Below are 57,671 nucleotides of genomic sequence, written 5' to 3'. Positions count from 1 at the left end.
GTTGTATTGCGGTTGCACCGAAACGAATCGCGCCCACCCGTTGCGTTCGGAGATGCTGAGCGCGCGCATCAACTCCCAGGCGTATCCCGAGCTGGCCCCGATGTAGCGCACCTTGCCTTGGTGCACGAGGTGTTGGAGCGCGCCGAGTGTTTCCTCGATCGGCGCGATGTGGTCGAAGCGATGAATCTGGTATAGATCGATCGTCTCGACGCCGAGCCGCCGGAGGCTCGCCTCGCACGACTGCACGACGTGTTTGCGCGAAAGGCCCTTCATGTTCGGCGCGTCGCCCATCGGCCAGAACACCTTGGTCGCGATCACGATCTCGTCGGGGTTTGCCATCGCGCGAAGCGCGCGCCCGGTGACTTCCTCGCTCATGCCGAGCGAGTACATGTCGGCCGTGTCGAAGAAGTTGATCCCTTTCTCGAGCGCCAGTCGGATGAACGGTTGCGCCTCGCCTTCGTCGAGCACCCACGTGCGCCAACGCGGGTCGCCGTAGGTCATGCAGCCGAGGCAAAGACGGGAGACCGTGAGGCCGGTGTTGCCAAGCGTCGTGTATTGCATTCGCCGTGTTGAATTGAGAGACCCGAAAACCGCGGCGCAAAAGTAGCTCGCCGAGGCGCAACCTTCACGCCCGTCGCCGCAAAGAGTCGAACCCTCAGGCTCGGTCAGCCGGGCGACGCGAGGAGAAGGAGGACGGCGGCGACGCGGCTCCGGGCCAGGCCATGCCCTCGCGCCCCCGGCCGCGCGTGCAGCTCCCCGAACGCCGCGATCGACCGGAGCCACGCTTCGTCAGGCAGGTCGGACGCGACGAGGGAGTCGAGCACGCGCTCCGCTCCTTCGGCGAGAGGCGCGACCGCCGCCGACCGCGCGGCGTGTGCGAGCGGCGCCAGGATGGCGCGCCGATGGCGTGGCGCGCGGGACAGTGCTCGAGACACGCGGGCAAGAGCGACGCGCCGGCTGCGCGAGGCGCCGATTGCGGGAAGCTCGACGGCCGACGCGCCGAATCGCGCGTCGAGCCAGGAGTTCACGCGATGGAGGACCGCTTCGACCAGAGCATCGCTGACCACGACGCTTGACCCAAGAGCCGCGGTCAACGCGGCGAGCATGGTCGCGGGTGACGCGTCGAACCCCGCGCCGACGTCGGCGATCAGCGTCGCGTCGCCAGGTTGGACCAGGAGCGCGATGGAGCCGGTTCGGTCGCTCGTGACGGCTGCGACGAGCGGCAACGCCGAGTCCTCGCGCGCGGGCGCCGGACTCTCACGCGAATCGAGCCAGGAACGGAGCCGCTCCCGGACGTCGCTGGCGGTTTCGGCGGCGCCGCGATTCACGATCGAGAGCGGAATGGGCGAAGGGAGAATGTGTCCGGCCACGCCGACAGTGCGTTGCGCGATGCGCAGCTTGTCGCGCAGGCGCTCGTCGATGCGCAGCAGGCGCTCCGCCGATGCCGGCGGAGCGACCGAATAGACCGTGACGACGTCGTGGCGCGAACCGAGCCGGCGCACGCGGCCGACGCGCTGGTCGAGCCGCGCGGGGTTCCAGGGATAGTCGAGATGCACCACTACCGACGCCTCCTGCAGATTCAGTCCTTCGCTCAAGACGTCGGTGGTGATGAGCAGGTCGATGCGCTCGGCGCGCGGCGTTTCTCGGCCTCCGCGCCGTGGCGTGAACTGCTCGAGCACCGACGCCCGCGTCAGTCGGCCGCCGGCAACGCGCGCGCCGGACGCCGTGAGCGCGGCGACACCGGCGTCGTGCGCGAGCCTGGCCCACAGGGCACGAACCGTTTCGGCATAATGACAGAACGCGATGATTCGCTCGCCGGGGTGTCGGCGTCGGAGCTCTCGCACGGCCGTCGCGCGATCGTCATCCGGGTCCGGACCGCGACGAAGGCGTTCGAGGAGAGCCGCGATCGAGGACTGGTGTGCACGAACCGCGTCAAGCAGCTCGCCGGTTTCATCGTCGTCGGCGCCGGCCGCCGCGATGATTTCGGGAAACGCGAGCTGTACCGCTTCGCCCGACCACGTCCACGCCGCCAACTCGGCGCGAGTCGGATAGCGCCCGGTCTCGAGGGTGCTCACCAGAGCAACGCCGCGCGCCAATCGTCGCTCGAGGGCCGCGACCAGCGCCGCGCGACTGGATGTCCACTGATGTACGAGGCCGTACAAGAGAAGCGCCGCGGCGGTCGACTCGTCCTTGGCGGGAATGGGTGGCCGAAGGGCCAGCAACCCGTCGATGCAGTCATCCTCTGCGGCAAGCGAAACGACGTGCGGGCCCGACAATCGCGGCACCCCGTGCCTGTCATTCCCTGCGTCGGCGCCGCGCACGACATGGTTCGCGATGTCGGCGTCGTTGAGCGACCAGGCGGCGCGGCCGAGGTACAACGCGATTTGCGCGACGAGATCGGACCGAGAGTTCTGCACCGGAGTCGCGGAAACCAGAAGGACGCGCGAGCGAGCGCAGAGTGCCGCGACGGACGCATACCGCCCGGTCGCCGGATTTCGAAGACGATGCGATTCGTCCACGATGACGAGATCCGGATCATCGCTGGGTACGGCGCCGCGGCTCAGCGCCTCGTGCGTGATCCACGTGGCGTCGCGACGGCAGTCGCGAAGCGCGGCAGTCCACATCTCGCGAAGCGATGCCGGGATCGCAACGATGACGCGCCGCGCGTCGAGTCGATCTGCGACGGCGAGCGCCGTGTACGTCTTACCGAGTCCAACCGGCTCGGCGAGCATCGCACCGCCGTTGCGTTCGATCATCGCGACGAGACGCTCGGCGGCGTCGACTTGGTGCGGCCTGAGTTCGATGCGTCCGAGCACGTTGCGGCCGACGTTCGACCGTTCGCCGAGCGTGGTAGTCGCGATGAGCCGACGAACGTCGTCGGGCGAGGCGAGCCGGAATCCGCTCATCCTCCCATCCACGCGATCATTGCCGCCATCTCTCGCCGATCCGCGCCGTATGCCGCGAGCGCCGCATCGAGCAATTCCTGATCGCTCGGCGCCTTGCCTCGCGCTCCGGCCTCGCCGAGCGGACCAAGAACATCGCGCGCGCGATTCCAATCACTCGGCACCGGGAGGAGCGACATCGTCCAGCCGAGATAACGTCGATAGCCACCGCGTGCGGGCTCGGCGAGCGAGTCGAGCCACGCGCGGGCGAGCGGTCCGTTCAGCAGCGCCGCCAACGCGAACGCGTCGCGCGCGTCGCGGCATCGCGACACGTAGCAGGTGTTGAGCGGCACGCGCGGGTCACCCGCGAGCAATACCGACGCGCGCGGCTCGCGCCCGACGTCGCCCCAAACGACGCGAGGGCGGTCGGCCGCCGCGGCTTCGGTGCGGAAGAGCGACCACCATTGCGGTTTCTCTCTCGCGTCGGCGCGCGCGGCGAGTTGGCGCCGCCAACCCGACATCCAGCGCGAGGTGCGCAACGGCAACGAGCGCAGCGCGCCGCCGAACGCATCATGCGTCCAGATGATCGCGTCGGTGGACGGCGGAACCGACCAGCGGCGCAGACTCTCGCCCCTCAAGAGCGGACGGAGCATGGCGCGCTCGATCGTGGTCCGCTTGCGATCCAGCGTCAGCACGTCGACGAGGTCGTCATCGACGCCGAGGATCTCGACGACGAACGCCGCGTTGAAACCGCATTTCACGCCGAGACGAGGCCGGCCGAGCTCCGATTCGGTGAGCGGACGGCCGAGCCCGCGCAGGAGGTCGAAGCCGCGGCGAGCATCGGGAGGCAGCAGAATCCACGGCGAACCGCGGCTCGCGTCGAAGGGAAGGTGCTTTGCCGGCACGCTCCACGCGAGCGCGCACGACGCGGTGTCGTGCACCGACGCGTCGAGGACCGGTGATCGCACGGCGTGATCGCGCGTTCGCCGTCGCGCCACGATCAGCGACGGATACACGGCGGCGTCGAAGGTCGTGGACGCGCGTGAATGGTCTTCGAGGCGGACGAGCTGGGTGTCGTCGGCGAGTAGTCGTCGCACGCCGCCCCCGGCGAGCGAACGCCAAAGCTTGACCGGAAGGAGGAGCGCCATCGTTCCGCCCGGCGACAACAGGTCGAGCGATCGCTCGACGAACAGGGCCGCGAGGTCGACCTGAGCGGCGAATCCGCGCCCCGCGCCCGCGGCATTCGCGCCCGGCTCCCACGCCGCCGCGCGCGCAACCTGGAAATCGCGGCGATACGCCTTTCGTTGTGACTCCGGCACCCGATGCACGCGAACCCACGGCGGATTGCCGACGACGACACCGAAGCCGCCGCGAGCCGCGACGTCGGGAAAGTGCGTGCGGAAGCCGAACGGCAGCGCGCCGCCGTCGGCGATTCGCCGTCGAAGCACGCGAAGCGCACGCGCGGTCGAGCGCAACCCGGCCGCGGCCAATCGCTCGTCGCGCGACGGACGATAGCGATCGCCGAAGAGGTCGCGGCCTCTCCGTGCGACGAGCGCGTCGCGCCGTTTCGCCGCGACCGCGCGCAGATCGTCGCCGATCGTCTCGATCGCGTATACGCGCTCGGCGCGCTCCAGACGACGAAGAGCAGTCGCCTTGCGTCGCCCGGTTGCACGCGCGTATCGCTCGCGGAGCGCATGTAGCTCGCCGGCGTCTCGGCTGGCCAAGTCCGACGACCCGAATGCTCGGCCCAACAGCGCGTCGCCGACGCGAACGTTGCGATCCAGATTCGGCAGCGGCGTCACCGCGAGCGGATCGGCGACCTCGCTCTCGATCACGACCGACAGCCAGAGTCGCAGCTCGCAGAGCCAGACGGCCGTCGGGTTGACGTCCACGCCGAAGATCGAGCGCGTGAGCACTTCGCGGCGAATCGTGCTCACGTCGCGGCCGTCGCCAAGCGAGGAGCGCAGCGACGCAATCCGCTCGAGCGCGTGCACGAGAAACGCGCCGGATCCGCACGCGGGATCGAGAACCGTAAGCCGCTCGATCGACTCGAGCACGGCGCGCGCGCGCGCGTCAGCCAGCGGTTCGCCGGCGAGCGCGCGTTGTCCGTCGTCATCCAACGCCGACGCGAGCGCCGACGTCGAAACTCGTTCGACGAGAGAGAAGGGCGTGAAGAAGGCGCCCGTGCGGCGACGCTCTCCTGGAGCCATGAGCGATTCGAATGCGCGGCCGAGCATCTCGGGATCGACCGCGGCCTCGGTCCAGGTGGAGGTCTCTTCGCGCGCCGTGAATCGGTATTGTCCGAAAACGTCGAAGAGCAGCGTGCCGTACGCGTCGTCGGAAAACGACAAGCCCCGCAGCCGCCGCTCGACGCCGGTCTTGGCGAAGAGGCCGCCGTTCAGAAACGGAACGCGGCCGAACGCCCGCGCCGTGCGCGCTCGTCGCCTGAACGGTGTGTTGAGGGTACCGAAAAAGAGCGGGCGGAGCACTCGCTCGTGGAAGCGTCCGCCGTCCGCCGCGCATCGGTCGAAGTGTCGCACGAGAAACCCGCGATCGCCGTCGAGCCATCCCTTGGCTTCGAGAAACGCGAGGAACACGAGTCGCGAGGCGTCGAGCAACGCTGCCTCGTGGCGTTCCATCCGTGGTCCGATCGACGACGAGTCAGCGAGCGCCGATACCGCGCGCTCCAACGCCTGATAGAAGCGGGCGGTGAGCGAGTCGCGTCCCAGGATCTCCACCCATCGCATGTGCGTGAGCACGTCGCGTTCGCCGGCCGCGACCGAGAGAGCGCGCAGCGTTTCGGCGTCGCTGTCGACCGGCCGACGGCGATTCACGACGACGGCCGCGACGCGTGGTGGCCGTCGCTCATTCGACCAAGCAGCGATGACGACTTCACCATGCGCGCGTTGCGTCGCGACGAGCACCCAGAGCGCGTGAGCCGCGCGCGTGGCGAGGCGGCCGGCGTACCGAGGGAGGACTTCGCGGATCGCGGCGTCGTCTCGCACCGTGAGGAGAAGCGCGCGAAGGGCGCCGCGGCCGGTCGCCACGCTCGCCTCGACGACGGCATCGTCGAGCCCCAGTGCGCGCTGGGTCTCTTTGTCGAGTGGCGCGGGATCGCCGTCGCAACCGATCGAACGCGCGATCGCCGCGATGCCGGCCGCGGAATCAGCCGAGGCGAGAAGCTCGGCGGCGGCGTGAAGCGATGCGACGGGCACGCGCCGACGCTAGCGCTCGACGCTCGCCGCTGCGCGATCACGCCATTGCGGAACTCCTCAATTCGATTGCGTGGGATCAGCGCGCGACGTATTCGCGCGCTTTCCACTCCACTCGACGTCCTCGGCGCAGTGCGCTCCCCGTGATCAACAAGAGCACGAGCGAGCCGAGCGGATAGAGCGGCGCATACCACAACGGCTGGTTGAACCACGCGTACAACAGCGCCCAATACCCGACGCTCACGAGGTACACGATCGCCGACCACGCGAGCCACGCGCCGGACAGCACGCCGGCGGCGCAGAGGAGGAGAACGAGCGGCGGCACGAGCGCGGAAATCGGCATCAGCGGCAGGATCACCGGATACAGCGCGCGCCCGACGCGCCCGCCAAGTGCAGCGTGACGGCCGCTGGCGTAAATGTTCTTGCGCCAGCCGGACACGGCCTCGCGATAGCCGGAATACATGTGCGTGGAGAGCTGGTGGCGGCCCATGACGAGCGCGATGCGCCGGCCGCCGCGCACCCACTCCTGCGCCATCGCCATGTCCTCGGCGACCAAGTCGCGAACGAGCTCGTGGCCGCCCATCGCGTAGTACGTTCCCCGTCGCACGAGAATGTATTGGCCGTTCGCGATCGCGTCCGTCGGGCGTTTCGCCTGGCTCACGTGCTCCGTCCCGCCGTAGCGAACGGACAGAAGGGCGAAGAGCTGCGGCTGGATGATCCGCTCCCAGAACCCGCGCATCTCCTGCGCGCCGGCGACGGTAATCAGGTCGGCATGGCGCGCGCGCAGCTCGTTCACCGAGCGCGAGAGCAAATCGGGCGCGTGCATGGTGTCGGCGTCGGTGAAGCAGAGCAGCGACCCACTCGCTACCCGGGCTCCGCTCGCGCACGCCCACTGCTTGCCGAACCAACCCGTCGGCAGGTCCGGCGCCTGAATGACCGCGAGACGAGCATCGCTCGCCGCGATCTCGCGCGCGATGTCGCCCGTGCCGTCGCTCGAATGGTCGTCGACGACGATGATCTCGACGTTCGGATAGGTCGTCGACAACACGGAGCGAACGCAGCGCTCGATGTTGCGCGCTTCGTTGCGCGCGGGGATGATCACGGACACGAGCGGAGCGTTGGGACTGATCTCCGACGTTGTGTCGTCGAGCGACCGCGATTTCAGGGAGCGCACGATCACGACGATCGGCGGGACGATCCACGGCAGCGACCAGAGCAGCCCCGTCGTGAGCGCGCTCAAGACGCCAGCGCGGCCTCGCGTACGGGCTCGGCGCGACGCGCGACGATCGTCGCGGCCGCGAGCTGGCCGGTCACGTTCGCTGTCGTGCGAAAGATGTCCGGAATCGTGTCGACGCCGAGCAGGATGCCGAGCCCTTCGATCGGCAGGCCGATGCTCGCCAGCACGGGAGCCATGACGATGATCGAGCCGCCGGGGATTCCCGGAATGCTGAAGCTCGTCAGCACCGCGGTGACGACGACCGTTCCGAGCTGCGCGGGAGACATCGCGACGCCGTACAGCTTGGCGAGAAACACGGTCCCCACCGTCAAGCCGAATGGCGCGCCGATGCGGAACATCGCCGTCGCGAACGGCAGGAAGAACCCGCTGATCTCGTCGGACATGCCAAGCCGGGTTCGCGCCGAGTCGATCAGCGCGGGGAGCGCGGCGAGCGACGAACGCGACGAGAATGCGACCGCCTGCGCGGGAAGCGCGGCGCGAATGAACTGTCGCGCCGGCACGCGGCCGCTCACCACCGCCGCCGGCACGAGGAAGAACACGATGAGCGCGACGGCGCCCACCGACACGACGGTCACGTAGACCGCCAGCGCCCCGACGGCGGCAAGCCCCAATCGCGCGACGAGCGGCAACGCGAGCGCGAACACGCCGATCGGTGCGACGACGAGCAGCCATCGCACGAGGACCAGCATCGATTCGGCGATCGCGCGAAAAACGGTCACGACCGCGTTCCGCGCCGTCGCTTCGACCGCGCCCAGCGCAAGACCGAGCGCGAGCGCGAAGATGATGAGCGGAAGCATCGCGCCGTCTACCGCGGCCGCGATCGCGTTGGATGGCACGAGCGACACGAGCCACGCAGCCGGTCCCTGGATCGCCGCGGCGCCCGCCGCGACGCTGTTCGCCGTCGGCGACGCAGCGCGCAGGCGCGCCACCGCGGCGGGATCGAGCTGAAGGTTCGCGACGATCGGCGGCGTCACGAGCGCGGCAAGTCCGGCCGACAGTGTGAGCAAAATGACGAAGACGAGAACCCCGCGGCCGCCGACCCGCGCCAACATCGCGCGGTCCTCAGTCGATGCGACCCCGACGATGAGGCTCGACACGACGAGCGGCACGACCGTCATGCGGATCGCATTCACGAACAGCGTTCCGAACGGCTCCACGACGGCAACGATCGAGCGCGACAGCCCCGCGTCGATCTGACTGAGCGCGATGCCTGCCGCGATTCCGGCGCCGAGTGCCAGGAGGACACGCGTCGAGAGAGACACGCGCAGAACTTACCGCCGCGCACTCCGCACGACGAACCGGTTGGAACACGGACAAAAAAGGGCCGCGAGCGGTGGCGACCGCTCGCGGCCCGTAAGGACCCGACCGACGATCCAATGAATAGAGCAGCCTATCGATTGCTCTCTGAGCCGGGGTTGCCCGAGCCAGGCTTCTGCGTCGAGCCGCTCCCGCCCGCGCCCGTACCGGACGACGGGTTCTTGCCCTGCGAGCCGCCCGAGCCCGAGCCGCCCATTCCTCCGCCGCTGCTCGAGGAGCCGCCCATGCCACCGCCGCTGCTCCCGCCGCTGGGGTTTCCACTCATTCCGCCGCCGGACTTGGAGCCACCGGACGGATTCGAGCTGCCCGATCCGCTCGAGCTCCCCGCACCTCCCGAACTGCCTGACTTACTCGGATTGTTTGGATCGTTGCTTCGGTCGTTATCGCGGTCCGCCATGGTCCTTCCTCCATCATGAAGTCCATGCCGGGCACCGATGCGCCCGGCGAGTGTGACTTGCGTCTCGCAGCATCGGTGCCATGTACGACCAAAGACATCGAGTGACGAGGCCGACGACGAGTTGACGAGTTCGCCTGCACATGCGTACGTCCTGCAATGCGTTTTCCGCCACTTCTCGGCGCTGGCGCGCGTGTCGCGCTCGTCGCACCCTCGGGTCCGCTTCGCGGCGCTGCCGATCTCGAGCGCGCAATGGAGAACGCGCGCTCATTCGGCTGGGAGCCTGTGCCCGGTGCACACGTGCTCGAGCGCGACGGATATTTGGCCGGCAATGACGCGAATCGTTTGGCCGACTTCGCCGCCGCCGCGTCGAACGACGCGATCGACGGCGTGTGGTGCATCCGTGGCGGCTACGGCGCGATGAGACTGCTCGACGCGATCGATTACGACGTGTGGCGGTGGAAACCGAAAGCGTTGATCGGCTACTCCGACATCACCGCGCTCCACGGCGCGATCGGCGCGCGCGCGGATCTCGTCACGTATCACGGCCCGACGGCGCGCGCTGAGCTGACCGAGTTGACGCGCCGCTCGCTCCGGGCGGCCGTGTCGACCGGCGACACGCCGTACGTCGTGCGCCACGACGAGACAGTCACCGTGCGCGGCGGGTGCGCGCGCGGGCGTCTTGTCGGCGGCAATCTGGCGCTCGTCGCGTCGCTCGCGGGAACGCCATACGCGCTCAACCTCGACCGCGCGATCCTCGTGCTCGAGGACGTGAACGAGGCCGTCTATCGAATCGATCGCATGCTCGTGCAGCTCGCATTGTCCGGAGCGCTGGCGCGCTGTGCCGGAATCGTCTTCGGCCGCTTCACGGAGATTCCGGCGGACGCGGGCGAGGTGGAGCAGTCACTACCCCTCGAGCGCATATTGCAGGAGGTCGCCGACCGCTTTCGCGTGCCATGCGTCGCGAACGCGCCGTTCGGCCATGTCGACGATCAGTTCACGCTGCCGCTGGGGGCGACCGCGGTCCTCGACGCCGACCAGCGAACTATTGTCATCGAACGATAAGGCACGCCGATGAAGACCTATCCGGAGCTGATGGCGGAGGCGAAAGGGCGCACCCGCGAAGTCACGCCGCGCCAAGTGCTCGACATGCAGGCGCGGGGCGAGCCCGTGGTCCTCGTCGACATCCGCGAGATTCAGGAAGTGAACGCCGCGAAGATTCCCGGGTCGGTTCACGTCCCACGCAGCCACCTCGAGAGCCGCATCGAAGCGCAGGTCGCGCGTGACGCGAACGTGGTCCTCTATTGCTCGTCGGGCAGCCGCTCGGTCCTCTCCACCGATACGCTCCAGACCATGGGCTACTCGACCGTGGCATCGATGGCGGGAGGCATTCGCGCGTGGGCCGACGCCGGCGGCGAGGTGGAATGACCGGTGTCGTCGCTGGACGAGTTTCTCGAACGCCCTGACGTCGCGCGCATAGCGCGCCGCCTCGCCGAGCGAACACCGGTCGCGGTCGAGACGACCGGGAGCGAGCGCTACGCGGCGATCGCCCTGACGCTCCGACCATCGGCGGACGGCGAGCCGGAGCTCCTCATGATCCGCCGCGCCGAATTCGAGGGCGATCCGTGGAGCGGGCACATCGCCTGTCCCGGCGGCCGCATGGACCCGAGCGACATCGATCTCGCGCACACCGCGATGCGCGAGACGCTCGAAGAGACCGGCGTCGACCTCGCGCGCGATGGCCGCGTGCTCGGCGCGCTCGACGATGTCGCGCCGCGCACGCCCGCGCTGCCGCCGCTCGTCATCCGCCCGTTCGTCGCCGTCGTGAGCCGCGACGCCGTGACCACGCCGAGCGACGAGGTCGCCGAAGCGTTCTGGGTTCCACTCTCCGCGTTCCTCCACGGACCGTCATGGGGGCGAGCCTCGGTGCCGATTCGCGGCGTCGGCTCGAGAGAAGTGGAGGTGTTCCGCTACGGTCAGTTCGTCGTGTGGGGACTCACGCATCGAGCGCTGACGCAGTTTTTGGAGCTCGCCAGAGACTAGCGGCCGTTGGGTGGTCCGAACTCGCGACGATGTCGCGCCAGTCTTGCTATGTCCTTCGGCAAGAAAACTCGACGCAGACGACGCAGATTGAAAGGCAATCCCGCAGATACAGAGCGCGTGAAAAGCACATCGCGTCGTTGATCCGCGGCATTGTAGTTCCAGTCTGCGTCATCTGCGTGGAAATTTACTGGGCCTTCGCCGTAGCTCTCTCACCACAGGGAGTCCTGTGAAAACGAGAAGGACCCAGCACCAGTGGCGCGGGGTCCTAGGTCTCGCTCGAGCCGCCGAAAACCTCAGCGAATGAAGGTCGACGTCGTTACCAGCGGAACGCCTCGATTCCGGCGCGAACGGTTCTCGGCAACCCGATCGAGTACACGAACGGACTCGCCGCCGTGCCCGACCCGGCGATGTTCACCTGGTACTTCGCGTCGCCGATGTTCTCGACCGACACGAAGCCGCGCAGCCCGGGAACCAGCTCGCGCTGAATGTTCGCGTCCACGACGGTGAACGGCGCGAGGCCGATGCCGCCGAGCGTCGTCGTGCGACCCTCGTGACGCCACATCAGTGTCCAGTCGCCCAACTGGTTGGAGCTGTACGTTGCGCGGATCGTCTGGCGCGGTGACGGCACGCGGTTGATGTGCGGCTTCGTCGCATCGGTCGCGGTCGCGGGCAGTCCGCTCTGCTGGCGGTCGTCGTCGTAGTTCACGCCGGCGCTGATGAACAGTTCGTGGACCGGTCGCACCGCGATGTACGCCTCGCCGCCCTGGCTGCGCTCGGCGTTCACGTTCTGACGAACGCGGCAGGTTGCGATCGCGCCGCACTCCGCCGGCTTGTTCGCCGTGAGCGTGACCGGAACGTTGAAATCGTTGTACTCGGCGACATAGTAGGTGCCCTTCGCCTGAATCCAATCGACCGGCTGCCAGTCGAAGCCGACTTCGCGGCCGAGCGCCGTCTCGGCGCCAAGGTCGGGATTCGGCACGGTGATCGACGTCGGCGACACCTGCTTGCGATACAGTTCGGCGAGGTTCGGTGCGCGGAACGCCTTGTAGACCGCGGCGTGCAGCGAGAACGACGACACGACCTGATAACGCGCGCCGAGGCGCGGCGAGAACGCCGTCTTCGACCGGTCCTGATACGTCGTCTGCGTACCACCGGTGAGGAACGAGCGGCCGTCGTCGTTGTTCCACTGGTCGACGCGTCCGCTCAGCTCGATGCGCAGCGGGGAGATCGGCGCGGCGATCGCTTGGAGGAACGCGCCGCTCAAGCTCTGATTGCCGCCGGACGAGATTTGCCGCGCGATCGACCCGCACGTCGCGGCGGTCGGACATCCGGTCGTGTTGTAGTCGGTCTCGTTGTAGTCGCCCTGATAATGGCGATAGTCGGCGCCGGCGCTGAACGATTCGAGGCCAATCAAGCCCGTGCGCGTCCACAGCGCCGACGCGCCCCAATCGTGGCTCGGGATCTGCGCATCGGCGCTCGAATCCTCCGCGTTGCGAAGCGTCGCCGAGCGAATCGTCGTGGCGCGCTGGTTCTCGATCTGCCGCCCGTCCCAACCGCGGATCGCCAGCGTGCCGCCGCCGAAGCCCTGGCCGTTCACGCCGAAGTCAGCGTCGCGCTGGTCCCGGTTGCCGGCGCTCAGCGGCGTGCCGAGTCCGCGAGAGTCACCGAAGAAGTGTCCGGTGGCGAAGGCGCTCCACTGCGACGACGGCGCGTAGTTCAGCCGCGCGTAGCCGTTTCGCGTGATCGACGTCGACGCGACGTCGATCGGGCCGACGGCGCCGTTGAGGCCGATGAGCTTGTAGCCGCCGCCTTCCTGATAGTCACCGTTGACGTCGACGCTGAATCCGGATCCGAGTGGGACGCCGGCGCCCAGGTAGGCGTGCCGCGCCGAGCGGCTGCCGCCGTCGGCTTGAAGGTCCATCGAGCCCGGCGACATCGGCCGGCCGAAGAACGAGATCACGCCGCCCATCGCGCCGTTGCCGTACAGATTCGACGTGCCGCCTTCGAGCACTTCGACGTGATCGATCATCGCTTTCGGCACGCGTCCCCAGTCGATCCATTCACCCCACGCGTCGTTGACGGGAATCCCGTCGAACAACACGGCGGTGCGGCCCTCGTCGACGCCGCGGATCGAGACGATTTGCGCGGTGCCGCCGACCAGGCTGCTGGTGCGCGGCAGCTCGACAGCGGGAATCTCACGCAGCATGTCCTGCGCTTCGCGCGCGGGCGTCTGACGCACCTGTTCCGACGTGAGCACGTTCACCGTCGCCGTGACCTTGCTCGCCTCCACGGCGGTGCGGGTCGCCGACACGATCACGCTCGACAGGAGCAGCGAGCCTTCCTTCAGCGACACTTCGTGCGACACCGTGCCGGTCGCCGGAACGGCGACTGATCCGCTGTCCGGCGCGCGGCCAATCGCCGTCGTGGTGACGACGTAGGTGCCGGCGGGCAGGTTGCGCAGAACGTATGCGCCCTTTTGGTCGGTCGTCGCGATGCGCTGCGGGTTCGCGACGCTCACGGTGGCGCCGGAAATAGGCGAGTGCGTGTCGGCGCGAGTGACCGTCCCGCGAATCGAACCTTGGGCGGCCGCGGTTGAACCACTGAGCGCAACCGCCGCGGTCGCGACAAAAGAGCAACAGAACCACGGTGTTCTGACACGTCTGCTGAGCATGCGGATCTCGCCTGAGCGTCTCGAATTTGACGGTGTCGGGCCCTCACGGTTCAACGGCGCCACGACGCGAAATAGCTGGACCAGCCTGGCGAATCATGAATAATTCATGAACGCCAGTTTACCCCTGGGGCGGCGGGCCGGCAAGGGCATCAGCCCTCGACGGACGCCTCGGCCTCGAGGGGCAGCGTGAGGCGAAACTCGGTGTGGCCGGGACGCGACTCGACCAGTTCCAACCGGCCATCGTGCAGCTCGGCGATGCGGCGTGCGATCGCGAGGCCCAGCCCCGACCCGCTCGTCACGGACGACTCGGGATCCGCCGCGCCGGCGGTCCGTTGATCCGCGCCGGAGCGCGAGGCGTCGGCGCGGAAAAACCGCTCGAACACGCGCGGCTGGTCGTCGGCTGGAATGCCGCCGCCGGCGTCGATGACGCGGACGGTGGACGCGCCGTCCGCGCGCGCCATCTCGATGCGGACCGTGCTCCCCTCCGGCGAGTGTTTGATCGCGTTGTCCAGCAGGTTCTGGAGAAGTCGGCCGATCAGGTCGGCGTCGGCGTAAATCGGCGCGTCGACGACGGCTCCCACTGCCACGCGGAGCCGCCGGCTCTCGGCGAGTAGTCGCACGCCACGCGCGACGTCGTGCACGATCTCCTCGAGATACACGTGCCCGCGGTGCTCGACGGCCACGCCCGTGTCGGCGCGCGCGAGCAGCAACAGATCGTCGACGATGCGCGACATCCGCCGCGCCGCACCCTGGACGACGCCGAGCGACGCGCGGTAGTCGCTCTCGGGGCGCCGCGGTTGTGCGAGCGTGACGTCGGCCTCGGTGCGCACGATCGCCGCGGGCGTCCGCAGTTCGTGCGACGCATCCGCCATGAATCGCTGCTGCTGGATGAACGACGCTTCGAGACGATCGAGCAGGCCGTTCACGACGCGCGCCAGCCCCGCCAGCTCTTCGCCGCCCGCCACCGGCAGGCGATCTTGGAGATTCGCCGCGCTGATCTCCGCCGCGCGCGCCGCCATCGCCGACAGCGGCACGAGATTTCTCGTCGCGAGGAAATACCCGCCCGTGATCGCGCCGACGAGGAGCAGAGGCACCGCGAACACGAGAATCTCACGCAGGCGCGCGAGCACCGCCTCCGTGTCGCGCAGCGAGTAGGCCCCGGTGAGCACGAAGCGCTCATTGTCGATCGTGAGCGGACGGCCGCTCACGAAGTAGTCACCGCGGGCCGTCGTCACGGTGGCGGACACCGGCCTCGCCGCGTCGTGGCCGCGAATCGCCGCGGCCACGCGGTCGCTGAGTACGTCGCGCGAGACCCCGTCCGCGCCGTGGTCGGCGTCCGGGGGGGCCGCGCTCATTTCGCTTTCCGGCGACGTCGCGACGAGGGTGCCCGCGCCGTCGAGCACGGCAATTCGCAGATCCTGGAAACGAACCTCGTTGACGGTCGTGCGAATCGCGATCAGGGGCGACAGCGCCGCGCGTCGCTCGGCGACGACTTCGCGGGAGAACGCGCTCAGCGCGTCGCCGATGAACTGGTCGGTCCTGCTGTGCAGCATCCGGGCGAACAACAGGTAGAAACCCAGCGCGAGCGCGATGAGTGGCACGCCGAGCAAGACGGAGTACCAGAGCGTGAGACGCGCGCGAAGTGTGGACGGCCAGGGGAATACGAGGGGAGGGGGGGCCACGTTCTTTCTCGTTCGCTAGCCGCGCTCGCGCGACGTCTTGGCACGTGCATTCACGACGGGGGCAGCCGTCGCGACGCGTCGCGACGAGGGCGCATCCAGCATGAACCCCGTTCCCCGGATCGTCTTGAACAGCGCGACTTTTTCGCCTTCGTCGATCTTGCGGCGCAAACGACTCGCGTAGACGTCGATGATGTTCGAGTAGGTGTTCTGCGCGTCGTCCCAGACGTGCTCCATCAGTTCGGCGCGGTCGATCACTCGCCCCGCGTTTCGCGCCAGGTGGAGCAGAAACGCGAACTCTTTCCCGGTGAGCGCGATCTCGCGACGATTTCGCCGCACGCTCCGCCGCAGCGTGTCGATCACCAGATCGCCCACCTCGACGGTCGCGGACGCGACCGGGCCGCGGCGGCGAGTCAGCGCGCGCAGACGCGCCAGGAGCTCGCCGAAGTCGAACGGCTTCGTGAGATAGTCGTCCGCGCCCGCGTCGAGCCCTTCGATGCGGCTGTCCACGCCGTCGAGCGCCGTGAGAATCAAAATGGGGACGGCGTTCCCGCTCTGGCGAAGCCCGGAGCAGACCGCGACGCCGCTTTTACCCGGGAGCAGCACGTCGAGGATCACCGCGTCGTAGTGGTTCGCCGCCGCGAGCGAGGCCGCTTGCGTTCCCGTGCCCGCCTGATCGACGGCATACGACGCCTCGCGCAGACCGCGCGCGATCGAGAGTCGGAGTTGCCGGTCGTCTTCGGCCAGGAGAATCCGCATGCTAGCCAAGCTACGCTCCGGGCACGCGACGAGGCCAGTCCGCGGGTATGCCAACATTGAAATTCCACCGACGCCATTGCATGCCGTCGCGCGGCTGGCGAGAATTCGCGGCCATGCCATCCGCGTCCGCCCCGGTCCAATTCGCCCAAACGCGAGACGGAACGGCCGCTTTCGAGCTCATCGCGGTCGACAACCTCTCCAAACGTTTTGGCGAGTTCTGGGCCCTTCGCGGCGCGAGCTTCTCCATCCGTCGCGGCGAGATCCTCGGGCTGATCGGCCCGAATGGATCCGGCAAGACGACGCTCTTTCAGTGTTTCGCGGGGCTCGCGCCGGCGACGCTCGGCATGGTGGAGCGAGACGCGGCACGCGTGTCGCCGGACGATCGCAAGAAGCTTCTGTTCTTCGTCCCCGACGGCGTTCGACCCTGGGCGGACCAATCGGTCGCGTGGACCCTTCGCTTCACCGCGGGCCTGCACGGGGCGTCGCGAGAATCGGTCGACGCGATTTCGTCGTCGCTCGGGCTCGCGTCGCTCGCCGGCGCGCGACTGCGCGAGCTCTCGAAGGGCGAGCATCGGCGGGTCGTGCTGGCGATCGGCCTGTTGACGCCGCACCCGCTGCTCATGCTCGACGAGCCGTTCGACGGCCTCGACTTGCGTCAGACGCGCGACGTGATGGCGGTGCTGCGTGAGCACGCGAAGCACCGCACGCTCTTTCTTTCGATCCACCAGCTGGGCGACGCCGAACGCGTCTGCGACCGTTTCGTGTTGTTGAGCGCCGGTCGCGTCGCCGGAGAAGGGACGCTCGACGAGTTGCGCGCGCGGGCGGGCCTTGCCCCCGCCTCGGAACGCGCGGGGCTCGAGGAGGTGTTCCTTGCCCTCACGTAGCGAATGGCGCTGGCTGCTCGCGAAGGAGTTTCGCGAGCTCGCGGCGTCGCGCGCGTTCTGGCTGCTCCTCATCGTTACCGGCGCGCTCGTCGGCCATGGAATCATGTCGGCGTCGGAGCTGTACGCCGAGGCGAGTGGCGTCGGCGGAGGCCCGGCGGCGCTCTCTCAGGGACTCAGCCCGCTCGAGGGGATCGTCGTGCCGACACTCGGCGCCTACGATCTCGCGGCGACGCTGCTCTTTCCGTTCGTGGTGATTCGTCTCGTCGCGGTCGAAAAACAGAGCGGCGCGCTTTCGTTGATGCTTCAGGCGCCGACGCGGTTCGGCGCGTCGATCGTCGCGAAGGGCGTCGTACTCGTGGCCGCGTGGGCGATCGCGTTGCTCGCCGGCGGTGTGGCGCTGGCGACGTGGATGGCGATCGGCGGGCATCTCTACGGCCCGGAGACGTCGACGGTCGTCATCGGGTATCTGTTGCGCGGCGTTCTCGCCATCGGCATCGGCGCGGCGGCCGGCGCGCTCGCCGCGAGCGCGGCCAGCGCGGCGATCATCGCCTTGACCGTAACGATCGGGACGTGGGCGCTCGACTACGTCGCGGCCGCGCGCGGCGGAACGATCGCGGCGATCGCGCAGTACACGCCCACGTCCGCGCTCGCGTCGTTCGAGCACGGCGATCTCCGCGTGGCGACCGTGCTGATTCTCACGACCATCGGCTTGGCCGGGCTGGGCGTCGCGGCGGCGTGGTTGCGAGAAGGACGTCAGCTGTCGCGCCGCGTCGCCGGAGTCGCGGGCGCGCTGATCGCGGCCAGTCTGGCGTGCGTGGCGTTCGCGCACCTTCGCGCCGACCGCGACGTGAGCGAAGATCGCCGGAACTCGTTTCCGCGGGCCGACGAAGCGGCATTGCGTCGGATCGACACGCCGCTGAAAGTCACCGTCCACCTTGCCGCCGAGGATCCGCGCCTCACGGATCTCGATCGCGGCGTGCTCGCGAAGCTGCGACGCACGATGAAGTCCGTGACCGTCGAGTACGCGGCGCAGAGTAGGAGTGGACTGTTCGAGGGGGCGAACAGCCATTATGGCGAAGTGTGGTACGAGCTCGGAGGAAAAAAGGAGATGAATCGCTCGAGCACTGAACCCATCGTGCTCGAGACGGTGTATCGGCTCGCTGGCGTGGCGCCGCCAACGCCGGCCGACGAGCCGGCGTATCGTGGGTACCCGCTCGCGAAGCGGATAGCCGCAGCGCCGTGGATATTCTTCGTCGCGTGGCCGATCGTCGTCGGACTGATTTGGTGGCGTGTGACCGCGTCGAAAGGCCGCATGAACGCGACCGCCGCCGCCGGTTGAGTGTGATCGGTCATCGGTCATCTCATCATCGATGACGTGACAGGTTCTCGAAGGAACTCGTGGGGAGGGGGGCAGATGCGGAAGGTGATTTCCAGGAGCGTGTTGTTCTTGCTGACGGCGGGGGCCGCGCTCGCACAAGCGCCAGCGGGTGCGTCGGCGACGAAGACCGTGAGCTTCGCCAAGGAAACGGTGGGGAAGGAGCCCAGCTCGTTCGCACCGATGGTCGGCAGTTGGGTGATGTCGCAGGACGCCGGCCACAAAGTGCTCTTCATCGACGGCCGTGTGTGGAAGCGCGGGCAGCCGGCGGGCGGTCTCGCCGACAAGGCGCGAGAGCTGTACGGTGCGCGCAATGAAGAGTTCATCGAGAGCATCAAGGCGTTCGCGTACTACCCGATCGCCGTGTACAAGGGGCTCGACAACTTCGAGAACGGCGAGATCTCCGTCCGCTTTCAGATGATCGGCGGCACGCTCGACCGGTGCGCCGGCATTCTCTTCGACGTGAAGCCGAACGGCGACTATCTCACCGTCCGTTACAACGGAACCGAGGACAACGTGGTGCTGTGGACGTTCAACAACGGCGTGCGAAAGTTCGTGAATCGCGCGCCGACGCTCACGCCGCTCGAGCTGGGGACGTGGCATACGCTCAAGATCAGCGTGCACGGGACCTCGCTCAAATCGTGGCTCGACGACAAGCCGATGCACGACTACACGCTGCCGCATTCCGTGTCCGGCAAGATCGGCGTGTGGTCGAAGACGGACAGCATGATCGAGTTCGACGACTTCACCGTGACGCCGACTGCAAAATGAATCGACTGCTCGCACTGGTCGCGCTCGCCGTCGTTCCGCTCGCCGCGAGCGCGCAGGCCAAACCGGCCGCGAAGAAATCGCCCACCTGCGGCTGGAAGCCCGGTGACGCGTGGGTCACGCGACAAGCCGAGTTCTTCGACGACTCGAAGCACGACTGGAGCGACGACACGCTCCGCACCCAACTCCTCCAGGCCGCCGGACTTGGCGCCGCGCTGAGCGCGCCGGTTCAATTCGGCGTCGAGGTTCAGGGTCGGGCCGCGGCGCTCGGACCGAACGCCGCGGCGATGACCGAGCGTCTCAAGGCCCTCGCGGCGCAACGCGGGTCGAAGTGGCCGACGCGCAGTGTCGTCGGTGCCGCCGGCGTGCACGCGGTGTACCTCCTCTCGCAGAGCGACACAGGTCTCGCGCGCAACGTGCTGCACCGGATGATGGAGGCTGGTCCGTCCGAGTCGCCCGCCGCCGACGTCGCCACGTTCGAGGATCACATGCGTCTCGTCTGGGGACGCAAGCAGATCTACGGGACGCAGTTCCTCGTCGGTGCCGACGGAAAAATTCAGCTCTCGCCGATGGAGGATTCGGCGCACGCCGACTTCCGGCGCGAGGACGCCGGACTGCCGCCGTTCAGAGTGGCGATGTGCCTGGCGAAGTCAGGATCGTAACCGCACGCTGGGCCAATAGCCCACGGCGGCAAATTGAATTGGTTTTACCGCCCTATCGCCTTTCCTCCATGATTCCCATCGGATTCCCTTCGCTGTCCTCGAACGCACACAGCCATAGCTCGTGATCTGGCAGCCGCGCGATCATCTGCGGCTTTTCGATGAAGTGCACGCCCTTCGCCGTCAGCCCGTCGTACACGGCGTCGATGCTGTCGACGAAGTAGTACAGCATCGAGCCCGCGTGATTGTCCTGTGGGCGTTCGACCGTCGTGAGCATGAGCCGCACCCCGCCGCAGTCGAAGAACGACAGGTTCGGCGGGGCGTCGAAGAGATGCCGCAGGCCGAGCACGTCGCGGTAAAAGGCCGACGCACGCTGCACGTTCTTGCACACGACGGCGATCTGGCCGATGCGGGAATTGGCGAGATTGGGCACGGGCGAACCCTCCGGTGAGCGCCGGTCGGCCTTGCCGGCCGCCGGCTCGCGCAATTAGTTAGTTCAGCTAACGACCTAGCATAATACTTAGCTGAGCTAAATACAAGATGCCTTCGTCCGACGGCACGACGCACGACCTCGCCGACCGGCTCCACTCCGCGGCGATCCACCTCCTCCGCCGCCTCCGACGCGAAGACGACGCCTCCGGGCTCCCCGCGCCGCAACTCTCCGCGCTGTCCGTCATCGTCTTCGCGGGTCCCATCACGCTCGGCGCCCTCGCGCACGCCGAACAGGTCCGGCCGCCGACGATCACCCGCCTCGTCGACCGGCTCGAGGCGGCCGGTCTCGTAAACCGCGTCCCCGATCCGGTCGACCGCCGCATCGCACGCGTCGCCGCCACGCCCAAGGGTGTCAAGCTGCTCCACGACGGCCGCCGACGCCGCGTGGCGTCGCTCGCCGTGTCACTTCGCGAGCTTCCCGAGAAAGACCGCTTCGCTCTGGCGAAGGCTCTTCCGATCCTCGAAAAGGTGGTCCGCGCGAACTGATCCCCGTGCGGCCCCCCTTGACCCTCACGCCGCGTCAGGCCTTACGATGCGGTCATGCCTCACTACACGGAACAACTTTCGTCGCTTCGCGCGAGCGGCTGGGAAATTCCCACCGCGCTCACGCTGCCGGCCTCTCTCGATCGAGAGCTGAAGAGCGCGATTCTTTTGATTCCGGGCTCGCTGTTCAGCGACGTCAACGGTGACTATCCGACGTGGAATTCCTTTCCCCACGTATACGCGCACCTCGCGCGCAGGCTCTCCGCATGCGGCCACGCCGTGTTCCGCTACGCGAAGCTCGGCCCGGGCACGGGGAGTGTTCCATACGACGCCGACCTCGCGGCGACGATGCGAACGTGGGAGGGTCGTTTCGTCATCGTGTCGGCGATGTTCGATGAAATGCGGCGCGCGCTCGACGACCGGGGCGTCCGCGTGCGACGGGCGATTGCCGCGGGACACAGCGAAGGCTCGGTCGTCGCCAGCCGCCTTGCGGTTTCGGAGCGCGGCCGCTCACTCGACGGCGTCGTGTTGCTCTCCGGCCCGTCCATCGGAATCCTCGGCATCATGCGCGAGCAAGCCCCCACGTACGTCGAGCCGGGGCAGGTCGATGAGGTTCGCGCGCGGCTCGACGAGGTGATCGGGCACATTCGTCGCGATGAACCAATCCCGCCGGAGCTGGGGCAGGGACCCGGTATGGGCATCGGCGCGCTGATCTCGATGCCGCCGGAAGGACGCCGCTACATGCGCGACGTGGACGCGACCGATCCGCTCGTGCTGGCGCGCGCGATGCCGCAACGCGCGCTCGTCGTGCAGGGCGGCAACGACGGCTCGGTTCCCTCGCACCACGGCGAGGCGCTGCGCGATGCGCTTCGATCCCGCTCCGATGGGGAATCGAGGACGTCGTATCTCTTCGTGCCGGATGTGACGCACATGTACAAGGTCGTGCCGCCGGAGATCACCGGCCCCGAAGCGTTCGGTTATCCGGGTGAGACGGACCGACGCGTCACGGACGGGATCGATCAATGGATCAGGAGCTTGCCGAACCGCTGAGGGTGCCCGCTTAAACGATTCGTGCCGGCGGCACCGCTTGCCGGGAAAGTTAGTGCGCACTAACTTCTGATTGTCGTCACACTAATACTGTGGTCCTCCCGCGCATCCTCCGTCCGGAACCTCCGTCGCAAGACGACGACCAGCCGCCGCATTCCGCCCCGCCGGCGGAGCACGGCTGGCGGCGCTCTCGCGTCGCGCCGAGTCTGCAGGAGGTCTACCGCAGCGTGCCGATCGACGCGCGGTCGTTCCTCGGCAAGCTCCTCGCGTTCGCCGGCCCGGGATATCTCGTCGCGGTCGGCTACATGGACCCGGGCAACTGGGCGACCGACCTCGCCGGCGGATCGCGCTTCGGCTACACGCTGCTCAGTGTCGTCCTGCTCTCGAACGTCATGGCGGTGCTGCTCCAGGGGTTGGCGTCGAAGCTCGGCATCGTCACCGGCCGCGACTTGGCGCAGGCGTGCCGCGATCACTACTCGAAGCCGACGACCATCGCGCTCTGGATCCTCTGCGAGATCGCGATCGCCGCCTGCGACCTGGCCGAAGTGATCGGCTCGGCGATCGCGCTGAATCTGCTGTTTCATCTGCCGATCGCCGTCGGTGTGTTGATCACCGGTTTCGACGTCTTGCTGTTGCTGGCGCTTCAGCACCGCGGCGTGCGGGTCCTCGAGGCGCTCGTCATCACGCTCATCGCGTCGATCGGGTTGTGCTTCATGTTCGAGATCATTCTCTCGCGACCGAACATCGGCGAGCTCGCGCACGGCTTCATGCCGAGCGCCGACATCGTCCGCAACCACGAGATGCTGTACATCGCCATCGGCATACTCGGCGCGACGGTGATGCCGCACAATTTGTACTTGCACTCGTCGATCGTGCAGACGCGCCGCTACGCCGAGACGAGCGAAGGCCGCCGCGAAGCCGTGCGGTTCGCGTTCCTCGATTCGACGATCGCGCTGAGCTTCGCGTTCTTCATCAACGCGGCCATTCTCATCGTGGCGGCCAGCACCTTCCATACGACCGGGCACGCCGAAGTCGCCGAAATCCAGGACGCGCACAAGCTCCTCACGCCGTTGCTGGGAGCCGGCGCCAGCACCGCGTTCGCGTTGGCGCTCCTCGCCTCGGGGCAAAACTCGACCGTCACGGGCACGCTCGCCGGGCAGATCGTGATGGAGGGGTTCCTCAACATCCGGCTCCGCCCCTGGCTGCGCCGCCTGATTACCCGGGGGATCGCCATTGTCCCGGCGGCCATCGTCGCCATCTTCTACGGCGAGCGCGGTACCGCACAGTTGCTGATCCTCAGCCAGGTGATTCTGAGCTTGCAGCTCTCGTTCGCGGTCTATCCCCTCGTCGCGTTCACGTCCGACCGGGCCAAGATGGGCGCGTTCGTCAACGCCACTTGGCTCAAGGTCGTCGCCTGGACGACGGCCTTGGTGATCGCCGCCCTGAATGCGTGGCTGCTCGTGCAGTCGGTCCGGGCGTGGCTCGCCTGATGTACAAGCGAATCCTCGTCCCGCTGGAACACTCGGACTACGACGTGGCCATTCTCGAGCACGTGTCCGCGCTGGCGCGCTTCTGCGGCGCGTCGCTCGTACTGATCCACGTCGCCGACGGTTGGGCGGCGCGCAACGTGAAGCAGCTTCACCTGCGCGAGTCCGAGGAAATGCGCCTCGACCGTGAGTACATCGAAGCGCAATGCGCGACGCTCAACGCGAGCGGGCTGCACGCCGACTGTGTCCTCGCCGCGGGAGATCCGGCGAATGAGATCACCGCGGCCGCGGCGCGCGAGTCGTGCGACCTCATCGCGATGTCGACGCACGGCCATCGCTTCATCAAGGACATCATCTACGGGAGCGTGGCGAACGAAGTGCGCCATCGCTCGCGGGTGCCCGTTCTGCTCGTGCGCGGTGGGCGCGACACGCCGCGCGACAATCCGCTGCCTCCACCTCCCCCGAGTCCGTCGGCGCCGCCGGTATGACCGCCGTTCGCTCGACTCCGTCGCTGACCGCGCCCGTCGAGGATTACCTCAAGGTGATCTTCGAGCTCGAGAGCGCCGGCGAGCCTGCCGGCACCAACGAGATCGCCGCCGAGTTGGGCGTGGCGCCCGCGTCGGTGAGCGGCATGGTGCGCCGGCTCGTCGACCAGCATCTGATCACGCACGAACGATATCGCGGCGTTCGTCTCACGCGCGAAGGGCGTCGGGCCGCGCTGCGCACGATCCGCCGCCATCGCGTGATCGAGGCGTATCTGACGCAAGCGCTCCACTACCCGTGGGATCTCGTCCACGACGAAGCCGAGCGGCTCGAGCACGCCGCGTCGGACGAGTTGATCGACCGCATGGCCGCCGCGATCGGTGAGCCGACGACCGATCCGCACGGCGCGCCGATTCCCACGCGTGAAGGCACGCTGCGTGAGCGCACGCTGGCGAGCTTGAACGAGATCAACCAGGGTCAGCGCGTACGCGTCGAGCGCGTCGGAGACCGCGACCCGGGGCAGCTGCGATATCTGGCGGAGCTGGGAATCGTTCCCGGCACGCGGGTCGAGGTCGAGTCGCGCGCGCCCTATGACGGTCCGATCACGCTTCGCGTAGGGAAGACCAGCCGCTCGATCGGCCCGGCGCTGGCGAGACAGATCTTCGTCTCGCGCGCCGAGTCTCGCTGATTCGCGTCAGTTCGTGCGCTGGCGCCGGTTGGCCTGCCGCCGATCCCAGTCGGCGCGCGCGCTGCGTGCCCCGTCGTCGAGCTTCCGCCGGCCGCGCTCGAAGCCCGTGGCCGCGTAGTCGCGCACCGTCGACCATGCTCCGGTCGTGGAAAGCTGCGACGTCCAACCCCGCTCGAGGTCCGTCTCCATGTCCGCAAATTCGCGCGACGCGAAGTCGGGGTTGTGGCTCGCGATCTGGCCTAAGTAGTAGACCCCGCGTACGTCGTCGTACGCCACGTCCGCGGCCCGCTCGGCCCGCGAGTCGTAGTGCTCCCGAAAATGCGCTTCGTCGTCGGGGTCCACGGACTGCGCGGCCTCGATCACCGCGTGGCCGGCCCACCATCCGCCGATGGCTCCGGCGACGCCCCCGATGATCGACCCCACCGGGCCCGCCGCCGACCCAATTCCGGCGCCGACCAGCGCCCCGGAAAGTCCGCCGATTCGGTCGAGGGAAGGCCCACTCCCGACTTCGTTGTCGGGCTGCTTGGTCCCAAGACCGTTACGTCTATTGCCTACGTCTGACATGGTCCTGCGCTTCCTCCTCTCGGGGAACATTTTCGCGGTTCGAGTGAACGGGTCACCCACCGGTCCCCTCTCTCACAATAGCAGCAGTGCAAATCCGGCGCTCGTCCGCCCGCGCCTTGACTGGCAGATTCCTCCTGTGCCGATTCCTCTCATGCCTGGCCGAATCCGAATTGGGACACAGGGTTGGAACTATGACGCCTGGGTCGGTCCCTTCTACCCCGCGGGAACGCGGCCGGCCGACTATTTGACGGTCTACGCGCGCGGGTTCGACACGGTCGAGGTCGATTCGACGTTCTACGCCACGCCCGTCGCCAAGACGGTGCGCGGGTGGGCGGAACGAACACCCGACGACTTCATTTTCACGCTGAAAGTTCCCCAGGAGATCACCCACGAGCGCCGGTTGCGGAACGCCGACGATCTCATGGATGAGTTCGTGGACCGCGCCCGCGAGCTCGGCCGCAAGCTCGGGCCCATTCTGATCCAGCTCGGACCGGACTTCGCGCCGAACGAGCTGCCGGCTCTCGCGCAGTTCCTTCCGAAACTGCCGCGAGACCTGCGTTTCGCCGTCGAATTTCGCCAGCGCGGTTGGATCCACGACGGCGTGCTGGCGCTCCTCGCCGAGCATCACGTCGCGCTCGCGCTCAGCGACGGGCGCTGGATTCCGCGCAAGCAGATGATGCAGTTGGCCGCCCGCCCCACCGCTGATTTCCTGTATGTCAGATGGATGGGTCCGGACCAGGGGATCGTCGACTATTCACGCATCCAAGTCGACCGGGGCCGCGAGCTCGAGGCGTGGACGCAGGTGCTGTGGCCCTACGCGGAACAGGGGCGTGAGGTGTATGGATACGTGAACAACCACTTCGCCGGCCATTCGCCCGAGTCCGCGCGAGAGCTGCAACGCCTGCTCGGGCAGGCGGCCGTCGAGCCGGAGCATCTCGGCGAACAGATGAGTCTTTTTTAAAATGAAGCACGCGTACACGGTCTTCGTCGCCGCCCTCTGCGTCATGGCCGGCGTGTACTGGGACATCTCGTGGCACATGTCGATCGGGCGCGACACGTTCTGGACGCCCGCTCACCTGCTGATCCAGGCCGGCGGTTTGCTGGCAGGATTGAGCTCCGGCTGGGTCGTGCTGCGAACGACGTTCGGCGGCAACGAGGCCGAGCGCGCGTCGTCGGTGAACTTTTGGGGCTTCCGCGCGCCGCTCGGCGCGTGGCTGTGCATCTGGGGGTGCGGCGCCATGTTGACGTCCGCGCCGTTCGACAACTGGTGGCACAACGCCTACGGCCTCGACGTCAGGATCGTCAGCCCGCCGCACGCCGTGCTCGCGCTCGGGATTTTTGCGATCTGCCTCGGCGCGCTGCTATTGATCCTCGCGCAACAGAATCGCGCGACGGCCGAAACGCGCCGGCGGCTCGCCTGGCTGCTCGCCGCGACGGGTGGATTGGTCATCATGAACGTGGCGCTGTTCCTCACGGAATTCAGCGAGCGGCGGATGATGCACAGCGCGTTCTTTTACCAAGTGACCGCGCTGATGTTTCCGATCGCGATCTGCGCCACGGCGCGGGCGATCAACCTGCGGTGGCCCGCGACCGCGGCCGCGGCGTTCTACACGGCGATCATGCTCGTGCTGATGTGGATCATCGAGCAGTTCCCGGCTACGCCCAAGCTGGGACCGATTTACCAGCACGTGACGCACATGGTCGCGCTTTCGTTCCCGCTGCTGCTGATCGTGCCGGCATTCTGCATCGACCTCGTTCTGCACCGTTTCGACAAGAAGCTCACGACGCTTCAGCTCGCGCCGATCATCGGCGTCGTGTTCGTGGCGGCGTTCATGGCGGTGCAGTGGCCGTTCGCGACCTTTCTCGTGTCGAACCCCGTCGCACGCGGCCCCCTTTTCAACGCCGATAATTTCGTCTACTTCATGGCTCCGCAGTACGAGGCGTTGACGCGGCGCTTCGATCCGCCCGCTCCCGGCGCGTGGCCGTTCCCCGTGCAGGTGATGATCGCGATCGGGATCGCCACCGCGGCGAGCGCCATCGGTCTCGCGCGCGGGCGCTGGATGACCAAGGTTCGCCGATGAAGCGGTGGACGGGCGCGGTCTTCGTCGTCGCGGCGTGGGCCGTCGTGACGGCGCACGTGGGCAGCCCCGACGTCACCTTCGACGGTGCGGCGGGGCCATACGGCATTCGCACGATCGTGCGTCCGCCGAGCGTCGTTCCCGGGCTCGCGGAGGTGATCGTGCGCGCGGCGAGCGACGACGTCGACAGCGTGAGCATTCAGCCGGTGTTCTGGCGAACCGGAGCCGCCGGATCGCCGTCGCCCGACAAGATGACGCGCGTTGCGGGGCAGCCGCGCGTTTATACGGGGCAGCTGTGGCTCATGGCGCGCGGGTCGTACAGCGTCTATGTGCATGTGGATGGGCGCAAAGGCGCGGGAACGGCGATCGTTCCGGTCGACTCGTTCGCCACCGGCCGGCTGGGACTGTCGCTGCCGCTTGGCGCGATACTCGTTGTGCTCGGCGGACTGTTGTTCGCGGGTCTCGTCACCATCGTCCGCGCGTCGAGCGGGGAGAGTCTCGTGCCGCCTGGCGAAGCGTTCGATCCGGCGCTTCGCAAACGCTCGAACGCGATCACCGCGATCTCGATTCCGATTTTGGCGCTCGCCGTCTTCGGCGGCGCGCGATGGTGGAACTCCGTCGACGCCGACTATCAGCGCACGATGTTCCACCCGCCGGTCGCCGCCGCGACGATCACCGGCGACTCGGCGCATCGCACGATGAGACTCGTGCTTCGTGACACCGCGGAATTTCGCTCGATCTTCGTTCCGGTCGCGCCCGACCACGGCAAGATGATGCATCTGTTTCTGGTTGGCGGGCAGAACATGGACGTCTTCGCGCATCTGCACCCCGTCGAGCGCGATTCGCTCGTGTTCGTCGGCGAGGTGCCGTGGCTTCCAGCGGGGCCGTACCGTCTTTTCGCCGATGTCATGCTCGACAACGGGCTGACGCTCACCGCGACCGACACCGTCGGCCTTCCACAGATGCTCGGTGCCGTCGTTCCGTCGGACTCGGACGACTCGTGGGCGAGCACGTCGGCGGTCGCCCTCGGTGCGACGGGCGCGTCGGCTCCGCTCGGCGGCGGCTACTCGCTCACGATGTCGAATTCGTCCGAGACGATTGGTGCGCGAACGCCGGTCGATCTCTCGTTCACCGTGCGCGACCCGACCGGCAGCGTCGTGCCGCTCCGGCCCTATTTGGGTATGGCCGCTCACGCCGTAGTCATTCGCGACGACCAGTCGGTGTTCGTCCATCTCCACCCAATGGGCACCGTGTCGACGACGGCGCAGCAAGTGTTCCGCGCGCGAGACGCCGGCGACACGACGCTCCACGGCCGCCTGAAGCCCGGCTCACTCGACGCGCGGCCGATGACCGGCATGCCGATGTCCGGGCAGTTCACGCTTCCGTATGAGTTCCCGAAGCCCGGACGATATCGGTTGTGGGTGCAGGTGAAGCCCGCGCAGGAAGTGCTCACCGGCGTGTTCGACGTCACGGTGCGTTGACCAAGCTGCGCGTCCCCGCGTTCGTCGCGTTCGCCGTGCTCTCGGCGGCGATCTTCGTGCGCCTGGGTTTCTGGCAGCTGCACCGGCTCACGGAGCGCCGCGCGAGAAACGCGCTCGTGATGTCACGGCTCCAAGCGCCTGAGACGGACATCACGACGCTGACCGGGAGGGGCGATTCGGCGTCGATTCGTTTTCGGCGCGCCCGGATCGTGGGCACGCCGGACTATGACCATGAGCTGATTTACGCGTCGCGATCGTACAAGGGATCGCCCGGCGTGAACATTCTGACGCCGGTCCACATCGCGGGTCGCGATACGGCGGTGATCGTCGATCGCGGCTGGGTCTACGCGCCCGACGGCGAAACGGTCGATCTCGCCAAGTGGCACGAACGCGATTCAGTGTTCACCGGCTACCTCGAGGAGTTTCCGTCCGTCGCCGGAGCGATGTCGGCGAACCATCCGACCGTGATCACGCGCTTCGGCTATGCCGCGGTCAAAGGGGCGCTGCCATTTCCGGTCTCGTCCGTGTACCTCGTGATGCGCGGCGATTCGGTGGTCGCGCCCGATCGTCTGGCCCGTCTGACGCCGCCGCCCCTCGACGAGGGGCCGCATCTCAACTACGCGATTCAATGGTTCGCCTTCGCCGTCATCGCGCTCGTCGGCGCCGGTGTGGTCATCCGGCAGCGGCGCGGGCCGAAAGTCGAACCGATTCCGTACCCGGAGAATTCGCCCGGCGCCAAGCATTGAGCTTCGCGCTGCCATGAACCGTTCCAACCCTTCAGCCGGCCAGGGCGCGGGTCGGACGCCGATTCCTGCTGGGACACTGGTTGCATATTTGATGTAGATCGGGAGAGCCAATGTCAGATCAATCGAGCACGCATGCCTCCGAAGGCGAGGCGCGAGACGTTGCGGAGGCGGCGCGCGAGAGCGAGTGGTCGGGGCCGAGCTTCGTGCGGGAGATGTTTCTCGGCCGCTTTCGACTCGACCTGATTCATCCGCATCCGCCGGACGATCACGATGAAGAGAAGCGCGCTCGGCCGTTCTTCGAGGCGCTGCGCGAGTTCCTGGAGCGGGTCGACTCCGACATGATCGACCGCACGGGTGAGATTCCCGAAGAGTACGTCCAGGAGCTCCGCGGCATGGGCGCGTTCGGGATCAAGATCCCGAGAGAGTACGGCGGGCTCGGCCTCTCGTATTCGAGTTATGTGAAGGCGATGGCGATGGTGACCTCGAAGGACGGGTCGATCACCGCTCTTCTCTCGGCGCACCAATCGATCGGATTGCCGCAACCGCTCAAGCTGTTCGGCAACGACGCGCAGAAGGCGAAATACTTTCCGCGTCTCGCCAAGGGCGCGATCAGCGCGTTCGCGCTCACCGAGGTCGACGCCGGCTCGGACCCGGCCAACATGCGCACGCACGCCGAGCCGACTCCCGACGGGAAGTATTACATCCTCGAGGGTGAGAAGCTCTGGTGCACGAACGGGACGCGCGCCGAGTTGTTCGTCGTGATGGCGCGTACGCCGGATGCCGTCGTGAACGGAAAGACGCGCAAACAGATCACCGCGTTCATCGTCGAGGCGTCGTGGCCCGGTGTCGAAGTCGTGCATCGCTGCCGCTTCATGGGCCTCAAGGCGATCGAGAACGGCGTCATTCGATTCAACCGCGTGCGAGTCCCTCGCGAAAACATTCTTTGGGAAGAGGGCAGAGGACTCAAGCTCGCGCTGGTGACGTTGAACACTGGCCGGCTCACGCTTCCCGCGAGCGCGGCGGGCGGAGCCAAGGCGCTGCTCGAGGCGTCGCGGACGTGGGCGGCGGAGCGCGTGCAGTGGGGCGTTCCGATCGGCAAACACGAGGCGGTGGCGCAAAAGCTCGGCATGATGGCCGCGAACACGTTCGCGATGGAAGCGATCGCCGGGTTGACAGTGGGGCTCGCCGAGCGCGGGAACTATGACATCCGTCTCGAGGCGGCCATCGCGAAGATGTACAACACGGAGCACGGCTGGCGGATCGTCGACGACGCGCTGCAGATCCGCGGCGGCCGCGGCTACGAGACGGCCGACTCGCTCCGCGCGCGCGGGGAACGCCCGATTCCAATCGAGCGGGCGATGCGCGACACGCGGATCAACCTGATCTTCGAGGGCTCGTCGGAGATCATGCGGCTGTTCATCGCGCGCGAGGCGGTAGACCACCACTTCAAGACGGCGTTCGCGCTGGTCGACAAGAACGCGTCAGGAAAAGAGAAGGCAGCGGCGCTCGGTCGCGTGATGAAGTTCTATCCGACGTGGTACCCGGCGCGGTGGCTCGGCGCGGGCCAGATGCCGGGGTCGTTCGGCGAGTTCGGCGCGCTTGCAAAGCACATGCGCTTCGCCGAGCGGCACACGCGCAAGCTGGGTCGCGCGATCTTCCACGCGATGGTTCGGCTCGGCCCGAAGCTCGAGCGGCGCCAACTGGTGCTCTTCCGGGCCGTGGACATCGGCGCCGAGCTGTTCGCCATTGCCGCGTCGTGCGTGCGCGCGCAGATGCTGGCGAAGCAGGGGAACCGCGACGCGATCGCGCTGGCGGATCTCTTCTGCCGCGCCGCCCGCGTTCGGGTGAAGCAACTCTTCTCGGCGTTTTACGGCGAGTACGACGCCCAGATGTACAAGGTCGCGCAACAGGTGTTGCGCGGTGAGCACTCGTGGCTCGAGACCGGGATCGTAAGCCTTGTCGAGGAGGAGCCTGTGCAGCCGAGCCGTCCGATTCCGAGCGGAGAGACGGTGGGCGCGGCGTAAGCAGCTACGCGAGCCATGATTGATGGCGAGACAAATTGAACGCAGATGACGCGGACCTGGAACTGCGGTCCCGCAGATGAAGGGCGTGACGAAAGGTCCTCGCTTTTTCATCTGCGGGATTGTTTTTTCATCTGCGTTGAATTGTTCTTCGCCGCTGATCGTAGCTGAACGGCGGCAGAATCCCATCCGGCTTCGATGATCGCTAATTCGATACGGCTCACTGTCGCCGCGCTGGCCATTGCGACAGTTCCTGTCTGCGCACAGCTCGTCGCGACACCGTATTCCAAGACGGGCATCTACCGCGTCAATCAGACCGTCGGGTGGACCATCGCGATCGCGCCCGAGCAGCAGGGCGCCCCGGGCCTCTATTCGTACACGATCACCGAGAACGGACAGCGGACGATCAAGTCGGGCACGATCGACTTCTCTCGCGGCCCGGCGAAGATCGAGACGTCGCTCGGCGAGCCGGGTATGGTGCGAGTCGAGATTCGTCCGCCGGCGGGAACGAAGGATTTCGGAAGCGACCACACGGGCGGCCCGGGGCTGTACGCGTTGGCCGCCGCGGTCGATCCCACGAAGATTCAACCGGACGCGTCGCGTCCCGCCGACTTCGACGAATTCTGGAAGTCGAAGCTCGACCGGTTGGCCCAGCTGCCGATGAACGCGGTCGTCACACCGAAAGAAAGCGGCGTCGCCGGCGTGAGCTACGCGACGTTCCGACTCGACAACGCCGGCGGCGCGCACGTGTACGGGCAAATGGCGTGGCCCAAGCGCGCCGGAAAATTTCCCGCGCTCGTGATCTTCCAGTGGGCCCGCCCGCCGTACCCACTCGAGAAACCGTGGGTCACCGACCGCGCGGCCGAGGGCTGGCTCGCGGTGAACGTCGAGCCGCACGACGTGCCGAGCGACATGCCGCAGGAGTTCTACGACGCGCTACCGCAGATGCTCAAGGAGTATCAGCGCATCAACGACACCGACCGCGACCACAACTACTTCCTGCAGATGTACCTCGGCGACTATCGCGCGGTCGAGTTCATCGCCACGCGGCCGGAGTGGGACGGCCACACGATCGTCGCCACCGGAATCAGCATGGGCGGCCAGCAGAGCCTCGTCACCGCGGCGCTGAACTCGAAGATCACCGCCCTCGTCGTGAACGTGCCGGCGGGGGCCGACGCATCCGCCGCGCTTCACGGCCGCGACGCCGGGTATCCGTTCTGGGACACGGCGAATCCGCGCGTGATGGAGACCGCCCCCTACTTCGACGTCGTGAACTTCGCGTCGCGGATCCACGTGCCGTCGATGTTGGCGATGGGCTTCCTGGACAAGGTCGCGCCGTCGATCGGCATCTGGACGGCGTTCAACCAGATCGCCGGTCCCAAGGAAGCGGTTCCGATGATCGACTCGCCGCACAACCACCAGGCGACGCCCGAGCAGCTCATGCCGTTCACGACGCGCTCGGCGGCGTGGTTGGCCGCGCTACTCCACGGGGAGCCTGCCCCGGTGAGACCGTTGCCGTAGTCGAGGCCTTGCCTCAGCGGGCCACTTCCGCCGGGCGAGAAAGTCCACACCCCCATTTCAGTCATCTGCGTCAATCGCTCTTCAAGTCTGGGTCCATCTGGGTTGAATTCGTTTTCGCCGCCAACCGTGGCTCGTACGGCGCGCGGCACTCGACCTATTGATTCGGCTTCTCGACGCGGATTTTCTGTCGGAGCGTCTTGCCGTTCACGGTCATGACCGCGACGTAATCACCCGCCGCGACGCTACTGCCCGCGCCGCCGAAGAAAGCCGCCGTCGGATCGCCGAAGCCCAGCGTCTGCAAAAAGTTCAATCCGAATCCGCCGGCCGGCGGACGGCCGGGAATGTTGAACAGCGGTGCCCATTGCTGCATTACGGATGGATCCGGCATCGCCGCCGGCGCTGCCGTTGGAGCCGCTGCTGCGTTGGCCGCACCCGGAGCCGCAGTCGGTGCCGCGCCTGGCGCTCCGGCCGGCCCTCCTGCTTGCGCGGCCGGCGCCGCACCACCGCGTCCACCGCCCGCAGCGGCGGCGCCTGTCGCCTGCTCACCGGGCCGCGGATTCCAGGGAGGCGGCGCGCCGAAGCCGGGCGCTCCACCGCCTCGGCCGGTGAAGAGCGCGGCGATCGGTGAGAAGTCTCCCGTGCGCACCAGCTGCCGCATCATGCCCGTCATCATCTGATTCGCGCCGGCCTTGTCGAGCGAGTCGAGCACGAAGACGATGCGATTCATTTGGAGCGCGGAGTCGCGTTTCTGCACCGCGCCGAGCGCGCGGCGCGGCGCGGGTTTGCCGCCGAACGCCCACGCGACGCGGTTGACGCCCGCCGCTCCGGGACCGTTGAGCACCTGCATCGTGTCGCCGGCCGCGTCGAGGATCGCGATCCGCTGCTGCGCCTGGCGTGCCGCGAGGCGATACGTGATCACGGCGCCGTACGGCGGACTCGACGCCGCGAATACGAGATGGCCCTGCGACTGACCCTCGACGGGCGGATCGCCGAATTGGAACGCCGTCGGCGACGAGAAGAGATGCGCGTCCTCCGCCATCACTTTTTCGTTGATCTGCTCCAGCGCCGAAATGTCGGCGATCCAGATGCCTCGTCCGTGCGTCGCCGCGATGATCTCGTGGTCGCGAGGATGAATCCGCAGATCGTGCACGGGGACCGTGGGCAGCCCCGTCATGAATCGCTGCCACGACTGCCCGCCGTTTACCGAGACATACGCGCCGACGTCGGTGCCCAAGAAGAGCAGATCCTTGTTGACGAGATCCTGCCGAATGACGTGCACGTAGTCCGGACCGCCCACTGGCAGATTCGCCGCAATTGATGTGAACGTCTTCCCGAAATCGCGAGTGACAAAGACGTACGGCTTGTAGTCCCCGTTGCGATGATTGTCGTACGTCACGAAGAACGTCATCGAATCGTGCGGCGACGGCTCGATGCGAGTGATGTATGTGCCCGCGGGCACGCCGGTCACGTGTGCCGTGAGCTCTTCCCACGTGCCGCCGTCGTTCCTCGTCACCCACAGACGGCCGTCGTCCGTTCCGGCAAAGAGAATCCCCGCGCGGATCGGCGATTCATTCAACGAGACGACTGTGCAGTACGTCTCGGCGCCGGTCGCGTCGTTCGTGATGCCGCCCGTCGTTCGCGTGGACACGCGGATCTTCACTGTGTCGGCCGTGCTCAGGTCGGGCGAGATCGGAAAGAGATCGTCGCCGCGCTTCGTCGATTTCAAAACACGATTTCCCCCGACGTACAATGTCGACGAATTGTGCGGCGAGATGAGGTAGGGCGTATTCCAATTAAAGCGGAGGTCGAGCGCCGCCGAGTCGGCCTTCTGGCGCGAGCGGATGTCGGCGATCGCTTTCTTCTGCGCGCCCGACTGCGCCGCCGCGGTGTCGCCGCGCTCGATGAGCACGGAGTCCTCGTACATGTCGTAGCGCTGGCGATACTGCGGCTTCACGAGAAAGGAGCTCTGTCCCGTCGCGTAGTTGAGCCGCACGATCGCGCCGCCCTGCGATTCGGCGTATATCGTGTTCGGATCGGTCGGATCCTGCTGGGTAACGAACCCGTCGCCGCCGCCGACCGTGAACCACATGGCGTTCGTGATCGGCCCCTGCCGTCGCCGGCTCGGCCCGCACCACGAGCCGTTGTCCTGCAGTCCGCCGCACACGCGGTACGGGACCTGGAAGTCGTAACTGATGTTGTAGAGCTGCCCGACGGCGAACATGTTCGCGAACATGTACGTGCCGCCTTGATCGAATGAGATCGAGACGCCGCCGTCGTCGCCGACGATCATCCGGTCGGGGTCCACCGGATCGATCCACATGGCGTGGTGATCGACGTGAATGCCGTTCGTCGCGTTGATGACTGTCTTGCCGCCGTCGTTCGACACGAGCACCGGCGTGGACGACCAGTACACGCGCTCGGGATTCTTCGGATGCACGCGAACCTGCGAGTAGTAAAACGGCCGCGTGTCCTGATCATTCGTGCGGGTCCACGTCGCGCCGCCGTCGTTCGACCGGTAGAGACCCGTCGGCGACTTCGCGGCGGGCTTACCCTTTTCGGGTTTCGGATTCGGCACCGTGTCCGCCTCGACCATCGTGTAAATGGTCTGCGGATTCGAGAGCGACACCGAGATGCCGATGCGTCCCTTCGTCGTCTCGGGGAAGCCACCGCCCTTGATCTCGGTCCACGTCTTTCCCGCGTCGGTCGATTTCCAGAGCGCCGATCCCGGGCCGCCCGAATTCAGGAAGTACGGCCCACGCACTCGCTGCCAGCTCGACGCATACACTGTGTTCGGGTTCGACGGATCGAGCGCGACGTCGACAAAACCGGCCTTGTCCGAGATGAACTTGATGAGCTGCCACGTCTGACCACCGTCTTCGGTCTTGTAGAGACCGCGCTCCGGATTCGCGTTCCACGGCGCCCCGAGCGCGGCGACGTAGACGATGTTCGGGTTCGTCGGGTGAACTGCGATGCGGCCGATCGCCTGCGTCTTCTCCAGGCCCATCAGCTTCCAGGTGATTCCGCCGTCGGTCGATTTGTAGATCCCGCCGCCGGGGGAAATCGTGTTGCGTGAGTTCGGCTCGCCGGTCCCGGCCCACACCTGCATCGTGTCGCTCGGCGCGATGGCGAGCATGCCCATCGAGATGACGCGCTGGTTGTCGAAGACCGGCCGCCAGGTGACGCCGTTGTTCGTCGATTTCCAGATACCGCCCGCGGCGGCCGCGGCGAAGAAGGTCTTCGACGGCGACGGAATTCCAGTCACGTCGGAGATACGGCCCATCGTGTTCGCGGGTCCGATGTTCCGCCACCGGAACCCGGCGATCGTGAGGGAGTCGAGCTCGAACGGCTTGGATGCGGCTGGCGCTTGTGCGGCCGCGGCGGATGCGAACAGCATGGCCACGCCGACGACTCGGCTTGTGCGAATCATGATCCAGGTGGGGTGGGGGAGTTCGGTTCGGCTTCCCGAGACCGGGCTAAGCTACCCTCGGGACATACACTTGTCGACGAGCCACCACCCCCACGCGAGCCACGCTATCGGGGTCGGAAAGGTTGAATTTTTCTTCGTCGCCATCGGGGGCGCGCATCGCAGCTCTGGCTACCGATCGGGCCACCCATACAACCGAAGGGCATTGCCGCGCATGACCATCTTCGCGATCTCCGTCGCGCGGGGTTTCGTGATCTCTCCTTCGTTCACCATTTCGGTGAGCGCGATTGCCAGCGCATCGCGAGCCGAAGTCGTGGTCTGCCAACCGATCTCCTCCCAATCGATCGCCGGCGAAACGCCGGGCGAGAGATCGGTCCCGAAGAGCACCTTCTCCGGATACCACTCGAGCCAGTAGCGAATCGTGCGAGCGAGCTCGCGCGTGGGCAGAAGCCACGTCTGCTCCGAAAAATCGGCATAGACGTTCGGCTTCATGAGGAGTGGGGCGATCTCCTTCGAGAACGGTCCGGCTCCGCCGTGCAGCAGCACGAACTTCGTCTTGCGGAGCGTCGCGTCGTCGAGAATCGGCTCGAGCAGGAGCGGATTCGAGCCCGCGATCTCGAAGTAGCCGCCGCAACCGTAGCCGGTGTGAATGTGCACCGGCAGGCCGAGCCGGCCCGCCTCGACGGCGATGTGGTGGAACACGACGTCCTCGACCGCCGTGTACTCGGCATCGGTGGGGACGCCGGCGTTCGTGTAGCGCGTGTACACTCGGTCGGCGGCGGCCTTGTCGCCGCGCGTGAAGTTCAGCGGTCGCAGATAGGCCGCTTCATACTTGATCGCGACCGCCCCTTCGCGCTTGAGCCGCTCGAGGGTCGGCGTCACGACCTGCGAGAGATACGCGTCGAGCGTCGCGGGCCGGCGAGTGACGTTGATCGCCGACATGTATCGCCTGAGCAGCGACTCTTCACGTCCAAAGAAGATTTTCCTGTCCGGCGTGTATTTCGCGACGCCGCTGTTGTCGAGCGGAAAGAGCAGGGCGTCGACGAAGGGCACCCACCTGAATCCCGGTGCGACGATCCCGCGGCCCATAGCGACGCGATTGGCGAGCTCCGTCTGAATGCCCAGCTTCTCGAGCACCCACGACGGATACCGGTCTCCCTGCGCAGCCTTCACCCGCTGCTTCGCGGCGAGTAGTTCGCGCACATGTGCGGAATCGGCGTCGCCGTACTTGTAGCCGTAAAGCGCTTTCCATGCGGCGAGATACCGCGGGTTGTCAGGCCGCGTCGTGAGCGCCGGTTCGGTCGGCTCGAGCGGATCGCAGGGCAGCGCGTCGAAGTCGTCGTCCTTCTGGCCTGGACTCGTGAGCGCCGGCGGGTGCGAGTGGTTGTCGATCGCCTTGATGGCGCGAATCGTCGACAGGAGTCCGGGATCCGGCTGCTGGGCGCCGGCCCGGCCCAGGGCGAGAATGGCGACGGACGAGATGACGAGTCGGTTCATGGGCCTAACGGTGTCGCGCAACCCGTTTGGTCGCCAGGACGGGCACCCGAGTCATGACGATGGTCGACGGCCCGATGGTGGCGCTCGCGTGCTATCTCCCGGCGAAGCGAGCCGTGCGGGTCGACCCGACCGTCGCGTTGCGCGGCGACTAGCCCCTGGCGTCGGCATTTGCTCTTTGCGGGGGGCAGAGCCATCGTTGTTATGGCTCACGTTGGGATTCGCCGTGATGTGTCGGGGGGAGGTCTGATGAAGCTTTCCCAGCTCTTTGCGCCCGTGCGGACGCCGCGATCCGCCCCTGCAGTACAGACGGTCGAAACGGTCGCGTCGACCGACGAATATGGCATGAGGCCGACGGACAGCGCGTTGGACCTTTTCGGGATCACACACCCGGGAAAAGTTCGCGCTGAAAACCAGGATCACTTTTTCGTCGGCACGGTGCACCCGGAAGTCCACGTGCACGGTACGAACCTCGTCCATGCCGACCGTCTGCCATTGCGCGGCCAGCGTTTGGCGACCGTGTTGCTCGTTGCCGACGGCGTCGGCGGTCAAACCGGCGGAGCCGCGGCGAGCCAGTTGGCGGCCGAAACGGTCACCGCGTACGTCTCATCGACGTTGCGCTGCTACCACGCGGCCGGCGCCACGGACGACAAGCTGTTCCTCGACGCGCTCCGCGCGGCGGCGACGAATGCCCACGAGACGGTGTCGGTCGAATCCGCGATTCGCGGCGACGGACGCATGGCGACGACGCTGACCTTCGGGATCGTGGTCTGGCCCTGGCTCTACGTGCTTCAAGTCGGCGACAGCCGCGCGTATTTCTGTTGCAACGGCACGATGCGCCAGATCACGCGCGACCAGACTGTCGCGCAAGATCTCGTCGATCAAGGCGTGCTGACGCCTGACAAGGCGGCCAAGTCGCCGTATACGCATGTGCTGTCGAGCGCCATCGGCGGATCCACCGCTGTCCCGGTCGTGACACGCATCGATGTGCGCGGCGACCGCCCGGTCGTACTGCTGTGCAGCGACGGTCTCACCAAGCACATCAGCGATCGCGAGATCGAACAGCACATACTCGGCCTCGAGTCGTCGGAGCAGCTCTGCCGCGCGTTGTTGGAGCTCGCGCTGGAACGCGGCGGATCGGACAACATTACCATCGTGGTCGGACGGGTCAGGACCTCGGCGCCGCCGACGTAAGCGTCACGCGGCGGCTGTCTCGAGCCGCATCGCCGGTGCGTGACCGTAGGTGAGTGTCCTCCAGAGCCACTCCATCGGTCCGAATCGGTAATGCTTGAGCCACCAGGTGCTCGCGGCCATTTGAATCGCGAACAGCACGACCGTGATCTCGAGCATGCCGGTGTAGCCCACGGTGCCGAACCACTTCAAGCCGAAGCTGTAGAACAGAAACGTGCTCACGACCGACTGCGTCAGGTACGTCGTGAGCGCCACGCGGCCGGTCGAGGCCAATGGAGCGAGGAGTCGCGCGCCTCGTCGCGTCTGGAATGCGAGCAGCAGCAGCGCCGCGTACGCGAGACCCATCGGAACCGTCGGGTCGAACGCGGTAGAAAGGAACCGGCGCCACTGGAGCATGACGGCGAGCGTCGTCTGCGGCGGACCGGAGGGTTGTGGGAGCACGTGTTCTCCGAGCCAGCCAACGGCGAAGCAGACGAGCGTGAGGCCAACGGTCCAGGCGAGGAAGCGGCGAGTCGTGCGGGGCTCGCTCACCACCCGTTGGAAGAATCCGGAACGCAGCGCCCAGACGCCGGCCAGAAAAAGCGCGAGAACGTAGAAATAGGTCGTGAGTCCCCAGCGCCCGAACCAGTCGGCGTCGTCCAAGAGTCGCTGATGGTGGATCTGCGCCAGGGATCCGTGGCCGTAAATCCAGTTCGCCGTCGCCGACGGCACGCGCGGAACCATGATGCGCTGGCCGGCGAGCCATCGAAGACGATTGATGATGTCACCGGCGAACAGATAGAGACCGACCGCCCACGCCAGCTGGCGTTTGGGCGCGATGTCTCGCAAGAGCAGCAGCGCGAACGAGACGAGCGCGTACTCCGTGAGAATGTCGCCGTGCCAGATGAGTGTCAGATGCACGAGGCCGATCGCCAGCAGCGCGGCCGATCGGCGCATGTACGTCTTCTGAATGCTCACTCCGCGTTGGCTCGCGCGGGCGAGTTGAATGCCGAAGCCGATGCCGAACAGAACGCACAGCAGTATGAAGAATCGGCTTTCGACGAAATTCTCTTGCACGAATCCGATCGCGCGATCGAGCGACGTCTTTTCGTCGGCAACGTCGTACCAGTCGTTGAGATTGGACCAGAGCACGCCGAACATGGCCCAACCGCGGAGCAGGTCGAGCCCGTGAATTCGCTCGCCGGGGGCGACCGGCTCGAGCGCGGTCGGCGCGGGCGGGGCGTAGACGCCGACCGGGGTGGGCGTACTGGTCGTCGACATCGTGCCTTTCTGTAAGTGCGAGTCAAAAACCTGCCGCACCCTGGGAGGCATTGCAAGAACGACCGGGCGGTCCACCTCATGGAATCCGAACGACTCGGCGCTTGATGGTGCGCGGCCCCGCTGGTAGCGTGCGTTTGCCATGTCTCCACGAGGATTCCGCTTGTCGATCAATCGCGGCGCTCGGCTCGTTCAGGCAGTCGCACTATCAGTGCTCTCCGTCGCACCGGTCTTCGCCGCCGGTGCGCAAGACACGACGGAGTCGTATCCGGCCCGCTGCGGCGCCGCCGGCCCGTCGATCGAGCGAGGCAAATACATCGCTCTGCCTCGAGGAGACGTCTTCTGTCCCCTCATCGCCGATCCCAAGGCCACGCGATCGTTCGTCGCCTACCAGCGAGGCGACGAGACCGACCTCGCGTCGAACATCGCCGCGATCGGAATCGCCGATCAGTTTCCGTTCTTCCGTCTCGGAGCGACTCGCAGCGGAAACGGCGTGCAACTCGGACTCGCGGGCGCGGTGTTCGCGCAGTTCTCGCTGGACAGCGCGTCGTATGATCTCCTCAACGCCGACTATCTGCTCGGCCTGCCGCTGACGTTTCGCGCGGGACCGCTATCGGGCCGCCTGCGCGTCTATCATCAGAGCTCTCACTTGGGGGACGAGTTCCTCCTGCGACCCAACCCGCCTACGCGACAAAACATCTCGTTCGAATCGTCGGAGGGACTGCTCTCCGTCGACATGTCGGCGTTGCGGGTCTATGGCGGCGGCGAGTATTTCATCCGGCGCGACCCGGTGGATCTGCCGGGGCACCTGCTGCACGGCGGCGCGGAGCTCCGTCCACGGGCCAACATCAATTTCGGTCCGCTCGCCGTTGCGCGGCTCGTGGCGGGCGTCGACGCCAAAGTCGTGAGCGACACGGCCACGCACACCGGGCTGTCAGTCCGGGCGGGATTCGAGTTCGCACGCCCGCACGACAGCGAAGCGCCGTCTCGCCGGTGGAGCATTCTCGCCGAGTATTACTACGGGCCTTCGCCGTACGGACAGTTTCAGCGAGACAAGGTCCGGTTCACCGGCGTCGGCCTGCACTTCACGCTCTAATCCGCGCTACCGGTACTCGTCCATCAACGCCGAGAGTTTGGCGCTGCCCGGGCACAGCTCGTCGTACGGCAACTCGATGAGCGGCGTCTTCGACGTTTTGGCGACGGCGTGCATGTCCGAGCCGGCTTCGTCGATGTAGAGAAGCCCCGTCACGACCTCGCCGCGGGTCAGGTGCTCGCGCACATGGGCGTAGGCGCCGTCGCGGCTTCGCGGATCGTACTCCTTGGCGACCTGCCGGAAGCGCACGACACTTCCGTCGTGCATCGTCACGCTCACTGCTTCCCCCCCCCCGCCAGCGCCGTTCGACGAGCCGGTGTCGGCCGTGATCTCTCGGCGCAGCGGCACGAAGTCCACCGGTGCCAGCTCGGCGTAGTGTTCGCGCGTGTAGCGGTAGCTCTTCGTCGACGAGTCGTGGTCGTTGAAGCTCACGCACGGCGAGATCACGTCGACCAGCGCGAACCCGTTGTGCTTCATCGCCGCTTTGAGGATCGGCGTGAGTTGCGCCTTGTCGCCCGAGAAGCTCCGCGCGACGAACGTCGCGCCCAGCGTGAGCGCCAGCAGCACCGGATCGATCGGCGGCTGAAGATTCGGCTCGCCCTTCTTCGACTTCGACCCCACGTCCGACGACGCCGAGAACTGTCCCTTGGTGAGGCCGTACACGCCGTTGTTCTCGAGGACGTACATCATGTTCACGTTCCGCCGAATCGCGTGGCACATCTGGCCGAGCCCGATCGACAACGAGTCGCCGTCGCCGGAGATGCCGACGTACGCGAGGTCGCGGTTCGCCGCGTTCGCGCCGGTCGCCAGCGCCGGCATGCGTCCGTGCACGCCGTTGAACCCGTGAGACTGTCTGAGGAAGTACGCCGTCGTCTTCGACGAGCAGCCGATGCCGCTCATCTTCGCCGCGCGATGGGGTGGAACCTCGAGCTCCCACAACGCTTGGATCAGCGCCGCGGTGATCGAGTCGTGTCCGCACCCGGCGCAGAGCGTCGACATCGCGCCTTCGTAGTCACGCTTCGTCAGCCCGAGTGAGTTCTTGGGGAGTGAAGGATGGCGGACCGCTGGTTTCGGGATCGAGGTCATTGAAAGCCGATTGGGTCAGACGCGAGCCGTTTCGCGGCGCGTCGGTTCAGGGGCGACGTGTTGCGCGTTCTTGCCGACGACGCCGGCGACCACTCGATCGGCGGTGAGCGGCAGCCCGCCGTAGTCGAGCACGGAGCTCATACTGTCGCGCGAAAGGCCGGTCTCGATCGCGAGCAGCGAGCGCAGTTGGCCGTCGCGATTCTGCTCGACGACGAAGCACTTCGGGTGCGCCTCGATGAACTCTTTCACGCCCGGCCCGAACGGGAACGCGCGGATGCGCATGTAGTCCACCGCGACTCCGTCGCGCGCCAACCGGTCCACGGCTTCGACGACCGCCGCGTGACAGCCGCCGATCGAGACGATGCCGACGTCCGTCCTCTTGCCGCTCGCGCGGATCTCCGGAGCCGGCACCGTTTTCGCCGCCGTCTCCATCTTCTTCACCAGCCGATCCACGACTTCCTGATACTCGGCGGCGTCTTCGGTGTAGGTGCCGAACTTCGTGTGCCCGGAGCCGCGCGTGAAGTATCCGCCGCGCGTCGACGCGCCGGGGATCGTCCGCGCCGCGATGCCGTCGCCGTCCACGTCGAGATACCGCGAGAATTTCTCGATCTTCTCCAACTCGGCCGGCCCGAGCACCTTGCCGCGGTCGGGGCGATAGCTGTCGTCCCAGTGGAAGCGCGGACACATCCAGTCGTTCATGCCGATGTCCAGGTCCGACACCACGAACACCGGCGTCTGGAACCGCTCGGCCAGGTCGAAGGCTTCGACGGCCATCGTGAAGCACTCCCCGGGATTGGCCGGGAAGAGCGCGATGTGCTTCGTGTCGCCGTGCGAGAGGTACGCGATCGACAGCAGGTCGCCCTGCTGCGTACGCGTCGGCATGCCGGTGGACGGGCCGGTGCGCTGAATGTCGAAGAAGACGCCGGGAATCTCGGTGTAGTACGCGAGGCCGACGAACTCGCTCATCAGCGAGATGCCTGGGCCGGCGGTGGAGGTGAACGAACGCGCGCCGGCCCAACCGGCGCCGATCACCATGCCGGCTGCCGCCAACTCGTCTTCGGCCTGAATCAGCGCGTACTTGCGCTCGCCCGTCGTCGGATCGACGCGGAAACGTTCGCAGTAGTCCTTGAAGGCTTCCATCAACGACGTGGACGGCGTGATCGGATACCAGGCGCCGACCGTCGCGCCGGCGAACACCGCGCCGAGCGCCCCGGCGGCGTTGCCGTCGATCAAAATGCTGTCCTTGGTCTTGTCCACGCCAAGCCGCTTGAGGTGAAACGGCAGCGGACACTCGTAGTTCGCCTTCGCGTAGTCGAAGCCGAGGCGGATCGCGCGGAAGTTGGCGTCGAGGAGCGCGCGCTTCTTGGCGAACTTCTCGCGCAGCATCTCGCCGACCACGTCCATGTCGAACTCGAGCAGCCCCGCCAGCGCGCCGACGTAGACGATGTTGCGGAGCAGCGTGCGGTTGCGGTCACCCTCGAAGTTCTCGACGCACAGCTTGCCGAAGGGAATGCCGAGGATGGTGATCCCTTCGCGAACCAGCTTGTCGTCGAGCGGCCACGACGAGTCGTACAGCAGGTAGCCGCCCTGGCGCACCGCCGCGACGTCCTTGGCGTACGTCTCCGGGTTGAGCGCGACGACGAGGTCGACGTGCTCGGGGCGTGCCGTGTATCCGTCCTCGCTGACCCGGATCTCGTACCAGGTCGGGAGTCCCTGAATGTTCGACGGGAACACGTTCTTGCCCGTGACCGGGATGCCCATGCGGAAAATGGCCTGCATCAGCAGGCCGTTCGCGCTGGCCGACCCCGTCCCGTTGACCGTGCCGATCTTGAACGCGAAATCGTTAATGGGCATATGGAATCAGAAGTTCGAACTTGCTCATGTCCCACGCGGCCGTCGGGCAGCGTTCGGCGCAGAGGCCGCAGTGGAGGCAGACGTCCTCGTCCTTCACCATGATTCTTTTCGTTTGCGGCAGGGGAGCCGACGTATACACGTCTTGCGACAGGTTCGTCGCCGGCGCCGACAGGTGCTGGCGGATGTCGTCGCCCGCCTCGTCCTGGGGAATGATGGTGAGGCAGTTCTCAGGACAAACGTCGATGCAGGCGTCGCACTCGATGCAGAGGCTCGCCGTGAAATTCGTCTGCACGTCGCAATTGAGGCAGCGCTGCACCTCGGCGGCCGTCTGCTCGGCGTTGAACCCGAGCTCGACTTCGACGCCGAGGCCCTTGAAGCGCGTCGCAAGATCCTCGTGCTTCATCTTCATCCGCTGCGCGGAGCTGTAGTCGTTGCTGTAGCTCCACGAGTGCATGCCGACCTTCGAGCTCACGAGGTTCATGCCGTCGGCCGGACGGTCGGCGAGCGACGTGCCCTGGCAGTGGTTGTTGATCGAGATCGCGGCTTGGTGTCCGTGCTCGACCGCCCAGATGATGTTCTCCGGTCCCCACGCCGCGTCGCCGCCGAAGAAGACGCCGGGCTTCGTCGACTGGAACGTCGAACGATCGACGACGGGCATCCCGTGCTTATCGAAGTCGAGACCGATGTCGCGCTCGATCCACGGGAACGCGTTCTCCTGGCCGATCGCGAGGATCACGTCGTCGCACGGCAAGGTCACCGTCTCGACGACCTCGCTCTTCTGCTTGCCGTTCTCCTCGGTCCAGCGGAGGACGTCCATCTCCATGCCGACGAGTTTCCCGTTCTCGACGACGAAGCGTTTCGGCGCGTGGTTCTCGACGATGTGGACGCCCTCTTCCTCGGCGTCCTCGAGCTCCCACGGCGACGCCTTGAAGTACTTGCGTCCGCGGCGCGCGATGACTTTTACGTCGGTGCCGCCGAGGCGACGCGACGTGCGGCAGCAATCCATCGCCGTGTTTCCGACGCCGATGATGAGCACGCGCTTGCCGATCTTCTCGATGTGTCCGAAGTGGGCGGACGCGAGCCACTCGATACCTATATGTATGTTGGCCGCGGCTTCCGCACGCCCCGGCAGATCGAGATTCTTGCCGTGCGGCGCGCCGCTCCCGACGAACACCGCGTCGAAACCCTGCGCGAGCAAGTCGCGCATGCTCGTCACGGGCGTGTTGTACCGGATGTCGACGCCCATGCCGAGGATGTAGCCGACCTCCTCGTCGAGCACGCTCGCCGGCAGGCGGAATGAAGGAATGTTGATCCGCATCAGGCCGCCCGGCTCGGCGATCTTCTCGAGGATCACGACCTCGTAGCCGAGCGGCATGAGATCGTTCGCGACGGTGAGGGACGCTGGCCCCGCGCCGATCAGCGCCACGCGCTTTCCGTTTTTCTTCGCCGGCGCCTTGGGCAGAAACTCACTGATGTCGTCGTCGCGAAGGTCGGCGGCGACTCGTTTCAACCGGCAGATCGCGACCGGCTTTCCATCGACTCGTCCGCGGCGGCAGGCCGGCTCGCACGGTCGGTCACACGTGCGCCCAAGGATGCCGGGAAAGACGTTGGATTGGCGATTGAGGAGGTACGACTCGGTGTATCGGCCCTGAGCGATCAGCCTGATGTATTCCGGCACGTTGGTGTGCGCCGGACAGGCGTACTGGCAATCCACAACCTTATGGTAGTACTGAGGATTGCCGACGTCCGTAGGCGGACGGGGAGGCGTCGACGGTGGGGAAGCGGTGGACACTCGGGGGAGGCTCTCCGGGAGGATAAAGGAATGATCGAGGAAGGGAGCCACCCGAGCAAGAGCCCGGGGCGTCTGCGGGTCTTAACGCGCGGCTTTGGCCGTCCTGCCCGGATTCAGCCGCTCCTTCAGGAACCGCCCGGTCCACGACTCCCGGGATTTCGCGACGTCCTCCGGTGTCCCGGTCACGACCACCTCGCCGCCCGCGTGGCCGCCAAGCGGGCCCAGGTCGACCACGTAGTCGGCCGTCTTGATCACGTCGAGGTGATGCTCGATGACGATCACCGTGTGTCCGGCGGCAACCAGTCGCTCCAACGAGCCAAGCAGACGAACGACATCCGCCAGGTGCAGACCGGTCGTCGGCTCGTCGAGGATGTACACGGTGTGCTTTGCCCGCTGAAGCCGGCTCAGCTCGGTCGCGATCTTGATGCGCTGCGCTTCGCCGCCGGAAAGCGTCGTCGCCGACTGGCCGAGTGTGAGGTAGCCGAGCCCGAGATCGCGGAGCACCGCGATCTTCTTGCCGATCACTGGCTCGTTCGCGAAGAAGTCGACGCCTTCCTCGACCGACATGTTCAAGACGTTGTCGATCGTCTTGCCGCGCAGCGTGACCTCGAGCGTCTCGGCGTTGAACCGCGCGCCCTTGCACGCGCCGCAGGTGACTTCGACGTCGGGCATGAAATACATCTGCGTCCTGATCGTGCCCTCGCCCTGACACTCCTCGCAGCGCCCGCCCTTCACGTTGAAGCTGAATCGCCCCGCCTTGTATCCCCGCTCGACGGACAGCGGTGCTTTGGTGAACAGATCGCGGATCGCGTCGTAGAATCCGATGTAGGTCGCGGGATTCGAGCGGCTGTTCCGGCCGATCGGCGTCTGATCGATGTTGACGGCCTTGCGCACGTCGTCCATGCCCTCGACCGAATCGTGCGCGCCGGGCAGCGTGCGCGAGTCGACGAGTCTTTTCCAAAGTGCCTTGAAGAGCACCTCGTTGATCAACGTGCTCTTTCCCGATCCCGATGCGCCCGTGATCGCCACGAGCACGCCGAGTGGAATCGCGACATCGACCGATTTGAGGTTGTTCTCGCGAGCACCGCGGACGACCAGTTGTTTACCGCTGCCGCGACGTCGTTCGTTTGGCGTTGAAATCGACCGCTTGCCGGAAAGAAACTGGCCCGTCGGCGATGCCTTGCATCGAAGAAGGTCCTCGAGCGAACCTTGCACGACGACCTCGCCGCCGTGCACGCCCGGTCCCGGTCCCATTTCCACCAGATGATCCGCGGCGCGGATCGTGTCCTCGTCGTGCTCGACGACGATGACCGTGTTGCCGATGTCGCGGAGACGCTCGAGCGTCGCGATCATCTTCACGTTGTCTTTGGGATGCAACCCGATACTCGGCTCGTCGAGCACATAGAGCATTCCCATCAGCCCGGAGCCGATTTGCGTCGACAGGCGGATGCGCTGCGACTCGCCGCCCGAGAGCGTCGAGGAGCGTCGGTTGAAGTTGAGATAGTCGAGGCCGATGCCGAGGAGGAGCTCGAGCCGGTTCGTGATCTCGCGGATCACCTGACGCCCGGCGTCGGCGCCGCGGCCGGCCGGCTTGAGTCCGCGCAAAAAAGCGTGCAGCTCGTCGAAATGGAGCTGCCCCACCTCGAATAGCGTCTTGCCGCCGATCGTGAACAGCAAGCGCGAACCACGCAACCGCGAACCGTGACAGTCGGGACAGACATGCTCGACCATCACCCGGTCGAGCCACGCTTCCATTCCGGAGCTGGCTTCGCCGCGTTGGCGATATCGCCGGTAATGTCGCTCGATACGCCGCGCGATCCCCTGGAATCCGACGTCCTTGCCCTCCCACTCGGCGCGCTTGTCCTTGGCGCCGGGCGGAAAAAGCAGCGGAAATTTCGTGTCGACGCCATACAGAATCGCGTTGCGCGCCGAGTCGGCGAGCTTCTCCCACGGCGTCTCCAGCGAAAACCCAACGGACTTTGACAGACTATAGACGAGGCGCCCGTCCCAGTTGTCCGCGTTGTATCGAAAGGCGTCGCGCACGAAGCATCCGCCGATGATGCTGCGCGTCGGATCGGGAACGAGCAGCTCGGGGTGCGTGAGCTTGTGGACGCCTAATCCGCCGCACGTACGGCAGGCACTCTCGGGATCGTTGAAGACGAAGTAGGCCGGGCCGATGTCCCCGAACAGAATGTGGTGCTTGGCGCTCGTCGCCGTCTTGTAGAATCGGTCGGCTTCCGTTTTGGACGCGCCCTTGGCGACCTCGATTCGCATCAAGCCGTCGCCGACGAGGAGCGTCGCGAGCACGCCGGCCTTGATCGCCTTTTCGTTTTGGCGCCGCACGACGAACCGGTCGACGATCGCGTCCATCTCCTTCACCTTCGATTCGTCGAGCTCGAGGTCCTCGGAGAGGTCCACGGTCTTGCCGTCGACGACCAGACGACGCACACCCTTCTTCCGCAGCTCGGTGAACACGAAGTCGAGCTCTTCGCCGTAGACCTTGAAGACGGGCGCGCGGAGCTCGACTTCCGCGCCGTCAGGCAGCCCCAGAATCGCCTCGACGATCTGCGTCGACGTTCGGGTCGGCGCGACCTCGCCGCACCGCGGACAGCGGGCCTCGCCGATCGTGGCGTAGAGCAGGTTCAGATAGCTCGCGATGTCCGTCATGGTGCCGACGGTGCTGCGAGGATTGCTCGCGATCGTTTTTTGCTCGATCGAGATCACGGGCGACAACCCGAACACGAAGTCGACGTCCGGCTTGGCGACTTGCGCCACGAACCGCTTCGCGAAGCTCGACAACGACTCCATGTACCGACGCTGTCCTTCGGCGTAGATCGTGTCGAACGCGAGACTCGACTTTCCGGAGCCCGACAGCCCCGTCACGACGACGAGTTTGTCGCGCGGGATCTCGAGCGAAATGTTCTTGAGGTTGTGAACGCGCGCCCCTTGGACCGCGACGGTCGTCCGCGCGGATGGCTTGGCGCTGTCGTTCCCGGGCTTTCGCGTGCGAGACGGCATCGCTACCCGTTGGATGCGTAGAAGAATGCCAATTCCTGCACCTCGATGTTGCTGCGGTGCGTGAGCTTCACGGGCACGGACGCCTTCGTGATGAGCCCGCGGTCGGCGAGATACTCGCACACGCCCGTGACCTGATGCGAGCCGTAGTTCCGGGCGAAGTGGTCTTCGATCTCCGTCGCCGATCGCGCTTCGCCGACGTCGCGAAGATGCTCGATGACCAGGCCGAACACCGTTTCGGTTCGCTCGGCGAGGTACACGTCGATCGTATCGAGCGCGGTGGAGACTGTCTTGACCGTCTTGCGCGCGTTCAGGAGATCGTGATAGACGGTCGTGAAGAACGACGGATTGAGTTGCATCGCTTGCGGGATCACCTCCCGATCCGCGAGCAGGCCCGCGCCGATCACCTCGATGCGGGCGAGCGGCGTCGCCGCGTACAGGATCCAGAGCGCGGTGTAGTCGAGGTCCTTGCGCGTCACGTACCACTTCCGCGCTTTGTAAAAGGGCGGCAACGCCGCCGTGCCCGCGTTCAGCAACTGGATTCGGCGGTCGCGCTCACCCATCGACAGCAACCGCTCCCAGAGCGGCGGAATGCTTTCGTCGTGGGCGTAAAGGAGGCGTCCTTTCGCGAGGAGGGAATGCATGAACGAGTTGGCGACCGTGCCCTCGACGATGCGGCGGAACTCCGTTCGCGACATCACGAAGGCGTGCGTGTTCACGCCGTCCGCATAGAGGCTGACGCCCCGCTCGTCGTTCTTCCGGTCGTCGATCGTGACCAGCGCGAGGTCGATGTCGGACTTCTCCCATACTGTATCGTGGGACAGGCTGCCGCAGAGAATCGCCGCGAGCACCGTCCTGTCGCGCTTGATCTGATCGACGAGGTTGTCCAGCGCGGCCGAGAATCGGCCCGGTACTGTCGCGTGGGTCATGTAAAGATTCTAGCGCTGGGGCTCAGTGGGCGAAAAGATCACGGCCCACTCACGACCAGGGGTGGGTCACCTCTATTATTCCGACGTCATCCTCGTCTCCTCTTGGCCGACTCCGCCTGTCGGCCAACCGAACACACGCCTCATTCCCCCTTGGCTACCGCACTCGAACGCCTCGAAGCCAGCCTTTCTTCTCTCGCCGAACACCGCTCCCTCACAAATGCATTCATCTACGCCGACGCGCAGGGCGCGCGGGCGGCGGCTCGGGCGGCGGATGAGGAGCGCCAGCATGGAGTCGATCGAGGGCCGCTGCATGGAATGCCGATCTCGGTCAAAGACCTGATCGACATCGCCGGCCAACTGACGACGGCTGCATCGAACGTTCGAAAGGGACATCTCGCGACTCGAGACGCCACGGTCATCCAGCGGCTTCGCGAGGCGGGCGCCGTCATCCTCGGCAAAACCAACTTGCACGAGTTCGCTCTCGGCACGACGAGCGAGGAATCGGCGTTCGGTCCCGTGCACAACCCGCGCGATCCGACGCGGTCCGCCGGCGGATCGAGCGGCGGTTCTGCCGCGGCCGTCGCGACCGGCATGGGCCAGGCGTCGATCGGCACCGACACGGGGGGCTCGATTCGAATTCCGGCGGCGGCGTGCGGCGTCGTCGGCCTCAAGCCGTCGCTCGGCGAAGTGCCGACGGACGGCGTCGTGCCGCTGTGCCCGTCGTTCGATCACGTCGGCCCGATCACGCGGTCCGTCGAGGACGCGGCCGCGCTGTGGTCGATTCTCGCGGCGCGTCCCCTGCCGAGGCTCGCCGCGGCGAGGCATTCTCCGATCATGCTCGGCGCGCTCGCCGGCTACTTCACCGCGTTGTTGGATGGCGACGTGCGACGAGCGTTCGATGCATCGCTCACGCGCCTGCGCTCGTCGGGCGTGACGATCGAGTCGCGGACGGTGCAGGGAAGCGAGCGGATCATCGATACGTACATCAACATCTCGTTGCCTGAGGCCGCCCACTATCACGCGCCGACGCTCGACTCGCGCGCGAGCGATTACCAGCCGCCGGTGCGAGAACGGCTCCTCAAAGGACGCACGATCCCGGCGGTGGACTATCTCGTGGCCCGGGACGGCCGCGAGGTGCTGCGCCGCGCGGTCGACGCGGCGCTCGAGCGCTGCGACGCGTTGGTGCTTCCGACACTGCCCATCGTCGCGCCGAAGCTCGGCGCCGCCGAGGCGACGATGGACAACGGCCAGTCACTCCCCGTTCGCGCCGCGATGCTGCGCCTCACGCAATTGTTCAACATCACCGGGCATCCGGCGATCTCGTTGCCGATTGGCACGTCCGGCCTACCCGTCGGGCTGCAGCTGGTCGGCCGTCGGGATCGAACGGAGGAGCTGCTCGTGGTCGCCGACCAGGTGGCGCGCGTCATCGGATGAACGTCTTTCTGGCCCAGCCGACCTCCGCCGCATGACGACCCATGCGAGTCGCGAAGCGCTAGTTTCCTGGGCCGGTCCAACACTCGGAGCGACCAATGGCGGACGAAGATCTCAAGGCGGAGTTGGAACGACTCCGGCGCGAAAACGAGGCGCTGAAAAAAGGCGCCACGCGCGCCGTGTCGATCAAAGTGAGTGAGAAGGGCGGTGTGTCCGTGTACGGCCTCGGACGCTTCCCGATCACCCTCTACCAAGAGCAATGGCTCAAGCTGCTCGACATGTCCGACGAGCTTCGCGAGTTCATCGCGGCCCACAAATCCGAGCTCAAGGCCAAGCCTTGAGGCCGACGCGGATCCTCTCCTAGCTCACGGGAAGAGCGGCGGCGGAATTCGCTTCTTGGTCGCCTGCTCGAACGCGTACGCGAGCTCGATCAACTTCGGCTCGCTGCACGCGGTCCCCGTGAAGCTGACGTTGAACGGCGCCGGTTTCGGCTCGAATCCCGCCGGGAAGGCGAACTGACCCTGGCCGGCTGGCACCGGAATGAACGCGAACGGCACCGTCACGGTCGGGTAGCCCGGGCGCGCGCCGATGTTCGCGCTGCTCACGCCCGGAAAGAGCAGGGCGTCGAGCTGATGCGCCTTGAGCGCGGCGTCGATGCCGTTGGTCGCCGAAAGCAGAATGTCCTTGCGGCGATCCGCCTCGTAGCGCGCGCGGTCCGCGTTCACGTCCATCTCGTCGGAGATGTCGAGCTGCGCCTGTCCGTACTTGATCGAGCCCGCGCGCTGGTGCGTGATGTTCCACTCGCGCAGTTCGGTGAGCGACTTGACCGGAGCCTTTGAACCGAGTGATTGAAGCCATGTATTGAAGTCGCGTTTCATGCCGTACTTGAACGCGATCGTGCAGTCGGCGTCGCGCCCCTTGGACTGGTCGCCGCTGCACGGGTTCCAGTTGAGAATGTTGTTCGCCGGGTCCGTGGCGACCACGCTCGGGATGTCGGCGGGATCGACGACGATGGCGCCGTGGGCCTTGAGCGCGGCGATCGCGTCGTCCATCGCCTTGCGTTGGGCCGGGTTCAACCCGCCGCGCGGTCTCGTCGCGCCGGCAGCCGTGCTGTCGTAGAAGAAGGCGCGCGGGATGCCGATGCGCGCTCCTTTGAGACCATTGGCGTTCAGAAATTTCGTATAGTCACGCCCCGCCGGCGGCGGACACTTGCTCGTCGCCGGATCGTTCGGATCCGGAGACGCGCTTTCCATTGCACCGAGGAAGATCGCGGCGTCCGAGACCGAGCGAGCCATCGGGCCGGGGGTGTCCTGGTCGCCGGTGATCGGGATGACGCCGTAGCGGCTCACGCGCCCCACCGTCGGCTTGATGCCGACCAGCATGTTTTGATTCGACGGGCTCAAGATCGATCCCGACGTCTCCGTGCCGACGTTCGCCATCCAGAAGCTCACGTTCGTACCCGCGCCGCTCGACGACCCGCCGGTCGTGAGCACGGGACGTCCGTCGAAGAACGCGTCGCGCGGGTCGCGGCGCGGATCCCACGGATTCATCCCGTAACCATTGAGGCCGTTGTAGTTGCCGGGCATCGCGGCGGCGACCCAGTTCGCGAGCTCGGTGAGCTGCGTCTTGGCGATGATGATCGCGCCCGCGCCCTCGAGGTTTTTCGTGAGCGTCGCCTCATATGGAGGCACGAGGTCGGCGAAGGCGAGCGCACCGCCCGTCGTCGGCATGTCCGTCGTGTGGATGTTGTCCTTGAGCGCGACCGGGATCCCGTGCATCGGCCCGAGGATCCGACCCTGCGCTCGCAGGCGGTCGAGCGAATCCGCAATCGCGATCGCTCGCGGATTCACCGTGATCACCGCGTGCAGCTTGTCTTCGTATTTCGCGATCCGCGTCAGGTACTGCACGACGATGTCGTGCGACGTCGTGCGGTGCTGCTCCAGCGCGGCGCGCATGTCGGCGATGCTCGCTTCGACGACGGAGAACGGCGCGGCCGCCTTGCTGGCCTGCGCGTGAGCGGCAACGGGCGAACCAATGGCGATGGCGACCAGAGCCAGACAAACGGAAGGAGACATGTGGAGGGGGCGTGGGTCCCTGGAAGGTGAACCAAACCAGCCTTGCCGTCCACCGTGTGGCCTGTGACAAGGCGAGACTAACTCGACACCGGTAACGCCGATTGGGCACAGCAATGCCGCAGATCGAAGACCAAACAATCTGCGGGCTTGTAGTTCAAAATCTGCGTCATCTGCGTTGAATTTTCTTCGTATCAATCAGTCGCCAAACCTTGGGCTCGGGGCCAAAATGCAATAACAGGCCTAACTCGACACGCGTCGCGCGCAAATAGTTCACCAACTGACGCCGCGCGAAGGGCGGGATCGTCTCGGTGGCTTTGATTTCTACGATCAGCCTGTGGTTGATCAGCATGTCGATGCGTTGCTTGGCTACCAGTTCTTGTTTGTACATGACGTCGATCCACACCTCGCGCTCGACCGTGAAGCCTCGCCATTCGAGCTCGCGGGCAAGTGCCGACGCGTACACCGTCTCGAGGAGCCCGTATCCGAGGTGCGTGTAGACCTCGTAGAATCCGCCGATGATTTCATGCGTTCGCTCGTGGCCGATCGGTCTTCTTGCTGCCATCCGCAAGAATGGCCGTTGGTGACCAGCGCCCGATCATCGTTCCTTTCGCGTGCGTGTCATTCGCTCGCAAAGCAGGCGCGTGCCGTGAAGCGCGCGAGGCGCGTGCGCCGCTTCACCGCGCGACACCCGCCCAAATCACAATTGTTGGTCAAGAATATTTACACGATCGCCCGCATCAAGCCGGCGAAAACACGCGGCGAACGCGTCGCGAAAGCAAAAACTCTGCTATTCGCCCGAAATCAATCGCCTCCGATCTGATTTAACCGACCGAATCATGAGTTTGAGCATTTTTTGATGCAAAATGTCACTCGGTACCTACCCTTTCGATCGACTAACATTTTTGCCGTACCGTAATCGGGAGTGCCGCATGCGCTTCGCAATCGCCAGTACGGCAGCGGTGTTGTGTCTCGCCGCCGGCTGCCGAGACGACAATCGGCAAAGCTCACCCCTCGTCACCGCGGCGCCTCAGCCGACGTTGACGATGCGGACGCTCCCCGCGGGAGCGTCCACTATCTGTATCGCGAACGTCCGCCGGCGCGACCAACTGCTGGCCAACCCGCAAACCGCCGCGACGTCGCGGCAGGTCACCGCGCTTGGCGCGCTGATCGACGACGTGTGTAACTAACAAGCCGTTCTCTCAACCTCACCCGAGAGAGCAATGCGCAACCATCTCGCGGCCGCCGCACTCGCGGCGGGGCTGGCGCTGCCTGTGTTCGCGCGCCCGCTCCACGGCCAGAAAGCCCTCGTCTATTGCCCCGTCGGCGTCGATGCCACCGGGTGCGACCGGATCGTCTCGGCACTTCAGCCGAAGTTCGCCGGCGGCGTCGATCGCGGATACGACGGGTCGAATGGAACGTTGGATCTGAAGTCCATCGACCTCGATCACTATTCCGTGTTCGTCGTGCCGTCGCTCGCCGACGATGGCGACAAGCAGCCGTACGCCGCGCTGCGCGCGGTGGCGGCGCGGCTCCATCTGGCGATCAATGGTCGTGTCGCCGTCTACTCCGGCGCTCCGGACCAGGGGAATCTGAATCGCGCCGATAAGGACGCGCTCATTCAGAATCTCGCGACCTGGGCCGCAGAGGGACACACGCGCGGGACGAGTCTCGTGGGCATGGTGGCGCTGCTCGATCTTTCCACGAACCCGGCGGATCGCTACTCGTGGGTCCGCTCTGTGTCGCTCGCCGACGTCTCGGCCGATGCGGAGCTGCAGAGCTTCGGCGACGTGACGCCGATCTCGAGCCGGAATGGAGACGTGCTGCCGTCGGGATCGACGCATCGTTTCGCCAACATGGCTTCATATGGTCTCCATGTCGGCGGCCGCGCGGCCGCCCGTACTGACGTGGGCGCGATCGGCGGTCTGACCGCCGCCGGCGGCCAGGGCGTGCTTGTACTGTACTCGAACGCAGATCGCCGAAACTCAGGCGGCGCGTCGCTCGACCTTTCGGCGGGAGGCGCTGCGTCGGGTCCGACGCTGACGACCGACCGACCGGACTATCTCCCGGGCGACACGGTGCTCTTCTCGGGCGCCGCGTGGGCGCCGTCCGATACGGTGACGATCACGGTGCACGAAGATCCCCAGTGGTCGAACCCCGACCGAACGGTGGTCGCCGTCGTCGATGCGAATGGGAATCTGCGAAGCCACGATTTCGTCGTTCAGCCGCGCGATTTCGGCGTGACCTTCACGGCGACCGCGGTTGGCAATCCGTCCGGTCTCGTCGCACAGGTCACGTTCACGGACGGAACGATCGCGACCGTCATCAACACTGCGGTCCTCAACACCTCTTCGGCAGCGGGCCAATGCGGCACGACGACGCCCGCGACGTTCCTCGTGAACCACGAGTATTGCGGGCAAACGACCGTCCAAGACATCACGGGGACGGGCGGCACGACGCTGTTCATGCGCTGGGTGCGCCCAGGTGGCGGCTTCGGCTCGATTGCTTGCTCGACCAGCGTTCCCGTCCTGGCCGGCAACACCTACGGCGCCAAGTGTATTCCCGACTTTCCGAGCACCTCGACTGCCGACTGGACCTTCCAGGTCAGCGCCCAATCGACCTTCAATCCGGTTCTGGCGTCCGTCTCGGTTCACGTCGTCTCCAACACCGCGCCGGTCGCGAACAACGACTCATATGGTACGCTGGAAGACGCCGGCCTGACCGTCGCGGCGCCTGGCATCCTCGGCAACGACACGGACGCGGAGAACAATCCGCTGACCGCGGTCCTCGTCAGTGGTCCGGCGCATGGCACGCTCACGCTCAGCGCGAACGGTGCGTTTACCTATACGCCGGTCGCCAACTACAGCGGGGCGGACAGCTTTACGTACAAAGCGAACGACGGCACCGCCAACTCGGGCGCGGCCGCGACGGTGAACATCACCGTCAACGCGGTCAACGACGCGCCGAGCTTCACCAAGGGCTCGGATCAGGCGGTGCTCGAGGACGCGGGAGCGCAGTCGATCAGCAACTGGGCGACGGCGATCAGCGCGGGTCCGGCCGACGAGGCCGGCCAAACGCTGACGTTCGTCGTGACCGGCAACTCGAATCCTGGTCTGTTCTCCGCTGCGCCGGTGGTAAACGCGAACGGCGCGCTGACGTATACGCCGGCCGCCAACGCAAACGGGTCGGCCACGATCACCCTCAAGCTTACCGACAACGGCGGCACCGCGAACGGCGGCGTCGACGCGAGCGGCGAGCAGACCTTCGCCATCAACGTCACAGCGGTGAACGACGCGCCGAGCTTCACGAAGGGCTCCGACCAAACCGTGTTCGAGAACGCGGCTGCGCAGACGGTTTCGAGCTGGGCGACCGCCATCAGCGCGGGACCGTCCGATGAATCCGGACAGACGCTCACGTTCGTCGTCTCGAATGGCAACAACGCGCTCTTCTCGGCGCAGCCGTCGATCGACGCGACCGGCAAGTTGACCTTCACCCCCGCGCCGGACGCATTCGGTACGGCGACGGTGACCGTGCAGCTCCATGACAACGGTGGAACGGCGAACGGCGGTGTGGACGCGAGCGCGGCACAGACGTTCACGATCACGATCACGCCGATCAACCACGCCCCTAGCTTCACGAAGGGCGCCAACCAGGTCGTTCTGGAAGACGCGGGCGCTCAGAGCGTGAACGGCTGGGCGACCGGCATCAGCGCCGGACCGCCGAATGAGTCGGCGCAAGCGCTCGACTTCGTCGTCACGAACGACAACAACGCCCTGTTCTCCTCACAGCCGGCGGTCGACGCGACCGGCAAGCTGACCTACGCGCCCGCGGCGAACGCCAACGGCTCGGCGACGGTGACGATCAAGCTCCACGACAACGGAGGAACGGTGAACGGCGGCGTCGACACGAGCCCCGTGCAGACGTTCACGATCGCCGTTACGCCGGTGAACGACGCGCCAATGTTCACCCTCGTCGCGAGCAACACCTCGGCGGAGGACGCCGGAGCGCAAACGGTGAACGGCGCGTTGACCAACGCGAGCGCCGGCCCGAACGAAGGCGGCC

45 protein-coding genes (2 of these 45 cut by a window edge) are annotated in these 57,671 nt (G+C 66.5%); 24 read left to right on the top strand and 21 right to left on the bottom strand.

All coding sequences use genetic code 11. The features are described 5' to 3' along the window. The 6 genes from VGQ44_16150 to VGQ44_16125 all read right to left on the bottom strand — a co-directional run. A protein-coding gene (locus VGQ44_16150; GenBank protein ID HEV8448362.1) for an aldo/keto reductase crosses the window boundary here: on the bottom strand, window positions 1-561 show its 5' portion. 408 nt of this gene lie to the left of the window's left edge; only the first 561 of its 969 coding nucleotides appear in the window; its start codon is at window positions 559-561; the stop codon falls past the left edge of the window. A 104-nt stretch (window positions 562-665) separates the two neighbouring features. Continuing rightward, entirely contained in the window at window positions 666-2,906 is a 2,241-nt protein-coding gene (locus VGQ44_16145) for a DEAD/DEAH box helicase (GenBank protein HEV8448361.1), read from the bottom strand. Further along, complete coding sequence (locus VGQ44_16140) at window positions 2,903-6,097, bottom strand: N-6 DNA methylase (GenBank protein ID HEV8448360.1); 3,195 nt, start codon at window positions 6,095-6,097, stop codon at window positions 2,903-2,905. Before VGQ44_16140 ends, VGQ44_16145 begins: the two co-directional genes overlap by 4 nt. 76 nt (window positions 6,098-6,173) lie before the next feature. Beyond that, window positions 6,174-7,334, bottom strand: coding sequence for a glycosyltransferase family 2 protein (locus tag VGQ44_16135; GenBank protein ID HEV8448359.1), 1,161 nt, complete (start codon window positions 7,332-7,334; stop codon window positions 6,174-6,176). After that, window positions 7,331-8,593 (bottom strand): dicarboxylate/amino acid:cation symporter, encoded by a 1,263-nt coding sequence (locus VGQ44_16130; GenBank protein HEV8448358.1) that lies wholly within the window; start codon window positions 8,591-8,593, stop codon window positions 7,331-7,333. Before VGQ44_16130 ends, VGQ44_16135 begins: the two co-directional genes overlap by 4 nt. A 128-nt stretch (window positions 8,594-8,721) precedes the next feature. Next, complete coding sequence (locus VGQ44_16125; GenBank protein HEV8448357.1) at window positions 8,722-9,045, bottom strand: hypothetical protein; 324 nt, start codon at window positions 9,043-9,045, stop codon at window positions 8,722-8,724. 156 nt (window positions 9,046-9,201) lie between these two features. Here VGQ44_16125 and VGQ44_16120 point away from each other — a divergent pair, with 156 nt between their 5' ends. The 3 genes from VGQ44_16120 to VGQ44_16110 are packed head-to-tail and all read left to right on the top strand — an operon-like array spanning window position 9,202 to window position 11,085. Then, window positions 9,202-10,107: an LD-carboxypeptidase gene (locus VGQ44_16120; protein HEV8448356.1), complete on the top strand. Its 906-nt coding sequence runs from the start codon at window positions 9,202-9,204 to the stop codon at window positions 10,105-10,107. A 9-nt stretch (window positions 10,108-10,116) separates the two neighbouring features. After that, window positions 10,117-10,470 (top strand): rhodanese-like domain-containing protein, encoded by a 354-nt coding sequence (locus VGQ44_16115; protein HEV8448355.1) that lies wholly within the window; start codon window positions 10,117-10,119, stop codon window positions 10,468-10,470. 3 nt (window positions 10,471-10,473) lie between these two features. Beyond that, complete coding sequence (locus tag VGQ44_16110; GenBank protein HEV8448354.1) at window positions 10,474-11,085, top strand: CoA pyrophosphatase; 612 nt, start codon at window positions 10,474-10,476, stop codon at window positions 11,083-11,085. Window positions 11,086-11,401: 316 nt separating this feature from the next. On the opposite strand, the gene VGQ44_16105 is transcribed toward VGQ44_16110, so the two are convergent. The 3 genes from VGQ44_16105 to VGQ44_16095 all read right to left on the bottom strand — a co-directional run bounded on the left by VGQ44_16105 (window position 11,402) and on the right by VGQ44_16095 (window position 16,194). Further along, window positions 11,402-13,756: a TonB-dependent receptor gene (locus VGQ44_16105; GenBank protein HEV8448353.1), complete on the bottom strand. Its 2,355-nt coding sequence runs from the start codon at window positions 13,754-13,756 to the stop codon at window positions 11,402-11,404. Between the two features lie 149 nt (window positions 13,757-13,905). Continuing rightward, the gene (locus VGQ44_16100; GenBank protein ID HEV8448352.1) at window positions 13,906-15,438 is read right to left on the bottom strand and encodes an ATP-binding protein; all 1,533 of its coding nucleotides are present in this window, start codon (window positions 15,436-15,438) and stop codon (window positions 13,906-13,908) included. Between the two features lie 15 nt (window positions 15,439-15,453). Further along, window positions 15,454-16,194, bottom strand: a complete 741-nt coding sequence (locus VGQ44_16095) for a response regulator transcription factor (protein ID HEV8448351.1) — start codon at window positions 16,192-16,194, stop codon at window positions 15,454-15,456. Window positions 16,195-16,307: 113 nt separating this feature from the next. Here VGQ44_16095 and VGQ44_16090 point away from each other — a divergent pair, with 113 nt between their 5' ends. The 4 genes from VGQ44_16090 (at window position 16,308) to VGQ44_16075 (ending at window position 19,883) form a co-directional block, all read left to right on the top strand. Then, the gene (locus VGQ44_16090) at window positions 16,308-17,078 is read left to right on the top strand and encodes an ABC transporter ATP-binding protein (GenBank protein ID HEV8448350.1); all 771 of its coding nucleotides are present in this window, start codon (window positions 16,308-16,310) and stop codon (window positions 17,076-17,078) included. Then, on the top strand, window positions 17,065-18,417 hold the full coding sequence (locus tag VGQ44_16085; protein HEV8448349.1) for a hypothetical protein: 1,353 nt from the start codon (window positions 17,065-17,067) through the stop codon (window positions 18,415-18,417). The genes VGQ44_16090 and VGQ44_16085 overlap by 14 nt, the downstream gene beginning before the upstream one ends. 75 nt (window positions 18,418-18,492) lie before the next feature. Next, window positions 18,493-19,224 carry a hypothetical protein gene (locus tag VGQ44_16080; protein ID HEV8448348.1) on the top strand — a complete coding sequence of 244 codons (732 nt, stop codon included), beginning with the start codon at window positions 18,493-18,495 and terminating at the stop codon, window positions 19,222-19,224. Next, window positions 19,221-19,883, top strand: coding sequence for a DUF6624 domain-containing protein (locus tag VGQ44_16075; GenBank protein ID HEV8448347.1), 663 nt, complete (start codon window positions 19,221-19,223; stop codon window positions 19,881-19,883). Before VGQ44_16080 ends, VGQ44_16075 begins: the two co-directional genes overlap by 4 nt. A gap of 52 nt (window positions 19,884-19,935) precedes the next feature. Here VGQ44_16075 and VGQ44_16070 read toward each other — a convergent pair whose 3' ends face one another. Continuing rightward, complete coding sequence (locus VGQ44_16070) at window positions 19,936-20,313, bottom strand: VOC family protein (protein HEV8448346.1); 378 nt, start codon at window positions 20,311-20,313, stop codon at window positions 19,936-19,938. A gap of 107 nt (window positions 20,314-20,420) precedes the next feature. Here VGQ44_16070 and VGQ44_16065 point away from each other — a divergent pair, with 107 nt between their 5' ends. The 5 genes from VGQ44_16065 (at window position 20,421) to VGQ44_16045 (ending at window position 24,560) form a co-directional block, all read left to right on the top strand. Then, on the top strand, window positions 20,421-20,858 hold the full coding sequence (locus tag VGQ44_16065) for a MarR family transcriptional regulator (GenBank protein HEV8448345.1): 438 nt from the start codon (window positions 20,421-20,423) through the stop codon (window positions 20,856-20,858). 54 nt (window positions 20,859-20,912) lie between these two features. Beyond that, the gene (locus VGQ44_16060) at window positions 20,913-21,905 is read left to right on the top strand and encodes a hypothetical protein (GenBank protein ID HEV8448344.1); all 993 of its coding nucleotides are present in this window, start codon (window positions 20,913-20,915) and stop codon (window positions 21,903-21,905) included. An 89-nt stretch (window positions 21,906-21,994) separates the two neighbouring features. Further along, window positions 21,995-23,392 (top strand): Nramp family divalent metal transporter, encoded by a 1,398-nt coding sequence (locus tag VGQ44_16055; protein HEV8448343.1) that lies wholly within the window; start codon window positions 21,995-21,997, stop codon window positions 23,390-23,392. Then, on the top strand, window positions 23,353-23,877 hold the full coding sequence (locus VGQ44_16050; GenBank protein ID HEV8448342.1) for a universal stress protein: 525 nt from the start codon (window positions 23,353-23,355) through the stop codon (window positions 23,875-23,877). The genes VGQ44_16055 and VGQ44_16050 overlap by 40 nt, the downstream gene beginning before the upstream one ends. Next, complete coding sequence (locus tag VGQ44_16045) at window positions 23,874-24,560, top strand: metal-dependent transcriptional regulator (GenBank protein ID HEV8448341.1); 687 nt, start codon at window positions 23,874-23,876, stop codon at window positions 24,558-24,560. Before VGQ44_16050 ends, VGQ44_16045 begins: the two co-directional genes overlap by 4 nt. Before the next feature lie 6 nt (window positions 24,561-24,566). On the opposite strand, the gene VGQ44_16040 is transcribed toward VGQ44_16045, so the two are convergent. Beyond that, entirely contained in the window at window positions 24,567-25,124 is a 558-nt protein-coding gene (locus VGQ44_16040; protein ID HEV8448340.1) for a hypothetical protein, read from the bottom strand. A 151-nt stretch (window positions 25,125-25,275) separates the two neighbouring features. Here VGQ44_16040 and VGQ44_16035 point away from each other — a divergent pair, with 151 nt between their 5' ends. The 6 genes from VGQ44_16035 (at window position 25,276) to VGQ44_16010 (ending at window position 32,971) form a co-directional block, all read left to right on the top strand. Continuing rightward, on the top strand, window positions 25,276-26,085 hold the full coding sequence (locus VGQ44_16035) for a DUF72 domain-containing protein (protein ID HEV8448339.1): 810 nt from the start codon (window positions 25,276-25,278) through the stop codon (window positions 26,083-26,085). Between the two features lies 1 nt (window position 26,086). Next, entirely contained in the window at window positions 26,087-27,205 is a 1,119-nt protein-coding gene (locus tag VGQ44_16030) for a hypothetical protein (protein ID HEV8448338.1), read from the top strand. Continuing rightward, window positions 27,202-28,683 carry a hypothetical protein gene (locus VGQ44_16025; GenBank protein HEV8448337.1) on the top strand — a complete coding sequence of 494 codons (1,482 nt, stop codon included), beginning with the start codon at window positions 27,202-27,204 and terminating at the stop codon, window positions 28,681-28,683. The genes VGQ44_16030 and VGQ44_16025 overlap by 4 nt, the downstream gene beginning before the upstream one ends. Beyond that, window positions 28,680-29,429, top strand: a complete 750-nt coding sequence (locus VGQ44_16020) for an SURF1 family protein (protein ID HEV8448336.1) — start codon at window positions 28,680-28,682, stop codon at window positions 29,427-29,429. The genes VGQ44_16025 and VGQ44_16020 overlap by 4 nt, the downstream gene beginning before the upstream one ends. Before the next feature lie 110 nt (window positions 29,430-29,539). Beyond that, entirely contained in the window at window positions 29,540-31,453 is a 1,914-nt protein-coding gene (locus VGQ44_16015; protein ID HEV8448335.1) for an acyl-CoA dehydrogenase family protein, read from the top strand. Window positions 31,454-31,648: 195 nt separating this feature from the next. Next, window positions 31,649-32,971, top strand: a complete 1,323-nt coding sequence (locus VGQ44_16010) for an acetylxylan esterase (GenBank protein ID HEV8448334.1) — start codon at window positions 31,649-31,651, stop codon at window positions 32,969-32,971. Window positions 32,972-33,125: 154 nt separating this feature from the next. Here the strand turns inward: VGQ44_16010 and VGQ44_16005 are convergent, their stop codons facing one another. Then, window positions 33,126-36,398, bottom strand: a complete 3,273-nt coding sequence (locus VGQ44_16005) for a hypothetical protein (GenBank protein ID HEV8448333.1) — start codon at window positions 36,396-36,398, stop codon at window positions 33,126-33,128. A gap of 168 nt (window positions 36,399-36,566) precedes the next feature. Continuing rightward, entirely contained in the window at window positions 36,567-37,892 is a 1,326-nt protein-coding gene (locus VGQ44_16000; protein ID HEV8448332.1) for an amidohydrolase family protein, read from the bottom strand. 246 nt (window positions 37,893-38,138) lie between these two features. Here VGQ44_16000 and VGQ44_15995 point away from each other — a divergent pair, with 246 nt between their 5' ends. Further along, entirely contained in the window at window positions 38,139-39,083 is a 945-nt protein-coding gene (locus tag VGQ44_15995) for a protein phosphatase 2C domain-containing protein (protein ID HEV8448331.1), read from the top strand. Window positions 39,084-39,086: 3 nt separating this feature from the next. Here the strand turns inward: VGQ44_15995 and VGQ44_15990 are convergent, their stop codons facing one another. Next, complete coding sequence (locus VGQ44_15990) at window positions 39,087-40,340, bottom strand: DUF418 domain-containing protein (GenBank protein ID HEV8448330.1); 1,254 nt, start codon at window positions 40,338-40,340, stop codon at window positions 39,087-39,089. A gap of 160 nt (window positions 40,341-40,500) precedes the next feature. Between VGQ44_15990 and VGQ44_15985 the strand changes: the two genes are divergently transcribed. Beyond that, window positions 40,501-41,433: a DUF1207 domain-containing protein gene (locus VGQ44_15985; protein HEV8448329.1), complete on the top strand. Its 933-nt coding sequence runs from the start codon at window positions 40,501-40,503 to the stop codon at window positions 41,431-41,433. 6 nt (window positions 41,434-41,439) lie between these two features. Here VGQ44_15985 and VGQ44_15980 read toward each other — a convergent pair whose 3' ends face one another. The 5 genes from VGQ44_15980 to VGQ44_15960 all read right to left on the bottom strand — a co-directional run bounded on the left by VGQ44_15980 (window position 41,440) and on the right by VGQ44_15960 (window position 50,106). After that, the gene (locus tag VGQ44_15980; protein ID HEV8448328.1) at window positions 41,440-42,516 is read right to left on the bottom strand and encodes a 2-oxoacid:ferredoxin oxidoreductase subunit beta; all 1,077 of its coding nucleotides are present in this window, start codon (window positions 42,514-42,516) and stop codon (window positions 41,440-41,442) included. Between the two features lie 15 nt (window positions 42,517-42,531). Then, window positions 42,532-44,370 carry a 2-oxoacid:acceptor oxidoreductase subunit alpha gene (locus VGQ44_15975; GenBank protein HEV8448327.1) on the bottom strand — a complete coding sequence of 613 codons (1,839 nt, stop codon included), beginning with the start codon at window positions 44,368-44,370 and terminating at the stop codon, window positions 42,532-42,534. Beyond that, entirely contained in the window at window positions 44,360-46,162 is a 1,803-nt protein-coding gene (locus tag VGQ44_15970; GenBank protein ID HEV8448326.1) for an FAD-dependent oxidoreductase, read from the bottom strand. Before VGQ44_15970 ends, VGQ44_15975 begins: the two co-directional genes overlap by 11 nt. 81 nt (window positions 46,163-46,243) lie before the next feature. After that, complete coding sequence (uvrA, locus tag VGQ44_15965; protein HEV8448325.1) at window positions 46,244-49,180, bottom strand: excinuclease ABC subunit UvrA; 2,937 nt, start codon at window positions 49,178-49,180, stop codon at window positions 46,244-46,246. A 2-nt stretch (window positions 49,181-49,182) separates the two neighbouring features. Further along, entirely contained in the window at window positions 49,183-50,106 is a 924-nt protein-coding gene (locus tag VGQ44_15960) for a nucleotidyltransferase domain-containing protein (protein HEV8448324.1), read from the bottom strand. A 150-nt stretch (window positions 50,107-50,256) separates the two neighbouring features. Between VGQ44_15960 and VGQ44_15955 the strand changes: the two genes are divergently transcribed. Together VGQ44_15955 and VGQ44_15950 are read left to right on the top strand one after the other, a co-directional pair. After that, entirely contained in the window at window positions 50,257-51,540 is a 1,284-nt protein-coding gene (locus VGQ44_15955; GenBank protein HEV8448323.1) for an amidase, read from the top strand. Window positions 51,541-51,635: 95 nt separating this feature from the next. Continuing rightward, a complete protein-coding gene (locus tag VGQ44_15950; protein ID HEV8448322.1) occupies window positions 51,636-51,878 on the top strand; it encodes a hypothetical protein in 243 nt (80 codons plus the stop codon). Between the two features lie 24 nt (window positions 51,879-51,902). On the opposite strand, the gene VGQ44_15945 is transcribed toward VGQ44_15950, so the two are convergent. Continuing rightward, window positions 51,903-53,612 (bottom strand): amidase family protein, encoded by a 1,710-nt coding sequence (locus VGQ44_15945; protein HEV8448321.1) that lies wholly within the window; start codon window positions 53,610-53,612, stop codon window positions 51,903-51,905. Between the two features lie 166 nt (window positions 53,613-53,778). Beyond that, entirely contained in the window at window positions 53,779-54,174 is a 396-nt protein-coding gene (locus VGQ44_15940) for a GxxExxY protein (GenBank protein HEV8448320.1), read from the bottom strand. 367 nt (window positions 54,175-54,541) lie between these two features. Between VGQ44_15940 and VGQ44_15935 the strand changes: the two genes are divergently transcribed. Beyond that, complete coding sequence (locus VGQ44_15935; GenBank protein HEV8448319.1) at window positions 54,542-54,799, top strand: hypothetical protein; 258 nt, start codon at window positions 54,542-54,544, stop codon at window positions 54,797-54,799. Between the two features lie 33 nt (window positions 54,800-54,832). Then, window positions 54,833-57,671: the 5' portion of an Ig-like domain-containing protein gene (locus VGQ44_15930; GenBank protein HEV8448318.1), read on the top strand. Its footprint extends 941 nt past the window's final position; the window shows 2,839 of its 3,780 coding nt (coding positions 1-2,839); its start codon is at window positions 54,833-54,835; its stop codon lies off the right edge, out of view.

The organism is Gemmatimonadaceae bacterium (genome assembly GCA_036003045.1).
Taxonomy (GTDB): domain Bacteria; phylum Gemmatimonadota; class Gemmatimonadetes; order Gemmatimonadales; family Gemmatimonadaceae; genus JAQBQB01.
This window is presented reverse-complemented; position numbering and strand designations above follow the sequence as displayed.

Bases quoted from the DNA above. Each gene is read 5' to 3' on its own strand.
- VGQ44_16145 (HEV8448361.1), bottom strand. From the start codon at position 2,906: ATGAGCGGATTCCGGCTCGCCTCGCCCGACGACGTTCGTCGGCTCATC.
- VGQ44_16125 (HEV8448357.1), bottom strand. From the start codon at position 9,045: ATGGCGGACCGCGATAACGACCGAAGCAACGATCCAAACAATCCGAGT.
- VGQ44_16120 (HEV8448356.1), top strand. From the start codon at position 9,202: ATGCGTTTTCCGCCACTTCTCGGCGCTGGCGCGCGTGTCGCGCTCGTC.
- VGQ44_16115 (HEV8448355.1), top strand. From the start codon at position 10,117: ATGAAGACCTATCCGGAGCTGATGGCGGAGGCGAAAGGGCGCACCCGC.
- VGQ44_16105 (HEV8448353.1), bottom strand. From the start codon at position 13,756: ATGCTCAGCAGACGTGTCAGAACACCGTGGTTCTGTTGCTCTTTTGTC.
- VGQ44_16095 (HEV8448351.1), bottom strand. From the start codon at position 16,194: ATGCGGATTCTCCTGGCCGAAGACGACCGGCAACTCCGACTCTCGATC.
- VGQ44_16090 (HEV8448350.1), top strand. From the start codon at position 16,308: ATGCCATCCGCGTCCGCCCCGGTCCAATTCGCCCAAACGCGAGACGGA.
- VGQ44_16080 (HEV8448348.1), top strand. From the start codon at position 18,493: ATGCGGAAGGTGATTTCCAGGAGCGTGTTGTTCTTGCTGACGGCGGGG.
- VGQ44_16075 (HEV8448347.1), top strand. From the start codon at position 19,221: ATGAATCGACTGCTCGCACTGGTCGCGCTCGCCGTCGTTCCGCTCGCC.
- VGQ44_16065 (HEV8448345.1), top strand. From the start codon at position 20,421: ATGCCTTCGTCCGACGGCACGACGCACGACCTCGCCGACCGGCTCCAC.
- VGQ44_16060 (HEV8448344.1), top strand. From the start codon at position 20,913: ATGCCTCACTACACGGAACAACTTTCGTCGCTTCGCGCGAGCGGCTGG.
- VGQ44_16045 (HEV8448341.1), top strand. From the start codon at position 23,874: ATGACCGCCGTTCGCTCGACTCCGTCGCTGACCGCGCCCGTCGAGGAT.
- VGQ44_16040 (HEV8448340.1), bottom strand. From the start codon at position 25,124: ATGTCAGACGTAGGCAATAGACGTAACGGTCTTGGGACCAAGCAGCCC.
- VGQ44_16035 (HEV8448339.1), top strand. From the start codon at position 25,276: ATGCCTGGCCGAATCCGAATTGGGACACAGGGTTGGAACTATGACGCC.
- VGQ44_16030 (HEV8448338.1), top strand. From the start codon at position 26,087: ATGAAGCACGCGTACACGGTCTTCGTCGCCGCCCTCTGCGTCATGGCC.
- VGQ44_16025 (HEV8448337.1), top strand. From the start codon at position 27,202: ATGAAGCGGTGGACGGGCGCGGTCTTCGTCGTCGCGGCGTGGGCCGTC.
- VGQ44_16015 (HEV8448335.1), top strand. From the start codon at position 29,540: ATGTCAGATCAATCGAGCACGCATGCCTCCGAAGGCGAGGCGCGAGAC.
- VGQ44_16010 (HEV8448334.1), top strand. From the start codon at position 31,649: ATGATCGCTAATTCGATACGGCTCACTGTCGCCGCGCTGGCCATTGCG.
- VGQ44_16005 (HEV8448333.1), bottom strand. From the start codon at position 36,398: ATGATTCGCACAAGCCGAGTCGTCGGCGTGGCCATGCTGTTCGCATCC.
- VGQ44_16000 (HEV8448332.1), bottom strand. From the start codon at position 37,892: ATGAACCGACTCGTCATCTCGTCCGTCGCCATTCTCGCCCTGGGCCGG.
- VGQ44_15995 (HEV8448331.1), top strand. From the start codon at position 38,139: ATGAAGCTTTCCCAGCTCTTTGCGCCCGTGCGGACGCCGCGATCCGCC.
- VGQ44_15990 (HEV8448330.1), bottom strand. From the start codon at position 40,340: ATGTCGACGACCAGTACGCCCACCCCGGTCGGCGTCTACGCCCCGCCC.
- VGQ44_15980 (HEV8448328.1), bottom strand. From the start codon at position 42,516: ATGACCTCGATCCCGAAACCAGCGGTCCGCCATCCTTCACTCCCCAAG.
- VGQ44_15975 (HEV8448327.1), bottom strand. From the start codon at position 44,370: ATGCCCATTAACGATTTCGCGTTCAAGATCGGCACGGTCAACGGGACG.
- uvrA (HEV8448325.1), bottom strand. From the start codon at position 49,180: ATGCCGTCTCGCACGCGAAAGCCCGGGAACGACAGCGCCAAGCCATCC.
- VGQ44_15960 (HEV8448324.1), bottom strand. From the start codon at position 50,106: ATGACCCACGCGACAGTACCGGGCCGATTCTCGGCCGCGCTGGACAAC.
- VGQ44_15950 (HEV8448322.1), top strand. From the start codon at position 51,636: ATGGCGGACGAAGATCTCAAGGCGGAGTTGGAACGACTCCGGCGCGAA.
- VGQ44_15945 (HEV8448321.1), bottom strand. From the start codon at position 53,612: ATGTCTCCTTCCGTTTGTCTGGCTCTGGTCGCCATCGCCATTGGTTCG.
- VGQ44_15940 (HEV8448320.1), bottom strand. From the start codon at position 54,174: ATGGCAGCAAGAAGACCGATCGGCCACGAGCGAACGCATGAAATCATC.
- VGQ44_15935 (HEV8448319.1), top strand. From the start codon at position 54,542: ATGCGCTTCGCAATCGCCAGTACGGCAGCGGTGTTGTGTCTCGCCGCC.